Source organism: Streptomyces sp. NPDC060205 (genome assembly GCF_042728395.1).
In the GTDB taxonomy this organism is placed as follows: domain Bacteria; phylum Actinomycetota; class Actinomycetes; order Streptomycetales; family Streptomycetaceae; genus Streptomyces.
In genome coordinates, this window is the sequence record NZ_JBHWZP010000038.1 from 1 (window position 1) to 45,597 (window position 45,597).

40 protein-coding genes and 2 pseudogenes are annotated in these 45,597 nt (G+C 69.6%); 27 read left to right on the forward strand and 15 right to left on the reverse strand.

Annotated features, from left to right (window positions below):
- Window positions 1–4: 4 nt before the first annotated feature.
- Both ACFWGJ_RS09580 and ACFWGJ_RS09585 read left to right on the forward strand, forming a co-directional pair.
- Window positions 5–739 (forward strand): helix-turn-helix domain-containing protein, encoded by a 735-nt coding sequence (locus ACFWGJ_RS09580; protein WP_387322247.1) that lies wholly within the window; start codon window positions 5–7, stop codon window positions 737–739.
- Window positions 740–965: 226 nt separating this feature from the next.
- Window positions 966–2,138, forward strand: coding sequence for a 4-hydroxybenzoate 3-monooxygenase (locus ACFWGJ_RS09585; protein WP_387322187.1), 1,173 nt, complete (start codon window positions 966–968; stop codon window positions 2,136–2,138).
- 502 nt (window positions 2,139–2,640) lie between these two features.
- Here the strand turns inward: ACFWGJ_RS09585 and ACFWGJ_RS09590 are convergent.
- The gene (locus tag ACFWGJ_RS09590) at window positions 2,641–3,093 is read right to left on the reverse strand and encodes a hypothetical protein (RefSeq protein ID WP_387322189.1); all 453 of its coding nucleotides are present in this window, start codon (window positions 3,091–3,093) and stop codon (window positions 2,641–2,643) included.
- A gap of 74 nt (window positions 3,094–3,167) precedes the next feature.
- Complete coding sequence (locus ACFWGJ_RS09595; protein WP_387322191.1) at window positions 3,168–3,881, reverse strand: hypothetical protein; 714 nt, start codon at window positions 3,879–3,881, stop codon at window positions 3,168–3,170.
- A 656-nt stretch (window positions 3,882–4,537) separates the two neighbouring features.
- On the opposite strand from ACFWGJ_RS09595, the gene ACFWGJ_RS09600 reads away from it, so the two are divergent.
- The 5 genes and pseudogenes from ACFWGJ_RS09600 to ACFWGJ_RS09620 all read left to right on the forward strand — a co-directional run bounded on the left by ACFWGJ_RS09600 (window position 4,538) and on the right by ACFWGJ_RS09620 (window position 8,350).
- Window positions 4,538–5,335, forward strand: coding sequence for a peptidoglycan-binding protein (locus ACFWGJ_RS09600; protein WP_387322193.1), 798 nt, complete (start codon window positions 4,538–4,540; stop codon window positions 5,333–5,335).
- Complete coding sequence (locus tag ACFWGJ_RS09605) at window positions 5,332–6,198, forward strand: helix-turn-helix domain-containing protein (RefSeq protein ID WP_387322195.1); 867 nt, start codon at window positions 5,332–5,334, stop codon at window positions 6,196–6,198. The genes ACFWGJ_RS09600 and ACFWGJ_RS09605 overlap by 4 nt, the downstream gene beginning before the upstream one ends.
- A 28-nt stretch (window positions 6,199–6,226) precedes the next feature.
- Window positions 6,227–6,860 (forward strand): annotated as a pseudogene (locus tag ACFWGJ_RS09610) (transposase family protein); the annotation flags it as partial.
- A gap of 59 nt (window positions 6,861–6,919) precedes the next feature.
- Window positions 6,920–7,875: pseudogene (locus ACFWGJ_RS09615) on the forward strand (ornithine decarboxylase); the annotation flags it as partial.
- Window positions 7,876–8,065: 190 nt separating this feature from the next.
- Window positions 8,066–8,350 (forward strand): hypothetical protein, encoded by a 285-nt coding sequence (locus tag ACFWGJ_RS09620; RefSeq protein WP_387322197.1) that lies wholly within the window; start codon window positions 8,066–8,068, stop codon window positions 8,348–8,350.
- 328 nt (window positions 8,351–8,678) lie between these two features.
- Here the strand turns inward: ACFWGJ_RS09620 and ACFWGJ_RS09625 are convergent, their stop codons facing one another.
- Window positions 8,679–8,873 carry a hypothetical protein gene (locus ACFWGJ_RS09625; RefSeq protein WP_387322199.1) on the reverse strand — a complete coding sequence of 65 codons (195 nt, stop codon included), beginning with the start codon at window positions 8,871–8,873 and terminating at the stop codon, window positions 8,679–8,681.
- A gap of 379 nt (window positions 8,874–9,252) precedes the next feature.
- Between ACFWGJ_RS09625 and ACFWGJ_RS09630 the strand changes: the two genes are divergently transcribed.
- Complete coding sequence (locus tag ACFWGJ_RS09630; protein ID WP_387322201.1) at window positions 9,253–9,441, forward strand: hypothetical protein; 189 nt, start codon at window positions 9,253–9,255, stop codon at window positions 9,439–9,441.
- A 317-nt stretch (window positions 9,442–9,758) separates the two neighbouring features.
- Here the strand turns inward: ACFWGJ_RS09630 and ACFWGJ_RS09635 are convergent, their stop codons facing one another.
- Genes ACFWGJ_RS09635 through ACFWGJ_RS09650 form a run of 4 tightly spaced genes read right to left on the reverse strand, consistent with a single transcriptional unit; the run spans window position 9,759 to window position 13,637 of the window.
- A complete protein-coding gene (locus tag ACFWGJ_RS09635) occupies window positions 9,759–10,217 on the reverse strand; it encodes a MaoC family dehydratase (protein ID WP_387322203.1) in 459 nt (152 codons plus the stop codon).
- A gap of 34 nt (window positions 10,218–10,251) precedes the next feature.
- A complete protein-coding gene (locus ACFWGJ_RS09640; protein ID WP_387322205.1) occupies window positions 10,252–11,799 on the reverse strand; it encodes a long-chain fatty acid--CoA ligase in 1,548 nt (515 codons plus the stop codon).
- A 37-nt stretch (window positions 11,800–11,836) separates the two neighbouring features.
- Complete coding sequence (locus ACFWGJ_RS09645) at window positions 11,837–12,709, reverse strand: amidohydrolase family protein (RefSeq protein WP_387322249.1); 873 nt, start codon at window positions 12,707–12,709, stop codon at window positions 11,837–11,839.
- 16 nt (window positions 12,710–12,725) lie between these two features.
- On the reverse strand, window positions 12,726–13,637 hold the full coding sequence (locus tag ACFWGJ_RS09650) for an SDR family oxidoreductase (protein ID WP_387322207.1): 912 nt from the start codon (window positions 13,635–13,637) through the stop codon (window positions 12,726–12,728).
- Between the two features lie 133 nt (window positions 13,638–13,770).
- Here ACFWGJ_RS09650 and ACFWGJ_RS09655 point away from each other — a divergent pair, with 133 nt between their 5' ends.
- Window positions 13,771–14,226: a MarR family winged helix-turn-helix transcriptional regulator gene (locus ACFWGJ_RS09655; RefSeq protein WP_387322209.1), complete on the forward strand. Its 456-nt coding sequence runs from the start codon at window positions 13,771–13,773 to the stop codon at window positions 14,224–14,226.
- 15 nt (window positions 14,227–14,241) lie between these two features.
- Here the strand turns inward: ACFWGJ_RS09655 and ACFWGJ_RS09660 are convergent, their stop codons facing one another.
- Window positions 14,242–15,249, reverse strand: a complete 1,008-nt coding sequence (locus ACFWGJ_RS09660; RefSeq protein WP_387322210.1) for a PaaX family transcriptional regulator C-terminal domain-containing protein — start codon at window positions 15,247–15,249, stop codon at window positions 14,242–14,244.
- A 136-nt stretch (window positions 15,250–15,385) separates the two neighbouring features.
- On the opposite strand from ACFWGJ_RS09660, the gene ACFWGJ_RS09665 reads away from it, so the two are divergent.
- From ACFWGJ_RS09665 to ACFWGJ_RS09700, 8 genes are read left to right on the forward strand one after another with little or no spacing between them, the layout of a single operon-like run.
- Window positions 15,386–16,306, forward strand: a complete 921-nt coding sequence (locus ACFWGJ_RS09665; protein WP_366784296.1) for a transporter substrate-binding domain-containing protein — start codon at window positions 15,386–15,388, stop codon at window positions 16,304–16,306.
- Between the two features lie 3 nt (window positions 16,307–16,309).
- On the forward strand, window positions 16,310–17,245 hold the full coding sequence (locus ACFWGJ_RS09670; RefSeq protein ID WP_387322212.1) for an amino acid ABC transporter permease: 936 nt from the start codon (window positions 16,310–16,312) through the stop codon (window positions 17,243–17,245).
- Window positions 17,242–18,072, forward strand: coding sequence for an amino acid ABC transporter ATP-binding protein (locus ACFWGJ_RS09675; protein ID WP_387322213.1), 831 nt, complete (start codon window positions 17,242–17,244; stop codon window positions 18,070–18,072). Before ACFWGJ_RS09670 ends, ACFWGJ_RS09675 begins: the two co-directional genes overlap by 4 nt.
- Entirely contained in the window at window positions 18,069–19,214 is a 1,146-nt protein-coding gene (locus tag ACFWGJ_RS09680) for a CapA family protein (RefSeq protein ID WP_387322215.1), read from the forward strand. The genes ACFWGJ_RS09675 and ACFWGJ_RS09680 overlap by 4 nt, the downstream gene beginning before the upstream one ends.
- A complete protein-coding gene (locus tag ACFWGJ_RS09685) occupies window positions 19,211–20,449 on the forward strand; it encodes a CaiB/BaiF CoA transferase family protein (RefSeq protein WP_387322216.1) in 1,239 nt (412 codons plus the stop codon). The genes ACFWGJ_RS09680 and ACFWGJ_RS09685 overlap by 4 nt, the downstream gene beginning before the upstream one ends.
- A 36-nt stretch (window positions 20,450–20,485) precedes the next feature.
- Window positions 20,486–21,607 (forward strand): 2-hydroxyacyl-CoA dehydratase, encoded by a 1,122-nt coding sequence (locus ACFWGJ_RS09690; RefSeq protein ID WP_387322218.1) that lies wholly within the window; start codon window positions 20,486–20,488, stop codon window positions 21,605–21,607.
- Window positions 21,604–22,854 (forward strand): 2-hydroxyacyl-CoA dehydratase, encoded by a 1,251-nt coding sequence (locus tag ACFWGJ_RS09695; RefSeq protein ID WP_387322220.1) that lies wholly within the window; start codon window positions 21,604–21,606, stop codon window positions 22,852–22,854. Before ACFWGJ_RS09690 ends, ACFWGJ_RS09695 begins: the two co-directional genes overlap by 4 nt.
- Window positions 22,855–22,867: 13 nt before the next feature.
- A complete protein-coding gene (locus ACFWGJ_RS09700) occupies window positions 22,868–24,325 on the forward strand; it encodes an MDR family MFS transporter (protein ID WP_387322250.1) in 1,458 nt (485 codons plus the stop codon).
- 854 nt (window positions 24,326–25,179) lie between these two features.
- Here ACFWGJ_RS09700 and ACFWGJ_RS09705 read toward each other — a convergent pair.
- The 3 genes from ACFWGJ_RS09705 to ACFWGJ_RS09715 are packed head-to-tail and all read right to left on the reverse strand — an operon-like array spanning window position 25,180 to window position 29,362.
- Window positions 25,180–26,580, reverse strand: coding sequence for a hypothetical protein (locus ACFWGJ_RS09705; protein ID WP_387322221.1), 1,401 nt, complete (start codon window positions 26,578–26,580; stop codon window positions 25,180–25,182).
- 23 nt (window positions 26,581–26,603) lie between these two features.
- Window positions 26,604–28,385, reverse strand: a complete 1,782-nt coding sequence (locus tag ACFWGJ_RS09710; protein ID WP_387322223.1) for a CocE/NonD family hydrolase — start codon at window positions 28,383–28,385, stop codon at window positions 26,604–26,606.
- Window positions 28,382–29,362 (reverse strand): hypothetical protein, encoded by a 981-nt coding sequence (locus ACFWGJ_RS09715; protein ID WP_387322225.1) that lies wholly within the window; start codon window positions 29,360–29,362, stop codon window positions 28,382–28,384. The genes ACFWGJ_RS09710 and ACFWGJ_RS09715 overlap by 4 nt, the downstream gene beginning before the upstream one ends.
- A 73-nt stretch (window positions 29,363–29,435) precedes the next feature.
- On the opposite strand from ACFWGJ_RS09715, the gene ACFWGJ_RS09720 reads away from it, so the two are divergent.
- Entirely contained in the window at window positions 29,436–29,624 is a 189-nt protein-coding gene (locus tag ACFWGJ_RS09720) for a type I-E CRISPR-associated protein Cas6/Cse3/CasE (RefSeq protein WP_387322226.1), read from the forward strand.
- Window positions 29,625–31,445: 1,821 nt separating this feature from the next.
- On the forward strand, window positions 31,446–31,622 hold the full coding sequence (locus ACFWGJ_RS09725; RefSeq protein WP_387322228.1) for a hypothetical protein: 177 nt from the start codon (window positions 31,446–31,448) through the stop codon (window positions 31,620–31,622).
- Between the two features lie 246 nt (window positions 31,623–31,868).
- On the opposite strand, the gene ACFWGJ_RS09730 is transcribed toward ACFWGJ_RS09725, so the two are convergent.
- Window positions 31,869–32,267, reverse strand: coding sequence for a hypothetical protein (locus ACFWGJ_RS09730; protein WP_387322229.1), 399 nt, complete (start codon window positions 32,265–32,267; stop codon window positions 31,869–31,871).
- Entirely contained in the window at window positions 32,267–32,539 is a 273-nt protein-coding gene (locus ACFWGJ_RS09735; RefSeq protein ID WP_387322231.1) for a hypothetical protein, read from the reverse strand. Before ACFWGJ_RS09735 ends, ACFWGJ_RS09730 begins: the two co-directional genes overlap by 1 nt.
- A 373-nt stretch (window positions 32,540–32,912) precedes the next feature.
- Here ACFWGJ_RS09735 and ACFWGJ_RS09740 point away from each other — a divergent pair, with 373 nt between their 5' ends.
- The 7 genes from ACFWGJ_RS09740 (at window position 32,913) to ACFWGJ_RS09770 (ending at window position 40,708) form a co-directional block, all read left to right on the forward strand.
- The gene (locus ACFWGJ_RS09740; protein WP_387322233.1) at window positions 32,913–33,236 is read left to right on the forward strand and encodes a helix-turn-helix domain-containing protein; all 324 of its coding nucleotides are present in this window, start codon (window positions 32,913–32,915) and stop codon (window positions 33,234–33,236) included.
- Entirely contained in the window at window positions 33,223–33,741 is a 519-nt protein-coding gene (locus ACFWGJ_RS09745) for an ImmA/IrrE family metallo-endopeptidase (protein ID WP_387322234.1), read from the forward strand. Before ACFWGJ_RS09740 ends, ACFWGJ_RS09745 begins: the two co-directional genes overlap by 14 nt.
- A gap of 435 nt (window positions 33,742–34,176) precedes the next feature.
- A complete protein-coding gene (locus tag ACFWGJ_RS09750; RefSeq protein ID WP_387322236.1) occupies window positions 34,177–35,481 on the forward strand; it encodes a hypothetical protein in 1,305 nt (434 codons plus the stop codon).
- Window positions 35,478–38,021, forward strand: a complete 2,544-nt coding sequence (locus tag ACFWGJ_RS09755) for a ThiF family adenylyltransferase (RefSeq protein ID WP_387322238.1) — start codon at window positions 35,478–35,480, stop codon at window positions 38,019–38,021. Before ACFWGJ_RS09750 ends, ACFWGJ_RS09755 begins: the two co-directional genes overlap by 4 nt.
- The gene (locus ACFWGJ_RS09760; RefSeq protein ID WP_387322239.1) at window positions 38,018–39,118 is read left to right on the forward strand and encodes a patatin-like phospholipase family protein; all 1,101 of its coding nucleotides are present in this window, start codon (window positions 38,018–38,020) and stop codon (window positions 39,116–39,118) included. The genes ACFWGJ_RS09755 and ACFWGJ_RS09760 overlap by 4 nt, the downstream gene beginning before the upstream one ends.
- A gap of 107 nt (window positions 39,119–39,225) precedes the next feature.
- On the forward strand, window positions 39,226–39,954 hold the full coding sequence (locus tag ACFWGJ_RS09765) for a DUF6308 family protein (protein ID WP_387322240.1): 729 nt from the start codon (window positions 39,226–39,228) through the stop codon (window positions 39,952–39,954).
- Window positions 39,955–40,381: 427 nt separating this feature from the next.
- Window positions 40,382–40,708, forward strand: a complete 327-nt coding sequence (locus ACFWGJ_RS09770; protein WP_381833171.1) for a DUF6221 family protein — start codon at window positions 40,382–40,384, stop codon at window positions 40,706–40,708.
- A gap of 254 nt (window positions 40,709–40,962) precedes the next feature.
- Here ACFWGJ_RS09770 and ACFWGJ_RS09775 read toward each other — a convergent pair whose 3' ends face one another.
- The gene (locus tag ACFWGJ_RS09775) at window positions 40,963–42,267 is read right to left on the reverse strand and encodes a PP2C family protein-serine/threonine phosphatase (RefSeq protein WP_387322242.1); all 1,305 of its coding nucleotides are present in this window, start codon (window positions 42,265–42,267) and stop codon (window positions 40,963–40,965) included.
- Entirely contained in the window at window positions 42,267–43,067 is an 801-nt protein-coding gene (locus ACFWGJ_RS09780) for an alpha/beta fold hydrolase (protein WP_387322244.1), read from the reverse strand. Before ACFWGJ_RS09780 ends, ACFWGJ_RS09775 begins: the two co-directional genes overlap by 1 nt.
- Window positions 43,068–43,447: 380 nt before the next feature.
- On the opposite strand from ACFWGJ_RS09780, the gene ACFWGJ_RS09785 reads away from it, so the two are divergent.
- Window positions 43,448–44,197, forward strand: a complete 750-nt coding sequence (locus ACFWGJ_RS09785) for an ANTAR domain-containing protein (protein ID WP_387322245.1) — start codon at window positions 43,448–43,450, stop codon at window positions 44,195–44,197.
- The last annotated feature ends 1,400 nt before the right edge of the window (window positions 44,198–45,597 follow it).

Sequence of the window (45,597 nt, forward strand, 5' to 3'; positions counted from 1 at the left end):
TCAGATCCTGCAAGGCGGTGCCTGGCTGCCGCACGGCTTCCAGCTCGACCCCCACAGCCACGTCCAGGGGCAGTTGGTCTACGCCGCCGCCGGCGCCCTGGCCACGGCGACGGAGCGCGGCACCTGGGTCGCCCCGGCAGACCGGATCACCTGGACGCCCCCGCGCTTCGCCCACTCGCACCGCTTCTACGGCCAGACCGATGTGCGGTTGGTGTCCGTACCGCTCGGCCTGTGCGCCGAGCTCATCAATCACCCCAGTGTCTTCGCGGTGAGCCCGCTGCTGCGCGAGGCTCTCCTGGCGCTCACCGACGAGCCGGAGCGGCGGCCCGGCGCCCACCGGCGCCTGCTCGCCGTGATCGTGGACGAGTTGGCCGATGCCGCAGAGACCTCCCTCCACCTTCCCGAAGCGAGCGACGACCGCCTGCGCGCCGCCACCGACCTGCTGCGCGCGGACCCCGCCCGGCCTTCCACCCTGGCCGAGCTGGGTAGGGCGGTGGGAGCAAGCGAGCGCACGCTCAGCCGCCTCTTCCACGCCGAGCTGAGCATGAGCTTCCACCGCTGGCGGACCACCCTGCGCATCCACCACGCCCTGGCGCACCTGACCGACGGGATGACGGTGACGGAGACCGCGGTCGCGTGCGGCTGGTCCAACCCGTCCACCTTCATCGACGCCTTCACCGAGGTCGTCGGCCAGACCCCCGGCCGCTACCAGGCCGGCCGGCGCTTCCACGCGCGCTAGCCGCCCCCCGGGGTTGTTCGCCCTGGTCAGGTGCGCGGCGCGCAAGGTCCGAGCCTTATTGGCGGGTTTCCGGTATCAGGTGTCGACTTACCAGTGGTTCACAGCCCGCCGGATCTTCCACAGTGGACAGCGAGCGAGCGCCGGGCCTCCCACTTCACAGCTGGCGCCGCGACGTACGCGCTCGGCGCGTACCGACCACTGCACGGATCATGAAGGGCTCCCACGCATGACTGAGACACGCGACGACACGGCCGTCGTCATCATCGGGGCCGGCGTCGCCGGTCTGACCCTCGGCAACTTCCTGCTGCGCAACGGCGTCGACTGCACCGTACTGGAGAAGCACCCGCGCGCCTACGTCGAGAAGCGCCAGCGCGCTGGAACGATCGACACCTTCGGGGTGCGCCTGTTCCGTGAATGGGGCCTGGAGGAGGTCCTCGCGGGCGACCCCATCCCGCACAGCGAGGGCGGCTTCTACATCGACGGCCACGCGATGCCGATCGACGTGGACGATGACAACAACGAGAGCCTGTACTGCCCGCAGCAGGTCCTGGTGCGCAACCTCACCGAGGTCTTCCTCCGCGAAGGCGGTGACCTGCGCTACGAAGCCGCGGACGTCGCCCTGGAGAACCTCACCCACGGCCACCCCGTGGTGCGCTACCGGGACGCCGACGCAGCGGCGCGCGCCATCGACTGCGACTTCGTCGCCGGCTGCGACGGCTTCCACGGTGTCTCCCGCCGCTCCATCCCCGCCTCCGCGCTGACCGAGTACTCCCACGCGTACGGCTACTCCTGGCTCAGCGTCCTGGCCGCCACCGAGACCAAGCCCTCAGGCATGGCGATCCATGAACTGGGCCTGGCCGGGATGATCCCCCGCGGCCCCGAGGCCAGCCGCATCTACCTCCAGTGCGCGGTCGACGACACCCCCGAGCAGTGGCCGGACGAGCGCATCTGGAGCGAGCTGGAGGCCCGCTTCGGCACGCCGCCCTCGCGAGGGCACATCGTGTCCAAGCAGATCGTTCCGCTGCGCAGCGTCGTGTTCGACCCGATGAGCTACGGCAGCCTGTACCTCCTGGGCGATGCCGCGCACATCGTGCCGCCGATGAGCGCCAAGGGCATCCACCTCGCGCTCCACGACACCGAGGTCTTCGCCCGCGCGGTGATCCGCCACACCAAGGAGGGCGACTCCAGCCTCCTCGACAGCTACTCGCAGACCTGCCTGCCGCACATCTGGAACTACCAGGCGTTCGCCACGTGGATCACCGACACCATGCACAACGCCGGATTCACTGGCTACGAGGGCGAGTTCAAGAAGCAGATCGCCCGCGCCGAGCTCCAGCGGCAGTTCGTCTCCGAGTCGGCGAACAAGCTGTTCAGTGAACTGACCGCTGGTACCAACTAGACCCCACCTCCTCCGGAATCATGCTGCGTCGCCGCCCGCGTCCACTTCCGGAGCAGCCCCGCGCAGCGCCGCTTCGCAGCTTGGAATCCAGTTCAACGCCGGCGGTGACGCGGGCCAGTGCGGTGGGAGGACCGGGGAGCAGTCGGCCCCCTCTCCGGACTGGACGCAGCTCATCCGCTTCGACACCGACGGTCGTTCCAGCGGCTGCCAGCTGGCGTTCAGCGTCTACGACCCGGACAGGGTCCTGGCGGGCGCCTCCATCAGTTACTCGCTCCAGCCCAGCGCCGGCGGTGACGGCGGCCGGTGCGGGAACTAGCAGGACACACGTACGTGATGCCGATTCTGCCGATCCCGGTGTTCGGTCAGACGGTCAGGCTCGACACCGACGGCCGGCCGGGCTGGTGCAACCTCACCTTCACGGTGACGGGCAACATCGTCCTCGACGTCCAGTTCTACCCCGACGGTGACGCGTGGTGTGACCCGCCAAGTGCGGTGGTTGGTGTTAGTCAGCCCACTCGTTGCCGCAGGTCGGGCCGGTGACGAAGCGGTGTGAGCTGATGGCGTTGTTCACAGTTGCACCACTGCTGAATTTGTCGTCGGAAAGGTTGGAGGCGAATCCCTCGCTGCGGGACAGGCAGATCCATCCTCCGGTCCACGTGCCAGTTCCGTTGAAGAACTGGGCTTCGAGCGTCGTTCCCTTGTTGAGGATTGACGAGGCCTTGTTGGTAGCTGAGGCTTCATAGTGCCCGATGCCGTCACCCCAGTTGGAGTCCCAGCCGGCGTACTTTCCAAGGAATCCGGTGCAGTTGGCGCCGTCATAGGCGTACATGTAGGTGGGCTCAGCACCATCCCATGCGTTGTCGCAGTCCGCAGCTGCGTGCGCGGTAGAGACCGGGAGTGCAGTTCCGAGGGCGGCCATGGCCATGACGGTCAGGACGGCGGGAAGCTTTCTCAAGAGGGACTCCTTGTTGAAGAATTCTTACCGTGGCCATCTGGTTCACGGCGTGTGGGGAGGGTTGTGAGTCGGCTTCAGAGGTTCCGTGCCCGGGCAAGTGCGGACAGCCTCATCTGCCGGTACGCGGTGCATTCCTCGGCATAGCGGCGTGCCACCTTGTCTCGGTATTCCGCTTCCAGGGCGCGCGCGGTTTTTCCGAGGGATGTCTGTTGGGCGCACTCGGCCTCGGTAACGGCTAGGGTGGATTCGGATCGCAGGGCCTGGGACTCGCTCATCCCGCGAATGAGGGTTTCCCTTTCGCGGCGGATGGCGTCGGGGCTTTGGAAAGGTCGGCCCGCTGTTTTCATGCACCGTGCCCATGCCGCTACGGTGCGGGTCAGGCGTTCGTCCTTGAGGAGGCGCGGAAGGTACAGGGGCGTCAGCGAGGTCATGGTCTTCTTGGCGCGGAACCAGGTTGCGTAGTCGCCGTGGAGTTGTTCCCTGGCCTGGGCGGAGCAGCCGCCGCGCGGGGTGCGGACCGAGCCGCCGGACGGCAGTTCGGTGGTGATGGTGTGGGTGAAGGTTCCGTCAAGTGCCCTGGAGTATCTGACGCGTTCCTTCCTGGGGAGCGCCTTGACGTAAGTGATGTTGGGATGGTCGCGGTTGGCCTTCTGGGCTGCGCTGTCGAAAGACCGGCCGTAGCCGTACTGTCGTGCCCAGGCGACGTCGTCCACGACGTAGGCGCCGACTTTGCGTGCCGGTACGCTCGGCACCGGCAGGGGCCAGTAGCGGAAGCCCTGGCGCTGCATGCACTGGGTGACGAGGTCCTGTTCCGCGTGGTCTATCTCTACTTCTTCCGTGAGGGTGAGGTCCCTTACTGAGGGCCCATGCGTGGAGACGGCTCGTTCCTGGTGTTGTCGACCGGTATCGGCCGTGCTCTGCGTTCCAGTGCTGCAACCGCTCGTCACGCAGGCCAGAAGGACGGCCGAAAGCAGGATCCTTCTCTTCCTCCGCACTCCGTGCCCTCGTTCCTCTCGGATTGTCTTAGCGGTGCTCCTTGCGGACGCCGCGCTTCGACTGCCGGAGAGTAGAAGGCGGCGAGGAGCTGAACTTTGCTGTGCGTGCACAGAAGTTGGTTGGTTGTGCAATGAGCGGCTCGCCAATTCATTGGACCTGCGGATGGAGGAGCCGACTGCAGTGGCCGGCTCCGCAACGAGACTGCAGGTTCGGTGAGATCTTCGGCCACACGTGACGCGAAAGTGGCCTCGTCCCGGGATGTCTCGCCCGCTGACCTGCGAAGATGCCGCGCGTCGAGTCCCTGCGGCGGGACTGCGACGAGAGCGGGACGGCTGCTTCCGCGCCCGGGCAGGGGCGCAGCAGGGCGCGTTCCCTGTGACACCTGGTGCAGAATGAGGCCGGATGCAGGGGGCCGGGGCTGGGGTCCCGAACACAAGTGGGGGGATGCGTGTCGCGCTGGAAGGAACTGCCCGCGGAACTGCATCCACACGTTCACCGGCTGATCGTGCGGCTGCGCAGGCTGAAGGACCACAGCGAATTGAGCACGCGGCAACTGGCCGCGATGACCGAATACAGCGCCAAGTCGTGGCAGCGATATCTGAACGGCAGGTCCCTGCCGCCCCGGGAGGCCGTCGAGGCGATGGCTCGCGTGGGCGGTGACGATCCGGACCGGCTTCTGGTGATGCACGAAATCGCCGCCCAAGGCTGGGCAGAGGGGAGGGCGGTACCCACCGACACCCCCGAAGACTTCTCCGTGACACCGGAACACACCCCAACGGAGCAGCAGCCGTACAGGCGCCACTTGCGCGCCGCGGTCACTGCGGGAGCAGTGGTCACCGTGCTCTCCGTCTCCGTGGCACTCCTGCTTGCCATACGGCTCACCGAGGCCCGTGCCCAGCTCGCGCACGACCGCAACGATGCTGTCGCGACGACCCCGGCCACCGTGTCGGAGTCCCTGGTGCCGGTCATCTACACCTGTCGGCTGGAGCAGCGTGACGGCCGTTGGCACGCCGGCCTGAGCCGCACCGCGGACATCCTCCTGTCCAACACCCAGGTGGGGCTCGAAGTGGCCGAGGCACAGTGCCTGCTGCGCCGGGCGGGCGCTGCGCCAGGGGTGATCGACGGCATCTTCGGCCCGAAGACGCGGCGAGCGGTCGAGTACATCCAGAAGCAGAACGGGCTGATCGTGAACGGAGTCATCGACCCGCCCACCTGGCAGGCCCTGCGGGAGGCGGCACCCAAATGACCATGGAAAACGCCCAACTGGTCGCGGCACTGCGGGAGCTGCGAGCCGGTGCGGGGCTGAGTCTTGCGGCTCTGGCGGAGCGGACGCCGTACAGCAAGTCTTCGTGGGAGCGTTACCTCAACGGCAAGAGCATGCCTCCTCGTCAGGCCGTACGGGAGCTGTGCCGACTTGCGGACGCACCGGAGGGGCGGCTGCTGGCCCTGTGGGAGATCGCCGATTCGCAGTGGAGCGGACGCGCGGCGGCCCCCGCACCTCCCCTTCCCCGGGACGAGTTGCCGCAGCCACATCCGCAAGAGCCGCTGACGCCCGCCGGGACCTGGCGACGGCGACTTCGCGGGAGCAGGCTCCTTGTGGTGCTGGCGTCGGCGTACACCGTGATCGTCGGAGGAGTGGCGATCCTGCTGCTTCTCCTGTTGCCGGACTCGGAGGCTCAGCAGGCCGAACGGCTACCGGCCTCCGTTCCGTTCTCCCTCGCCCCCCAATGCCACGGCGCCGCCTGCGAGGGCAGGGACCCCATGAGCCTGATCTGCGGCATCGGCCCCGAGACCCTTGCCTCGTACCGCACGGCCACCGGCGCCCACATCGAGCTGCGCCACAGCAAGAAGTGCGGGGCGAGCTGGGCCCGGACCTGGGGAACCGAGATCGGCGACCGGGTGGACGTCACGGCAGGCGGCCCGACCCACGGCGTGCGTATCAGGAACAAGGACGACGCGGAAACCTTCGTCTATACCGAGATGACCGAGGTCCAACCCGGCAGTACGATCCGGGCCTGCTTCCGGCCCGCCGCTGCGCACGGCGAACGGGAGTGCGTCGAGGCCCGCCTGGGCGGCGACGCCGCCACCCGGACGTCGTCCCCTGAATAGCGTCAACCTTGGGCACTGTGATGCTCGGCTTCCGCTGGCGGACCGGCTGCTGATGGTCGCCGTGTACTCCTGCACGCACCTGACCATGCGGCAGCTGGGCCGCTGTTCGGCGTCTCTCCGGGCACGGTCTGCCGGATGATCCAGCGGCTTCGGCCGCTGCTCGCGCTGGCACCTGCTATGTCATTCGTGGATGCCACGGACCGGTTGTGGATCGTGAATGGCAGCCTCATCCCGGTCCGGGACCGCAGCGTGCGAGCCTCCAGCCGCAATGACCGCTTCTCAGCAAACGTGCAGGTCATCATTGATGCCGACACACGTCTGGTGGTGGCTGCCGCCCGGCCGCTCCTGGGAACAAGGCCGATGCCCAGGTCTGGCGGAACTCCGGACTCGCCGAGCACTGCGAAGGCGTCACGGTGCTCGGCGACGGCGCTTACATCAACACCAGGCTCGTCGTGCCGCACCGTAAACGCCCCGGCCGGTCACTGCTGCCGGGCGACGAAGCGGACAATGCGGAGCATCGCCGGGTACGGGCCCGCGTTGAGCACGCCTTCGCCCGCATCAAGCACTACAAGATCCTCCGAGACTGCAGGCAGCGTGGCGACTGCCTCCACCATGCCGTCCAGGCTGTCGCCCACAAGCGCAACCTCGCCCTCACAGCATGACCAGCACACGCCAACAGCCCAGTTCAGACTGCTTGATCAAGACCTTCTGGAACGCGCTTTATGGAGTGAGCGCGGACCTGAGCTCACTCGCCGAGGTCTGCCACCGGCGCGGGGTGCCGCTCATCGTGGACAAGGCGTGGGGGTGCACCTGCCCTTCCAGCTCGACCTGCCGACCTGGGCGATGGACGCGGGCGCGGACACTGCGTGACGAGCATCCACAAGATGGGCAGTGGCCTGTGCAGGGTTCCGTCTTCCACCTGCAGGGCGATCTCGTGCCGCCGCACTTGCTGTAGATGCGCGCGGACCTGCTCGGCACGACCAGCCCCTCGGTCCTGATCTACGCCAGCCTGGACGGCTGGCGCCGGCAACTGGCCCTTCACGGCCGTGATCTCACGGACCGGGCCCTTCAGCTGGCGGCCGCGGTCCGCTCCGCGATCGAGGAGATGGACGGCCTGCACGTCAACGGCCGGGCCGACTTCTGCACCCCGGGACTCACGGACGGTTTCGATCCGCTGCCGGTCATCATCGACATCGCCTGGATCGAGATCACCGGCTACCAGGCGGCCGACTGGCTGCGCGAGCGCCGCGGCATCGACACCCACCTGACCGACCACCGACGTATCGGCACGCATCCCACACACGGCGACGACCGGGAGACCGCCCGGGAACTGCTGACCGCACTCAAAGACCTCACCCACGCGGCACCGGATCTTCCGGCCGGTCCGGGTGTGCACGTGCCGACGCCGGGCGAGCTGCGCACGAAACAGGCCCTCCTGCCGCGGGACGGGTTCTTCGGGCCGGCCGGAAACGTCGCGGTGTCCGAAGCAGCGGGCCGCCGCGCGGCAGAAATGATCACACCGTATCCACCCGGCATTCCGGCCGTCCTCCGCAGAGTGCGCCTCACCGAGCCCGTCCTGCGGTACGTGACAACCGGGCACGCCGCTGGCATGAACCTCCCGATGCCGCGGACGCCGAACTTCGTACGATCCGGGGCACCGAGCGACACAGCGCCTGAGCTCTGACGGCAGATCCTCGCCCTGCCGCGTCCCGTTCCCACGGTGCAACCCTGAGCCCCGCTCCGTCGCTGGCACGAGCCAGCTCGCGCACGCCGGCGCTGCACGTCGTGGCCCAGGGTGGACAGGCGGTGTTCTGGGGTAGTAGTCGAGCTGTCGTCCTCGCCACTGCGCAACAGCGAGCGTGAACCCGTGGTCTGGGATGTGATCGCGATGGATAATCCGCTGATCGGCACCTCGGTGCGGACCCGCCCGTACTCGGCCCCGCGACGGGTATGTCTGCTGAACAAGATCAGTGAGCTAGACACAGAAAACGGCCGGTTGCAGCAGGCCGTCGTCTCCCACGCCGTGATCGTCCGAGCGATCGGCGTGATCGTCGCTCTCGGCAACCTTCGCCCCGATCAAAGCTTCAAATACTGCAAGAGGTCTCACAGCACACCAGCATCAAACTGGGGCGAATCTCCGAACGCGTCGTGACTGGGGCCACAGCGAGCGATTGCTTGACGAGATGCGCGCCGCTCTGGACAGCGCATGGGCTGTCGCACGAGCCACCTCGACACACAGCTCCGCCGCGCGCGCTCCCAGCCGGACGGCAGAGCGCCGGATGAGGCTCCGCCGCCTGGCCGGCCTGGCGTGGTCCGCCCTGCACCTGCAGGCGTGCCGCCAGCGGCGCCGGGCGCCCTGCGCCGTCACCGTCCGTACGGGGCCGCGCCGGCGCTGCTCCATGTGCACCCCGGGTGCGGGTGTGGAGCGGCGCCGGCCAAGGCGGCGAGGCCTACGCCACAGCCGCGCGATGTCAGAGCACCTACGGGTGATCCGGCTGCTGGGCTGGCGGCACTCCTCCGCCCTCGCCTCCGCCCTTCTTCCCCTTGTCCGTGCCGTGCGGGCGGGTTCCCGCGTCTTGGGCGGCCCCCTGGCGGGCCTTCAGCTCGCCGCTGTCCTGCGGGGTGGCGCCGCCCTTGTCACTGCGGCGCTGTTCGGGCTGCTGTGGATTCGACATGCGCCGGACTCCTTCCGGGAGGTGTGTGATCCGTGCCCGGTCCGGGTTCCCCAGGCAGCGCGGGTGACGCATAGCGGGCTGAGCGGCCCATGATCCGCCGCCCGATCAGGTCTGTGTCTGTAGGGCTGGACCATGGTTGGTTCAGCCCTTCGGCGGCGCGGTCAGCGGAGGCGTACGACATGGACGGCCATGATGGTCACTGTGACTTTTGTGATCTCCTAAGCGACCCGGTTCTGTTCGACGTGCACCCGGCGCAGGTCCGGTGAGCCGACGGGGGCTGCCCTCTCATCGGGGCTGGTCGGCGAGCAGATCGACGGCGTTCATCAGCCGACACATGCCATCAGGGCGTCCTTTGGCAACGATCGTTTCAGGAGCGCGGTTGCTGGCCGCCGCGGCCCTCGCGCTGGGCAGCTGCCTGGCGCTGGCTGTCCCGGCGGGAAGTGCCGCCGCGGCGCCCGCCAACCCCGTGCCTACTGTGTTCTCCCGCGCCCTCGACGAGGCGCTCGCCGGCCGGTGCATCCCGCCCCGGCGCGGTGCGGGTGGAACGCGCATGCGGCGCGGTCTCTGAGGTCGGCGCGGGCGCCTCCCCGGCAGCCCGGCAGGTCGCCTCGGTCATTGATGAGTGCGCATGTGGCTGAGTGCCACCTGCGCGCCGTGCCTGCGGGCATTCTTCGGCGAGGAGCGGCGTGGGACGAGCTTTGGTGGCAGGACCGGACGTGGCTGCGAGTATGCAACGGGGGAGGCCGGCGAGGATTCGCTGGTGACACGGCCGGGTGTCGGGGGTCCCTCTGAGAACAGCGGATGTGGCTCGCGCCGGTGCCACCTGGGCAGAGCAGGAGAGGGCTGCCCAGGTGCGTCCGTCGGCCGTCTGTGCCGCGCCCGCGCTCAGGCGTAGTGCCGGTACACGGCCTGTGCCACACACGCGGGCTTGGTGCTGCCCTCGACCTCGACCGTGAAAGTCAGCTGCATCTGCACACCGTTGCCTTTCACCTCCTCGACCGAGTCGACCGTGCCGTGCAGCCGGATCTTGGCGCCGACCGGCACCGGGCTGGGGAAGCGGACCTTCTCCAGGCCGTAGTTGACGCTCATGGAGACGTCCTGGATCTCCAGCAGGTCACCGAAGAGCGGGATGATGAGGGCGAGCGTGAGGTAGCCGTGGGCGATGGGGCCGCCGAACGGGCCCTCCTTCGCGCGCTGCGGGTCGGTGTGGATCCACTGGTGGTCGTCGGTGGCGTCGGCGAAGGTGTTCACCCGCTCCTGTGTGATCTCCAGCCAGTCGGTACGGCCGAGGTCGCTGTCGGCGAGGGCGATGAGGCCGTCGAGGCCCTTGGCGGTGGTCGTCATGGAACGCTGCCTTTCACGTGGTGATGAGGAAATGTCAGTTGTCGGGAGTCAGATGGTGGGACCGGGGCGCGTAGGTGTCGCGCACGGCCGGTTTGACGATCTTTCCCGAGGCTGTGCGGGGCAGCTCGGGAGCGAAGACCACGGTCTTGGGGATCTTGTACTTGGCGAGTCGACCGTGCAGATGCGCGAGGACCTCGGAACCATCGGGCCGGGCTCCGGTCGCCAGGACCACGACCGCGTGGCCGACCTCGCCCCACACGGCGTCCGGCACCCCGACGACCGCGCACTCGGCCACCGACGGGTGGCTCAGCAGGGCGTCCTCGACCTCGGCCGGGTACACGTTCTCCCCGCCGGAGACAAACATGTCCTTGACCCGGTCGACGATGTAGGCGTACCCGTCGTCGTCCGTCCGCGCGATGTCGCCGGTGCGCAGCCAGCCGTCGTCGGTGAAGGCCGCCGCGGTGTCCTCGGGCCGGTTCCAGTAACCGCGCATGACGTTCGGGCCCTGCACGAGGACCTCGCCGCGCTCACCGGGCCCCGCGTCACGCCCGTCGGGCAGGGCGATCCGGGTGTCGGTGAAGAAGTGCGGCACTCCGGCGGACCCCACCTTCGCCGACGACTGCTCCCGGTCGAGGAAGAGCACACCGGGTGACGCCTCGGTCAGGCCGTACCCCTGGCTGATGGCCAGGCCCCGGGCGAGGTAGGTCTTGAGGGTGCTGGCCGGGACGGGCGCGCCGCCGCAGTTCAGGGAGCGCAGGCTGGACAGGTCGGCGTCCGCCCACCGGGGCTGCGCGGCCATCGTGTCGTACATGGTGGGGACGCCGAACATGTACGTCACCCTCCGTTCCTCGATGAGGTCGAGGACGCGTGCCGCGTCGAAGCTCTCCAGGAGCACCACTTGGCCGCCCTTGAGGAGCGTGGGCAGGCAGGTCATGTTGAGGCCCGCGGTGTGGAAGAGCGGGGCGACGACCAGCGTCACCTCGTCGGCGCTCAGGTCGGCGTCGACCAGGACGTTGACGCTGTTCCAGATGATGTTGGCGTGGGTGAGCACGGCCCCCTTGGGGCGCCCCGTCGTTCCGGAGGTGTACATGATGATGCAGGCATCGTCCGGGCCGACGGTCACGTCCAGCGGGCCGGTGCCGCCGCCGGCGAGCAACTCTTCGTAGCCGAGGGCGGCGTCCGCGGGTGTTCCGAGGGTGATCCGGTGCCTGATCCCGCTGCCCGCGGCGGCCTCGATGGCCGTGGCGGTGTGCTCGGGGCTGTGCACCAGCACCGTGCTGCCGGAGTCGGTGAGGTTGTACGTCAGTTCCGGTGCGGCCAGGCGGGTGTTGAGCGGCACGAAGACCGCGCCGAGCATTCCGGCCGCGAACAGCGTCTCCAGGAACGAGGAGTGGTTGGGCCCGAGGTAGGCGACCCGGTCGCCGCGGGTCACCCCGAGGGAGCGCAGCGCGTGGGCCAGCCGCAGCACTCGTTCGTGCAGTTCTTGGTAGGTCAGTTCCGTGTCCTGGTGGACGACCGCTGTGCGCTCCGGTGTTTTGCGGGCCCGGCGCGCGGGCCAGGAACCGATGCCTTGGTTCAGCACGGCGCCCTCCTTGTGAGACGTTCACGGTCGTTGGTTCTCAGTCCTTGGCCAGACCGAGCAGCCGGGCGGCGTTCTCCTTGAGGATCTTGGGCCGGACCTCGGGCTTGAGGTCGAGCTTCGCGAAGTCGGCGAGCCACCGGTCGGGGGTGATGACCGGGTAGTCCGAGCCGAAGAGCACCTTGTCCTGCAGCAGGGAGTTGGCGTAGCGCACGAGTTGGGGCGGGAAGTACTTCGGCGACCAGCCCGAGAGGTCGATGTACACGTGCGGTTTGTGTGTGGCGACGGCCAGCGCCTCGTCCTGCCACGGAAAGGAGGGGTGCGCCAGGATGATGCGCAGTTCGGGGAAGTCCACGGCCACGTCGTCGACGAGCATCGGGTTGGAGTACTTCAGCCGGATGCCGCCGCCCCCGGGCACGCCGGCGCCGATCCCGGTCTGCCCGGTGTGGAACAGGGCGGGGACGCCGAGTTCCTCGATCGCCTCGTAGAGCGGGTACGCCATCCGGTCGTCGGGGGAGAACGCCTGGATGCTCGGATGGAACTTGAACCCGCGCACGCCGTGCTCCTCGACCAGCCGGCGGGCTTCGCGCACACCCGCCCGGCCCTTGTGCGGGTCGACGCTGGCGAAGGGGATGAGGACGTCGCCGTGTTCGGCGCAGCTCTCGGCCACCTCCTCGTTGGCGATGCGGGGATGGCCGGTGGCGTGCTCGGCGTCCACGGTGAACACCACGGCCGCCATGCGGCGTTCCCGGTAGTACGCGGCCATCTCGTCGATGGACGGCTGCCGGTGGCCGTGGGCCTTGAAGTACTCCTCCGAGGCGCCGAAGAGTTCGGGGCTCAGCGCGCCGTGACCGCTCTTGGAGATCTCCGCGTGGGTGTGGACGTCGATCGCGGTCAGCGCGGCGACGTCGATGGCCTGGTCGCTCATCTCAGGCCTCCGGGGCCTTCGGGGCGGGGATGCCGTACGTCTCGGGCTCGGCGCCGACGCCCTCGTGCCACCGCTCGGCGATCGTGTCGGCGCTCCAGCCGCCGTCGGCGAAGGCGACCGCCTTCTCCGCCGGGTGGGACCAGAGCGCGAGCCGGTCACCGCCGATGCCGATGGCCTGGCCGGTGACGTCCTTGGAGCTGTCGGAGGCGAGGAAGGTGACGAGGCCGGCCACGTCCTCCACGGTGCCGAGGCCCTCGTCCTTGCGCAGCCAGTCGGGCAGCGCTGCGCCGGTGCGCTCGGCCTCCTCGATGGCCGGCCCGAAGGCCGGGACGGTCTTGGTCATCTCGGTGGCCGCGACGGGCACGATCGCGTTCACGCTGATGTTCGCGCGGGACAGCTCCATGGCCCAGGTGCGGGCCATCGCGACGATGCCGGCCTTGGCGGCGGCGTAGTTGGTCTGTCCGAAGTTGCCTCGCTGGCCGGCGGGGGAGGAGACCAGCACGATGCGGCCGCCCTCGCCCTGTTCGCGCATCCGCACCGCGGCGGCGCGGGCACAGGTAAAGGTGCCGCGCAGGTGCACCCTGACCACGTCGTCGAAGTCGTCGTCGGTCATCTTCCACAGCACCCGGTCGCGCAGGATGCCGGCGTTGGTGACGAGGACGTCGAGGCGTCCGAACTCCCGTACCGCGGTCTCGGTCAGCAGCTCGGCCGCTGCGCTGTCGCCGACAGCGGCCACCGCGCCGGTCGCCTTGCCGCCGGCTTCCGTGATGGCGGCGACGGCCGCGTCGACCACCTCCGCGTCGACGTCGTTGACGACGACGGACGCTCCGGCTGCGGCGAGCGCCTCGGCGTAAGCCAGTCCAAGGCCGCGTCCGCTTCCGGTGACGACGGCGACTTTGCCGTGCAGGTCCATGACTGCCCCTCATCGTTATTGACAGGAATCCTGTTGGTTCGACGACTCCAGTGTTCTCATTCATCAGGAATCCTGTCAATGGGCTAGGGTGAGTCGCCATGAGAAACCGAATGGCCTGCGGCGGAGGCACGGCATGACGGAGGCGGCGCAGCCGGTGGACGGGAGCGAGGCGGAGGCGGGGCCTTCCCTGCTCTACCTGCTCAAGCGGGCGGAGCTCGTCGTACGGGCCCGCCTGGAGGAGCTGCTCAAGCCGGCCGGGGTCACGGCCCTGCAGTACACCGCGCTGACCGTGCTCGAACGGCATGACGGCGTATCGGCCGCCCAGCTCGCGCGCGACTCCTTCGTCACCGCTCAGTCGATGGCGGACATGGTCCGCGCGCTGGAGAGCCGCGGCCTGGTCCGGCGCGAGCCGAACCCGCGCAACCGGCGTGAGAAGGTCATCCGGCTCGCGGATCCCGGACGCCGGCTTCTCGCCGACTACGCCGAGCCGGCCCGGCGCCTGGAGGAGCGCATGGTCACTGAACTGGCGCCCGCCGACGTCGAGCGCTTCCGCAACGCGCTGAAGAGCGCGCACCGCGCACTGTCCTGAGGTGATGCCGGGCGCTCACGGCTTGGAGAGCTTCACCTCTTCCAGCTTGCGCGCCCGCGCGGCCTGCTCGAAGGGCGTGTCGCCGTGTGCCCTGCGGTCGCCCAGCGACGCGTAGAGCTCCGCGATGGCGGCGGAGTCGTGGTGGGACGCCAGCTCGGCCAGCTCGGGGGAGACGGTGGCGAGGATCTGCCGGAAGCGCAGTTCGGCCAGCGGCCCGAGACGGTCGTAGATCTGGACGAAGACCTGCTGGGCGCGAGGCCGGTCCCATTCCCGTGGCAAAAGGACGGCCGGCAGGTCCGGGTCGCTCTCCGGGAAGCTGCGCCAGGCCACCCGCAGTTCGGTGCGGGTGCGCAGCGCCTCCGCCGGGCTGATGCGGCCCGCGTCGAGGTGGTCGAGGACCGGGGCGTAGCGGTCGATGAAGGCGCGGTATTCCTTCGTCAGTGCCGTCAGGTCGAAGGCGGAGACCGGATCGCCCTCGGCGGGGCCGCCGGGGACGGTGGCGCAGCGCAGCACGGTCGCGGTCGCTATGCCGAGGTCACGCAGCAACTCCTGCGCCTCAGTGCCCAGGTCGCGCGGTGAGACCCACAGTCCGTCGTAGAGGGCGGCGAAGCCGAGCACGCGCAGCCGTGAGCGCAGTGCGGTGCGCAGGCTGCGGGCCTGCTCCGGGACGGAGAACGCCACCACCGTCCACTGGCCGTCCCACTCCGGCGCGGTGGTGCCGAACGTCAGCATCCGGTGCGTGCGCTCGACGATCACCTCCGAGGTGCGCGGCGGAATGCCGTATGCCGTCGTGCGTCCGTCGCGCGAGGTGTCGAGCAGACTGCGGGCCACGAGCCTGCGCATGGCCGCTCTGGCGCCGTCGGAGGTGACATCGAAGTCGGCGAGCAGCCGCACGAGCGCGGTCGCGGGAATGTGCTCGTCCCTCCAGTACCAGAAATCACCCAGCAGAGAGGTGAGCAGGAGCTGGGGTTCCGCCCCGGTCTGAGTCCGTGGCAGCTCCGCCTTCCGCGGGTCCTTCCCCATGGCACCTCGGTTTCTCGATGGCCTTCGCGTCGAACCGAAGTATGGCACGACCCTTGCCATAGGCGACACCTCGTGCGACGCTCGGCAGCGATACCGACAATGACGCGGATCTCACTTCATGCAAGGGAACACCTTCATGTACGACTCTCGATCCCCCAGACGGTGGCGAACCGGCACGTTGTCCGCCGCACTCGTGGGCGTGCTGACCCTGGCGGGCTGCGGCGCGTCGGACGAGGAAGGCGCGAGGACTCCGTCCCTGGACGCGGTGCCCGCTCTGCACGACGCCCTCCCGAAATCCGTCAAGGACTCCGGCGTACTGCGCTTCGCGGGCGACTCCCACCCGCCCTTCCGCTCGGTGGCCGCCGACGGCTCCGTGACCGGCATCGACGCCGACCTCCAGGAAGCTCTCGGCCAGGTGCTCGGCGTACGCACCGAAGTCAAGATCGTGAACAACCTCCCGGCGGCGCTGCAGGGCATGCTCAGCGGCCGCTACGAGGCGTTCAACGGTCCCGTCCAGGCCACCGCCGAGCGGGAGCGCCAGTTCGACACCATCACCTGGATGACCAGCCGCACCTCCTACGTCCTGCCGAAGTCGTCGAAGGCCGGTGTCGCCTCGGCCGACGATCTGTGCGGCAAGAAGGTCGCCGTGGTCAAGTCCAGCGTCGTGGAGGGGCAGCTCAAGAAGCTGTCCGCCTACTGCACCGAGAAGGGCGACAGGGCCACGACGGCGATCGGCCTGGACGACACCAACGCCACCCTGCTCGCCGCGCAGTCCGGCCGCGCCGACGCCGCCGGGATGACCCAGGCCGCCGCCATCGACGTCACCGACGCCCAGAAGGACAAGTACACCTACGTCACGCAGACCGAGGCACAGGGTGCCACCACCGACCACCTCGCCCTGCTCGTGCCCAAGGACAGCGGGCTCGGCCCGGTGCTCCAGAAGGCCTTCCAGGAAATCGTCGACGACGGTGAGTACCAGCGCGTGATGAAGCACTGGGGACTCACCGACGTCATGGTCGACGAGCCCGTGCTCAACATCGCCGGCAAAGAGGGCTGAACCGTGCCCGGATCCCTTTCCCTGACCGACCGGCCCACCGGCCCCACCGGCACCGAGGCCGACGACGTCGCCCGCTCCACGCGACGCGTACGCCCGTGGCGGGTGGTGGCCGGCGTACTCCTGGCTCTCGTCGCCGTCCTGCTCGTACGGTTCCTGGTGACCAACGAACGCCTCGAATGGGACGTCGTCGGCGCATACCTCTTCGACCCCTCGGTCCTTTCCGGCCTCGGCACCAGTGTCTGGCTCGCCCTCGCCGCCACCGTCATCGGTGCGGTCGTCGGAGCGCTGCTCGCCGCAGCCCAGCTCTCGGACTTCGCTCCGGTCCGCTGGGCCGCCACCCTCTACATCGGGGTCTTTCGCGGCATCCCACCGCTGGTGCAGCTCATCTTCTGGTTCAACCTGGCCTACCTGCTGCCGCGGATCTCGGTCGGCATCCCCTTCGGCCCGGAGTTCGCCTCCTGGGACGCCAACGATGTGATCACCCCCGTGACGGCCGCCGTGATCGGCCTGTCCCTGGTGGAGTCCGCGTACATGGCGGAGATCATCCGAGGCGGTCTGCTGGGCGTGGAGCAGGGCCAGCGCGATGCTGCCCGAGCCATGGGCCTCACACCCTCGCAGACCTTCTTCCGCGTGGTGCTGCCGCAGGCGATGAGGGTGATCATCCCGCCGGGCGGCAGTCAGTTCATCAGTGTCCTGAAGGGCACCGCCCTGGTCTCGGTGATCGCCATGGCCGACCTGCTCCACTCGGTCCAGGTCATCTACAACCGCACCTACGAGATCGTCCCCCTGCTCATCGTGGCCTGCCTCTGGTACCTCGCCGTGGTCACCCTGTTCACCTTCGGACAGCGCTGGCTGGAGCGGCACTTCTCCCGCGGCCACACCACAGGCGGCGGCCGTGTCCGCCGGCCCAAGCACACCCCCGACGGAGCGACCGCATGACCGGTGAGCCCGCCCTGCGCGTGCGGGGCATACGCAAGAACTTCGGCGACCGTGCCGCCCTCGACGGCGTCGACCTCGATGTCGCCGACGGGGAGGTCGTCACCGTCATCGGCCCCTCCGGCTCGGGCAAGTCGACCCTGATCCGCTGTGTGCACCAGTTGGAGACCATCGACTCCGGAGCCATCTACCTGGACGACGAACTGCTCGGCCACGAACGGCACCGGGGCGGCCTGCGGCCGCTCAACGCCCGCCGCGTCGCCGCCCAGCGCAGCCGAATGTCCATGGTCTTCCAGCAGTTCCACCTCATCCCTCACTTCACGGTGCTGCGCAACATCACTGAGGCCCCGGTACGGGTCCACGGCCGCTCCCGCGCCGACGCCGAGAGTCAGGCGCGCGAACTGCTGGAACGGGTCGGCCTCGGCGACCGCGCCGACCACTACCCGCGCCAGCTCTCCGGCGGCCAGCAGCAACGCGTCGCCATCGCCCGGGCCGTCGCCGCCCGCCCGCGCGTCATGCTCTTCGACGAACCCACCAGCGCCCTCGACCCGGAACTGGTCGACGAGGTCCTCGGCGTGATGCGGCAGCTCGCCGCCGAGGGCATGACCATGGTCGTCGTCACCCACGAGATCGCCTTCGCCCGCGAGGTCGCCGACCGCTGCGTCTTCATGGAGGCCGGCCGCATCGTGGAGAGCGGCCCGCCCGACGAGATGCTCACCGCCCCGCGCACGGCCCGCCTGCGCACCTTCCTCGCCCGGCACCGCGAAGCGCAGCAGCGCGAAGAGCCGCCCCTCGACAGCGTCCCCATCGCACAGGAGAACGTCTCTTGATCACCGTAGCCTCGGTCGGGGACCTCATCCTCGACGAACCCGACCCCGCCTCCTACCTGGCGCCCGCCGCGGCCCTGCTCAAGACCGCCGACGTCACCGTCGGCCACGTCGAGGTACCCCACTCGACCACCACGGTCCAGCAGAGCACCGACGTTCCCGCGCCCCCGGCCGACCCGGCGGCGCTGACCGCGCTCGCCGACGCCGGCTTCGATGTCGTCACCCTCGCCGGCAACCACATCCACGACGCGGGCTCCGAAGGCGTCGCCGACACCGTCGCCCACGCCCGCGCCGCCGGACTGGTGCCCGTCGGCGCCGGTGCGAACCTGGCCGAGGCCAGGACCCCCGCCGTCGTCGAACGCGGCGGCCTGCGTATCGGCGTCCTCTCCTACAACTGCGTGGGCCCGCGGGAGTCCTGGGCCACCTCGGGCAAGGCGGGCTGCGCCTACGTCCATGTCCTCACCCACTACGAACTCGACCACGCCAGCCCCGGCGGCCCACCGAAGATCTACACCTTCGCCGCTCCCGAGAGCCTCGCCGCGCTCGAAGCGGACGTGGCCCGGCTGCGCGAGAGGGCCGACGTCGTCCTCGTCGGACTCCACAAGGGAGTCGGACACACCCCGGCGGCCGTCGCGATGTACGAGTCACCGGTGGCCCGCGCCGCCATCGACGCCGGCGCAGACGCCGTCTTCGGACACCACGCCCACATCATGCGGGGCATCGAGACCTACCGCGGCCGGCCGATCTTCCACGGCCTCGGCAACTTCGTCACCGTCACCCGCGCCCTGACCCCCGAGGCGAACAGCCGCTCCAGCGCCGAACTGACCGCCTGGGCCCGCCGCCGCACGGAACTGTACGGTTTCGCCCCCGACCCCCGCATGCCCGCCTACCCCTTCCACCCCGAGAGCCGCAACACCGCGATCGCCGTGTGCCGCTTCGACGGCGAAGGGCGGCTGGTCGAGGCCGGCTTCGAACCCTGCTGGATCGACGACCAAGGGCGCCCGGTGCCCTGCGGCGACACCGAGGAGGGCCGGCGCGTCACCGACTACGTCGAGGACATCACCCGCCGGGCGGGCCTCAACGGCCGGTTCGTCCGCAAGGACGGCCGCGCAATGATCCAGCTCACCACCGAAAGGGCATCATGAGCGACCAGCCACTGGCCGGGCGGACCGTCATCGACCTGACGACCGCGCTCGCCGGTCCCTACGCGACCCTGCTCCTCGCGGGACTCGGCGCCACCGTCATCAAGGTGGAGAACCCGGCGACCGGCGGCGACTCCTCGCGCAACAACGCTCCCTACGTGGGCGCCGACGGACTCTCCCTGTCCCGCCAGGAAACCGACGACATGTCCGTGTCCATGCTCGCCCGGGGCCGCAACAAGCTCAGTGTCACCCTCAACCTCAAGGACAAGCGCTCCCAGCGGGTCTTCGCCGACCTGGTGCGCGACGCCGACATCCTCGTGGAGAACTACAGCCCCGGCGTCACCGGCCGACTCGGCATCGACTACGCCGCCGTCCACGAACTCAACCCACGGCTGGTCTACACCACGATCACCGGGTTCGGCAGCCAGGGCGGCCCAGGCTCCGGCAAGGCGATGGACTCCATCATCCAGGCGCTGTCCGGCGTCATGCTCACCGCCGGCGAACCCGACGAGGGACCGGTCCGCTTCGGCCTGCCCGTCGGCGACATGCTCGCCCCGCTCTTCGCCGTCATCGGCACCCTCTCCGCGCTCATGCAGGCCGACCAGAGCGGCGAGGGCCAGCACGTCGACGTCTCCATGCTGGGCGCACTCACCTCACTGGTGGCGTGCGAGCCCTTCGACGCCTTCGCCGCGGTCGGCATGCAGCAGCGCACCGGCGCGATGGTGCCCCGCCTGGCGCCCTTCGGCATCCTGCCGACCACCGACGGACACCTCGCCCTGTCCGCGCCCACCGACACCTTCGCGCACGGCGTGCTCCGGGCCATCGGCCGTCCCGACCTGACCGACGACACCCGCTTCCACAGCCGCGACCAGCGGGTCCGCAACGCCGACGAGATCCACGCCCTGATACGGGAGTGGACGAGCGCCCGCACCACCGAGGAGGCGCTGCGCCTGTTCACCGCCGAGGGCGTACCCGCGGCCGAGGTGCGCGACCCCCGCGAAGCCGTACGCGACCCCCTGGTGCAGGCACGCGAAGAGGTCGTGCCGGTGACCCACCCCGTCCACGGCACGGTCGAGGGACTGGCCACCACCGGCGTCCCCATCCGGTTCTCCGCCGCCCGGGCCGGGTTCGACCGGCCCGCCCCCGCACTCGGCGAACACAACGACGAGGTCTACCGGGACAAGCTCGGCTACAGCGCGGACGACCTCGCCGAACTCGCCGCCGAATCGGTGATCTGACCCGCGCCGCACCCCGCACCACCTGGAGGAACCGTCATGTCCGCTGCCCTGGCGCAGCTCATCTCCCACGGCAGCGGCCGCACCGCCGGTGACCGCGGACCCCGCCGCGGCCCGGTGGTCGGGTACGTCGGCGCCGACGTACCCGTGGAGTACCTCACCGCCGCCGGGCTGCTGCCCCTGCGGCTGACCGGAGACCCGGACACGCCGAGCACGACCGGCGACCGCTACCTCGGCACCGGCCTCGACCCCGCTGCCCGCTCGGTCCTCACCCGTCTCCTCGACGCCGACTACGGACCCCTGGAAGGCATTGTCGTCTCCCGGGACTGCGAGGCCTCCTCCCGCCTGTTCTACGCGCTGCGCGAACTGCGCCGCGTCGAGCCGTTCCTGGCGCTCCCGCCGGTCCACCTCGTCGACGTACTCCACCTGCCGCACCGCACCACCACCCGCTACGTCCGCGCCAAGTTCGCCCAGTTCAGGGCCGTCACCGAGACCTGGGCCGGAAGCACCGTGGACGACACCGCGCTCGCCGAGGCGATCACCGCCCACGACCGGCTCAGAGACCTCCTCGCGCGGGTCACCGGTCTGCGCCGGAGCCACCCGGCCCGCCTCACCGGCACCCAGGCGCTGACCGTCGTCGCCGCGACGACGACACTTCCCGTCGCCGTCGCGAGCGAACTGCTGGAACAACTGCTCGCCGAGGCAGACGAGTTGCCCGAGCACGAGGGGACGCGAGTGTTCCTCACCGGAAGCCCGCACGACACCGCCCACGTCTACCGCGCACTGGAGGAACTGGGCTTCTTGATCGTCGGCGAGGACCACGACCGGGGCGACCTGCTCCACCTGCGCCGCACCGGCACCCCCACCGAAGCGTCGCTCGCCGAGCGGTACCAGTACAACGGGCCCGCGGCGCCGCGTGCCGCGATCCGCACCCGCGCCGAGCACACCCGCCGCGAGGCCGCGGCCTGCGGCGCCGAAATCCTCGTCAGCTACGCCCGGGTACGTGACGACGCACCGCCCTGGGACTACGCGGCGCAGAAGGCCGCGACCGGCCTGCCGTCCGTCCTGCTCTCCCGGCAGCCCTACGGCGAACTCGACCAGGGGGCCGCCGAAACCCTCACGGCGCTGCGTGCGCGTACGCCCGCGGAGGCCGTCCGATGAGCGCCCGCCTGAACTCGGCGTCCGCGGCGACCACGTACCAGCGGGAATGGTTCGCCGGCCTGCGCCGGGAAGTGGCCGACGGCGCGCCGTTCGCACTGGTCAACGCCGACGCCCCGCAGGAGATCTTCCGCACCATGGGCATCCCGTACGCCGTCAACCAGTGGTGGTCATCGATCGTCACGGCCAAGCGGCGCGCTCAGGACTACCTCGCACTGCTGCGCGAGCGCGGCCTGCCCGACGACAGCGAGCAGTACAGCTCGATCCCGCTGGCCTCGGTCTTCGACCCGGACCCCGCGAACGCGCCCTGGGGCGGGCTGCCCCGGCCGTCGATCGTGCTCGCGGAGACCACCGGCGACACCTCGCGGAAGGTCTTCGACATCTGGGACGAGCAGCCCGGCGTCTCCTTCTACCCGCTGGAGAGCGCCGCCGAGAACGACGTCCCCACCCGCTGGTGGGAGCTGATGCCGCGCAACTGGGAGCAGGCGATCGGCAGCGACCGTCTCGACCTCATGACCGGCGAACTCGAAGGGCTCATCCGCTTTTTGGAACAGACCACCGGCCGTACCTTCTCCGAGACCCGCTTCGCCGAGGTCATGGACCTCGTCAACGAACAGCAGGAGTGGAATCGCCGCACCCGCGACCTGATCGCCCGGGCCCGCCCCTGCCCCCTGCCCGTCAACGACTCCATCCCCAGCGTGATGATCCCGCAGTGGCACCGGGGCACCGTCTGGGCCCGCGACGCCGCCCGCGCCTTCCACGACGAGGTGGCCGAGCGGGTGGCCGCGGGCACCGCGGTCTGCCCCGCCGAACGGACCCGCCTGATGTGGATCGGCCGCGGCCTCTGGTTCGACCTGGACTTCTACCGGCGTTTCGAGGAGAGCCACGGCGCGGTGTTCGTCTGGTCGATGTACCTAGCCATTGCCGCCGACGGCTACCTGCGCTACGGCGACGACCCGCTGCGCGCCCTCGCCGCCCGCTTCGCCGCCTTCTCCGACCAGCTCTACACCCCGCCCTGGTCGGCCGAGTGGTACGTCAAGGAGGCCCGGAGCCACGGAGTCGACGGCGTCGTGCACCTCGTGTCCGACGACGCGCGCGGCAGCTACTTCACCACCCGTGCGCTGGAGGCCGCCGGCATCCCCGTCCTGGAACTGCACGCCGACAACGTCGACGCGCGCGACGCCGGCCCGGAAGCTCTCACCCGCACCGTGGGCGACTGGCTCGACCAGCGTGTCCGCCCGGCCACCTGAACCGGTGCCGTCGATGCCGGCGGTGCTCTCCGGCGCCCTGGCCGCCCTCTTCGTCGGCTCCCTGACCAACACGATCGTCGGCATCGCCCTGCCGACGATCGCCGGTGAACTGGGCGGCCAGGCCCAGGTGCCGTGGGTGGCGAGCGCCGCACTGCTCACCATGACCGTGGCGACCCCGCTGTGGGGGAAGGCCGCCGACCGGCGCGGCCCGAGGGACCTGCTCCTCGCTGCGCTGGGGGTGTTCGTCGCCGGGTCCCTGCTGGCCGGGTGCGCGCCCACGATGGGCCTTCTGCTGGCGGGCCGCGCCGTGCAGGGCGCCGGGGCGGGCGGCATTCTCGCCCTCACCAACGCCCTCGTCGCCGGACTGGTTCCGGCACGCGAACGGGGCCTGTACACCGGCTGGTTCGGCGTGTCCTTCGGTACCGCCTCGGTGGCGGGACCACTCGTCGGAGGCCTGCTGGTGGGTGCTCCGGGACTCGGCTGGCGCTGGTGCTTCCTCGGCGTGATCCCCGTGGCCCTGGCCGCGGCCGCCCTCGTCCGCCTCGCACCCGCCCGTGTCCCCGCCGTGGCCCGCGGGGGCGTCGACCTGCTCGGTGGCGTCCTGCTCACGGTGGGCGCCTCCGGTGCCGTCGTCCTGCTGTCCGCGGGTGGCCGTGCCTGGCCGTGGCCGTCCTGGCCCACGGCCGTTCTCGCCGCCACCGTTCTCGCCGCGACGGTGGCCGGTGTGCTGTACGAGCGGCGTGCGGCCGACCCGATCCTGCCGCCGCGGCTCTTCCGCCACCGCGGCCTCACCGTGGCCTGCGCGACGAGCTTCCTCGTGGGCGCGGTCATGTTCGGCGGCGTCATCTACCTGCCGCAGTACCTCCAAGTGGTCCGCGGTCACGACGCCACCGCCGCAGGGCTCCTGATGCTCCCGCAGGTCGGCACGATGATCGTCGCCTCCGCCGTGTCCGGGCGGCTGATCAGCCGCACCGGACGCTGGAAGGTGTTCCCGGTCGTCGGCTGCGCCCTGGTGACGGCCGGAGCCGTGCTGCTGTCACCCCTCGCGCCGGACACCCCGGGGTGGTGGCTCGCCGGTGCGATGGCCGTCCTCGGCGTCGGCACCGGGCTGACCCAGCAGGTGCTGGTGCTCGTGGCGCAGAACGCCGTCGGGCCCACCGACGTGGGGACGGCGGGAGCGGCGGCCACCTTCAGTCGCACCCTGGGCGGCGCGGTCGGCGTGGCCGCGTTCGGCGCGATGCTCTCGGCCCGGCTGCGTGCCGGGATTCCGCCGGACCAGGACCCGGGTGAGCTGCTCGGCACGCCCGAGAAGGTCGCCGCCCTGCCGGCCCACCTCGCCGACACCGTACGTGCCACCTACACCGCCGGGCTTTCCTCGGTGTTCCTGCTGGCGGTGCCGCTGGCAATGGCGGCGCTCGTCGCGGTCCTGCTGGTGCGGGAGGATCCGCTCGGGGGAGGTGCTGACTCGTGAGATGGGAGATGCGGCCGGCCGGGGAGGACGGCCTTGGGTGTGTCCGTAGTGGTCGTTGGAGGCATGCGGCCAGGCCGGTCAGGCGGGGCGTCTGTCTGCCCGGTCCGCTGGCGCAGCCGCATGCAGCCTCTTCGCCGGCCGACACATCTGCCCAAGGCAGGAGCAGGCGGCTGGTCTGTGGGCCAGACAGCGGTGATCCCAGCCAGGCAAGAGGAGGCGAGGCCCGCCGCCGGAACATGACGGTGGCCTCCTTCTCGTCTGCGTGGATCTCCCTGTAGGCGAGACGGAAGTTGTCGACGGCGTTGCGAAGGCAGATGTAGCCGACACCGGAGCGGGTCTTGCGGCTGGCTGGGCAACTTCGACTCCTGCGGCCGCAGCCATCGGTGATGTTGCTGGGCTTCTCGATGCCGATGCGTACCAGCTTGCCAGGGCGGTCGCGCCCGTAACGGCGCATTCACGGCCTGTGGCCCGGTCGGATGGGACGGGCGGGCCAGCCTGTAGCGGGTCAGGACGCGGCGTACGGTGACCGGGCTCAGCCCCATGAGACGGGGCATGCGGGCCGGTCTCACCGACGCAGGAAGCGGGCCTTGACGGATCCTGTGTTCGATAGGGGGGTGCTCGCGGGTTCGTGTACGGGCGCGAGGACCAGTCGCTCAGGTCCGTCTCATTGAGTTCGCGGCGGGTGCGGCCCATCGCTGGGGTCGTGTCGGTGAAATCTGGAAGTGGTCGGCGGCCCGGCGGCCGGCCGCCGTCCACGATGCAGCGGGCCCGACACCGTCGTCCAGTCTCGGTCACGGGTGCATCGTGGCGGGGCCGTACGGGGAGGTCTCCTCGGTACGGCCCCGCTCTGCTGTTCAGCTTCCGAAGTAGGGACGGTTGAAGACGGCCGGCTGGTAGTGCACATAACGGCCGGGACCGTCCTGGGTCGACCTGGCGAGCCGGTTCAGGCCTTGCGGTGTGGTGCTCGCGGTCCAGTGGCCGGTTTTGAGACGCTCGGTCATGGCGGTGATCGCCGCGACCTGCTCCCCTGGCGTGAAGGTGCAGTGACCCACCGTGTTGACGTAACTCTGGCGCAGCAGCGCCCCGTTGCCCGTCTTGCGGACTGCCAGACCGTACGACTGCTGCTGAGCCACGGTGGAGATCTGGTCGCCGACCGGGTTGACGGTGAGGACCGGGATACGCAGGTCGCCGTCGAAGACGATGCCCTTTTCCAGGTATCGGACTGCGTCCGGATCGGCCGCGATCCTCGGCGCCCTGGCCAGGGTCCGCAGGTCGGCGCCGAGGTCGAGACCGGCGCGCGCGTACATCTTGCGCACCGTCCGCCGCTGTTCGGGCTTCGCCGCCGCGTACTGCTCCGCGTAGTCGACCCCGGTGTTCCACGACGGGTTGCCGCCCGCCAGCGTCTCGATGGACCGGCGGCTGCTCATCGCCTGCCCGATGTACGGCTGTTCGCCGCCGGCCAGTGCGAGGAACATTCCTTCCTGGACCGCGTCGACGTCGCCGGGGCGGGGCTTCGGCGTGGCCTTGCCGTCGGCGTCCAAACCCCAGTTGGGGAGCTGTCCGACGGCCGCGGCCAGCGCGATCCGAGCCCGTCCCCGGAGGGTTGCCTGCGCTTCGGTCAGCGCCGACACCCAGTCCTGGGTGGCCTGCCCGGTGTCGGCGGGCACACCGGTCACCGGCAGGGAACGACCGGGGAACAGCAGAGACTTGAGGGTAAAGACGGTGTCGAGCTTCTGGTTCCACTGCCCGACCGCGCCGCCGAGCCCTCCGCAGAAGGGGACCGCGGCGTCGAAGACGTCGGGGTGGACCTGGGCGGTGCCAGCCGAGACGAAACCGCCCATCGACCGGCCGGAGGCAACCGCCCAGCGGGGCGCGCCGACGGCGTCCTCGAACCGGTCCAGAGCCGCCGCCTGGTTGTCGATCGCGGCGGCGATGTTCCAGCCGGTGACCGTTCGGGCGGTGCCGCCGACCGCGTACCCGCGGTCGGTCAGCTCGCCGGTCAGCGGCTCGTCGGAGGCCCGGGTCGCGAAGTCCAGGTCGACGATGACCACACCGTTCCAGCGGTCGGGGACCACGAACCGGTACGGCGTGCCGTCGGCCAGCTCCCCACCGGTGCAGGTGACCTTACCGGGGGAGCCGGACGGACACGGTCCCGTGTCCCGGCCAGCGGCCGCGGCGGCCGGCGCCGCGAGCGCCGCCACTCCGGCCGCCGCCATGCTCACGGCGACGGTCCTGCGTACTCTTCCTGGCGACATGGTATTCCTCTCCGGCCTGCTCATCAGCGCACGACCGGCAGGGTGATGGAGGACGGCTGCGCGGGCGTGCGCCGCACGGTGTAGATGGGGGCGGGGCTGGTCTCGGTGCGCGCGCTCTCGCGCACGTCGGCGCCGGTAACCGTCACCCGCAGCCGGTGCCCGGCCGGGACGACGGAGGACAACGGCAGCATGTCGAGCTCGACGCGCTGCGTCTTGCCGCCCTTCGGCATCGGTGCCGCGTCCCGCTCGTTGCTCCGGTGCCAGGGCGTGCCGAGCACGTCGTAGGGCGCGTGCTGCGTGGAGCGCAACGCCAGGCGGAGCCTGCCGTCGGTGAGGATGCGCACGGTGCCGTCCGGGGAGACGTCGGAGAGGTAGGCGAAGACGTTGCCGTCCGGGGCGGAGGAGGCCATCCGCAGCGAGACGACCGGATGCCCGGTCAGCTCGGTGTCCTTGCGCAGCGGTGTCGTGGTGTAGGTCAGCCCCTTCTCGTCCTGCGGGCAGGTTTGTTCCTGGTCGAGGGGGTCGGGGCAGCTCACCGAGTAGTCGACGGTGTATTCGTCGGCGCCGCCGTGACCGCGCGGCCTGGTGCCGGTGAGCGTGCCGTCGTTGAACGAGTCAACAGTGCCGGTCGAACCGCCGCCCAAGTAGTAACGGGTGCCCTTGGCACGTGGGTTCACCGGCCACTGCTCGGCATCGCGCCAGGTACCGGAACCCCCGGCGACTCCGGTGTAGTAGTGCACCGGCGGCTCCTCCATGACGCCGTTGTCGACGCCCTTGAGCCAGTGGTCGAAGAAGCGGTGGCGTTCGGCGACGATGTCGAACCCGTCGTACTCGCAGTGGTGCCACGGCCCGATGAGCACCTTGTTCGGGTTGGCCAGGGTGGCCGCGCTCACGAGGGTCTCCTTGCGGAAGTCGTCGTCCCAGCCGTCGAAGCTGTAGATCGGCACACCGGAGCGCTCGATGGCGTCCCGATACGTGGCCACGCTGTACTCGTTCCACGGGGCGGTACCGACCGCGTCGACCTGGCTGTCGCGGTAGGGGGCGGCCTTCCACATGTCCTTCAGAGACGTGTTGGCCCGGTGCTGCTCCACCGCTCGGTTCAGCAGCTCACCGTCGGTGTCCGCGTCGACCGGCAGGTTGCGCAGGTCCTCTTCGCGGGTACGGGTGGGCCCGACGCCCCAATTCGCCCGTATCCCGCCGCGGTTGAACGCGTCGTACTTGTGGAACGAGTAGTTGCCCGCGAAGACCGCCTTGAGGTGCGGCGAACCGGCGGTGGCCGCCTGCATTGCGGCGTCACCGGTGTTGGAACAGCCGAAGACCCCGATCTTCCCGTCGCTGAAGGACTGCTCCGCCAGCCAGTCCATGACGTCGTAGGCGTCGCGGGACTCCTGCCGGGAGTGGTAGCCGGTCATGGTGCCGAACGAGGCGCCGTTGCCGCGCCGGTCGACGAAGGCCACGACGTAGCCGTACTTGGTGAGTTCCGCCATGCCGCTGGTGACGCCGCGCAGGCTGACCGAGCCGTCGTCGGCGCGCGAGGCCCGGCTGAGCTGGTGCTCCCAGACCACCGGGAACGGGCGTTGGACCGGCTTCCCGTCGACGGCCGGCCGGTACAGGTCCACGGCCAGGCGCGTGCCGTCCCGCGTGGGCAGGTACTGCGAGGTGCGCACCCACTCGTCGTACAGGACGGGGGAGTATCCCGCGTACTCCCCGGGCCGGGAGACGCGCAGGTCGGTGTGGGCCGCGGCCGGGGTGGCGGCGGTGGCAGTCAGGAGCAGTGCCAGGAGGGTGATGACGATCCGCTTCACTGGTTCACCTTGTTGTCAGAGTTCTTGCCGAAGCCTTTGGAGGTGACGTCCCAGCCCTCTACCGCGCACAGACCGCAGTCCTCACCGAGGAAGTAGTGCCGGGCGGTGCGGTTGCCGTTGAGGGTGAAGTCGAGCCACTGCACGAGTACGGCGACCGCCTCCTCGTGGATGGTGCCGTCGGTTTCGCCCTCGCGCAGACCGCGCCAGAACCCGCTGTGACCGGCGTGGGCGTTACTCGCCCGCACTGCTGGGACGTCCGACAGGCGGTAGCTGACGTGACTGTTCTCGTAGGCTTTGTCTTCGACGCCGCCGTCGACGTAGAGCGTGGGCGTGTGCAGGTTCTCCAGTTCCTCGCGCCCGTAGCCAAGTGAGGCGTCTGCCTGGAACCCGCTGTTGAACGAGACGACGGTGCGGACCCGGGGGTCGGCACCTGCCACCAGAGCCTCGATGCCGCCGCAGGAGGTGCCGGCGACGGCCACACGCTTGGTGTCGATGCGGCCCCGCAACGGGCTCCCGGGCCGCCTGTTCTCCTTCTGCGCCCAGGTGATCCCATCGCGCAGGACCTCGGGGTGCGCGGTGCCGTCCTCGTCGCGGTCCGGCTCGTCGTAGGAGCCCACCGCCACGACCAGGAAGCCGTGGGCCGCGAGCAGGGTGTGCGCGCCGATGTAGGGGTTCGCCGATGGTCTGCACCCGCCGTTCCCGAAGACGACGACCGGCAGCCCTTCTGTTGCCCGTTCCGACAGGTCGGCTGGGCGGTACACGGTGTACGAGGAGGCGTACGCCTCCTCGTGCGCGGCGTCTTCGCGGACGACGGGGTGGAATTCATCGATAGCGGGCCGAGCCTTGCTGGCAGCGGCCGTAGGGGTGTTGCGCAGTGCGGTGGTGTCCGGCCGATTCAGCGCAGCACTGGTGGTGGCGGTGACGACCAGCGTGGTGGCCAGTGCGGTGAGCACAGGGGAGCGCACGGAACGTTTCACGGTCTTTGACCTCTCGTCGAACGTGGCATGCCCGCAACACGATGGTCGCGATATGATCCGATCGTCAATATAAGTGTCGCGTTTTCTTCGATCGAGTCGGTACGGGACACTCAAGAAACGCAGGACGCCCGAGACGCGAGGGAGTGTCGGCACACAATGGCCAACGCTGACGGTCACCGATCCTGCCGCTTTGGTCGACGCCATGACCCAGGGAGTCGGGTACGCGCGGGCGTACGGCTGCGGACTGCTGCTGGCCGGATAGGCGCCTGCGGAGCACGGAGCAGCGCGTGATGATCTCTCCGGAAGCAGTGGTTTGCCCTCAGCGCGGGATGTGGGGTGGGCTGCGGAGGAGGCTTCAGTTCGCGCCTGTTCGCGGGTTCGGTTGCGTCGGCCCGGCTCTCGGTGGTCGGATTGGGCGGGCTCGCGCGCCGGCGGGCAGACCCGCTGGGCGCACCCTTGTACGGGCGGTTGGTCTCGACCGGGGTCGGCGACGACGTCCAGCGCACCCTGCCCCGCATGGCCGCCCGTCTGCACGGCCCCGTCCTTGCCGCGGAGCGGACACTGTCCGAGGGCTTGTTGTCGATCGGATGTACGGGCGAGCCTGGAAGGACGCGAGCGCGCCGGAGCGCAATGCGTCGAGGGTCCACGAGTGGCGGACCAGGAAGCGGGCGGAGATGTCGAAGATCGTTACGAGTTGGCGGGTGCGGTTCACGCTTACTGTTCTCATGCTCCTGGCAGGAGGTGCCGCGGTGCTCGCACCGGTGTCGAATGGCGGTTGACCCGGTGTGCTCTTCCGGTGTGGCCATCGATCGGGTGCCGGGGTAGCTGGCCGCAACGCGCAAGGGTGCCCGACGCCGCGGTCCCGTCGCGCCGGCGCGGTGTTGCGGGTGCGGGAAGCGGGAGAGGTGCTGCACAGCCGGTCGGCCGCCGGGCGCGGCTTTGGTAATGTCGTCCGGCCGCAGACGCGGCAGCGGCTCGATTAGCGCCCACACGTCTTGGTCCACGATTCACGGTCGAGTGCTTACAACGTTCCGAACGACGCTCGACCCCTTCCAGGTCAGCTACCACCTGGCTGCAACGAACTTTGTGACGAAGCCCGTCGCTGGAGCCGCGGGCCCGGGCCCCGACGACGCTCTGAAGGCCATGACGTCCCCCTTCATCGCCGCCGCGCAGAGCATGATCTTGCCCCCTGTCCGGTCGCCGAAGCCGGCGCGGCCCGGGCGACCGGTACCGAGGAACGAGTTGACCGCGCCCTTGCGTCCCGTACGCGGACCGCGTACGCCATGTGGGAGTGGCCCAAGACAGCGCTTCATCCTTCGAACATCCCGGGGCCACGAGTAGGAGGACACCTGATGGACCTCGATGTCACTGCTGAGCAGCACGATCTGCGGTGCGCGCGCTGGGGTGCCTGTTTGAGTACGCCGCCCACCGGGCCCACGCGGGAGGCGCAGTCCCCGATGACATCCTCGATCTTGTTGCCGGAGCGCTGAACGCACGCGGCGGCGACGAAGCGGTCGCCACCGCGGTCGGCGTGAGTCTGCCCATCTTGTGGAGGTAGACACGTTCGATATCCAGGAGGCCCAGCAGGAGTCCGCCACTGGGAAGGACGCCTGGGCACCCCAGTGCCACCAGACACGATCCAGCAGGAGGCTGCCGACCTGCATCGATGTCGTGCCCCAGAAGCCACTGCCGCAACTGCTCAGGCAGTTGTAGGCCCATGCGCAGTTCGGCGTCGCAGATGGCCGCCGCACTCCCTGGCCCGCCGAGAGCAGCGAACACCTCAGGGGCATGATTCTGAAGCCACACGGTCACCCGGCCCCACGCCTGCCGTGCGTCTCCCACCCTCTGATGATCCATAGGCAGACCGTACTCAACACCGCTGACAATGCAGGACCCAACTGCGGCATCGCAGGTCAGTCGCAACGACCAGCAACTCTGGCCACTTTCGATACACGGCCTAGCCTCACATTCGGCTGGCCACGGCAACGACCCGGCGCGACGAGCCTGCCCCGCCGCGCCGCGCGCCGGGCCCCGGCGGCCGACCGGGGCGGGGCCGACTCCTACGCCCCGGCCTCTGCCGGTGATGACCAGAGCCTTCTGCATACAGTCGCAGCCCACCGACGACCAGCAGGACGATCGCATGCCCGCACCCGACCACGACCATGACCACGGCAGCGGCAAAGACGGGGTGCCCGGCGGCAGCATCGGCTTCGAGGTGATGGGTACCGCCGGGCACCGTCAGCCTGGCACGGCGCACTGACATCACCGGAAAGCAGACGGCCGTTGGCCGTGCCGCCGCCGGGCTGAGGTCGCCGCCGGGCTTCCCGCGCGTCCGCTGACATGGTGGGCGTGAGGGACTGCCTCGCCGAACGGCCGAGGCCATGGTCCGGGGCAGCAGATGACAACGCTGCCGAAGCAGCGCCTTCGGCCCGACTCACAGCCGTCGGCCCAATGAAGTGGAGCGCGGCCTGGCTGCCGTCTTTCTCCCGCTGCGGGTGCGGGGCGGTTACTGGCCGGGGTGGACGGCTTGGACGCCGGTGCCTGCATACGCCTTGGGGGTGAGGGTGAGGAGGAAGCGTCCGGTGGGGTGGGTGGGGGAGGGGCGGGCGGCGTGGATGGCGTGGACGGCTGCCCAGGAGTGGCCGAAGCGCAGCAGTTCGGTGGCGGTGACCGCGGCGTTGGTGTCGAAGGCCTCCAGGCGGATGAACCGCAGTCCTTTGATGTAGCCCAGCAGGCCGGGCCGCTCGACGTCGCCAGCGGTCAGCGACAGCACCGGCGCGGACAGGTCGCCGAGTCCGCCGGAGGCCTGCACGTAGAACGCGGCGACCGCCTCGTTGCAGGGGTCTTTCGGGTCGTAGAGGGCGGTGGCGGCGGTGTGGTCCAGCACCACCGAGATGGCCGCCATCAGGCGGCCGTCTGCGCGCCGTGCTGCGCCCCGCCCAGGCGCTCCAGCAGCGCACGGGCCTTCGCCTCGGCCTCCGCACTGGGCACCTGCCCCAGCGCGGAGGCCAGTTCCGAGCGGGCCAGCTCCGCACGCTCGGCATACTCGGCCCTAGTCGGGGTGTCCTGCGCCAGCTCCTCTACCAGACTGCGGATCGTCGTGCCGTGCTCGGCCGCCAGCTGCGCCAGCCGGTCGCGCGCCGCCGCGCTGACCTTGATGCTCGTCTCGTCTGCCATGACCCGACTCTACCGCGCTCCTCTACTGTTAGTAGAGGGCAGTGAGAGGTTGGGGCCATCCATAGGCGAGGGGAGCGAGGGTGGTGGAGACCGCACTGCGGCTGCCGCCCGCCCGAGCGCGCCGCGGACCTTCAGCAGCAAGCCCGGGCGGTGCTCAGCCTCACCCCCGCGGCTGCCGAGGTGGAGAAAGGCACTGCCTGCCGGTGCCGAACAGGTCGTCGGCGGCCGGGAGCCGCTCGTGTCTTGGCTATGTGTATTGGTCCCCGATTGCGCCCGTACTGATGCTGGACCGGAGTCGGGAAGCCGCTGTGGTGGTCTTGGTGAGGTTGGACTAAGTTGGAATGTCAGTTTGGCTGTCATTGCAGGGAGTGTTGTGGACGATGTGGAGCGGGTTTTCAACACCGAGATTGGACGGCGGGTGAGGGCGGCGAGGGTACAGGCGAAGCTGACGCAGGAACTGCTGGCTCGGAAGACGGGGCTGACGCGCGGGTCGATTACGAATATCGAGTCCGGTGCGCAGGCTCCTCCGCCGTACCGCTTGGTGCGCCTGGCCTCGGCGCTGGGGGTGGAGCCAGCCGATCTCCTGCCGGGGCTGAGGGAGCCCGGTCACGCGAACGAGCTGCCGGATTACCTCGCGGACACTGTCGCCTCGCTTGCTTCAGCGGTTGACCGGAGGGCGCGCGATGGCCAGGTCTGACGCGGCAGCGCGGGCGCTGCTGATGGAGTTCGGCATCGACGATGCGCCCATCAATCCTGTGCAGCTTGCCGAAAAATTGGGTGTGCTCGTCGTTCCGCAGGACATGCCTGATGACGTCTCCGGCATGCTGCTACGCCGCGAGGACGAGCAGGTCATCGGCGTGAATCAACAGCATCACAAGAAGCGGCAGCGTTTTACGGTGGCTCACGAAATCGGGCATCTGCGGCTGCACCGAGGCCGCCCGTTGATTCTGGACACCGACACCCGTGTCAACTTCCGTGACACGGTATCGAGCATGGCCACGGACCGCGAGGAGATGGAGGCCAACCGCTTCGCGGCAGCTCTCCTGGCCCCTGAGCCGATGGTGCGCCGTGCAGCGCGTGAAGCCGAGTTTCGCACTGCTAAGCAGTTGGTGCACCTCATGGCCACGCACTTCGACATGAGCGACATGGCCATGAACTACCGGCTGATCAACTTGGGCATCATCGCCGATCCCACGTCGTAGAGCTCTGCCGTCTCGTCGAGAAGCCGCCCACCATCCGGGCGGCTTCTCTTGTGCAAGTGTATGACAGTCAAACTGTCCATTAAAAAATGTTGCGCCTCTGGATCTCGTCGTGCTGGACTTCTTCAGTGAGAGAGGCCACCGGGGTCTCTGAGGAAGGAGATGAGCCATGCCAGGCAAGGCGAGCAAGCCCGCTGGCAAGCGTGGCCGTAGTGCGATCACCGGTCGGTTCGTGAAGCAGGCGACGGTGCGCCGCAGCCCGGCGACGACCGTGAACGAGGCGACCTCCGCGAAAAAGTCCAGGAAGAGGAAGTAGGGCTTGAATGCTGCCTCGTTCGATCGCGGACTGTGTTGTCAGTGGCGCGTGGTACATCTGTTCTGAAGTGAACTTGTCTGCTTTTCCCGCTAGTTGATCAATATCGAGTGAAGAGGTAGGACATGGTGGAGACGGAACTGCCTGGACAGGGGGTGGTGTTCTGGCCGGTAGGCACGGGCGACTCCACCACGATCGTGCTGGGCGAGGACCTGGTCATGCAGGTGGACCTGCGGGACATGAAGGCCGCCGACGAGGACGGCGCGGTGGTCGCCGCCGTCATCGACCGGTTGGAGGAGACTCTGCCGCAGCCCGACGGCAAAACGCCCTACCTGGCGGTTTTCGCCCTGACCCACGCTGATTCGGACCACTGCTGCGGCTTCGGCGATCTGCTGGAGAGTTCCATCCTGATCGGAGAGATCTGGGCGACACCCCGGCTGTGGCGGGAACTGTCCGAGGACAAGCCGATGTGTGAGGACGCACAGCGCTTCCAGGACGAGGTCGAGCGGCGCGTGGACGCCACTCTCAAAGCCGTCGAGGACGGCAAGGAGCCGGACAGTGGAGACCGGGTGCGTATCATCGGCTACGACGAGGATCGCAAGCTGCACTCCTATGCCGACTTGCCCGACGAGTACTTCACGTTCCCCGGCGATGTGATCACCAAGCTCGACGGCACGGACGTTGCGGATCGCTTCGAGGCGTTCGTCCACGCCCCTTTCAAGGACAACTGCGCCGGTGACCGCAACGACACGTCCTTGGCCCTGCAAGTGCAGCTGAAGGCCGACGACGCCACCGTCGGGCGGCTGCTGTTCCTGGGCGATCTTGCCTACCCCATCATCAAGATGATCTTTGAGAACAGCGAGGCAGCGGGTAACGCGGACCGCGTGGAGTGGGACGTGCTGCTCTCCCCGCACCACTGCAGCAAGAAGGCCATGTACGCCAAGGGAGGGGATGGGGAGGAAGAACTCAAGCAGGACCTCCTCGACCAGCTCCAGACGTATGCCAGCCCGGACGCGCGGGTGATCGCCAGCTCGCTGCCCTTCCGAGACAAGGACGAGAAGGGCAACAACCCACCGCACCTGCTGGCCCGCGAAGCGTACGAGTCGATTACCGACTACGAGGTGCTGTGCACGGGGGAGTACCCATCCAAGGAGGAACCCCGCCCGGTCGTCTTTGCCCTGGAACCAGGCCTGGGACTGGAGCTCGTCGACGTCACCGATCTGGAGAACAAGGCCCATGCGCTGCACGCCGCAGGCGGCAGCCGACGACTGCTGGCTGCCCTGGGCACCACCCGCCTTCCGGCCGCCGCCTTCGCTGCCGCAGCCGACGTGCCGCACCCGCGAGGCACGGACGCCGCCCGCGGCGGTGTGCAGCAGGCCAGGGGCGACAAGGCCGAGCCGGCGGTACAGATCGGATTCGGTGCCGCGTGAAGGACAGCACCACCCTGGAACTCAGTGAAGGCCAGCAGCTCGCCCTCGACCAGCTCCACCGCATCGTCCAGGCCTCCCACGGAGCGGTGGCTGCCACGCACGTGGCCGCTGTCGCCGACCGGCCCGGGTACGTTGAGGCCCGCATCAGCGTGGGCTGCGCCAACCTGCCGCGCACCGAGGGCGGCCTGCGGCTGCGCAGCGTGGAAGCGGTCACCCTGCTGGTCCCCCCGGACTTTCCCTTCCGGGCTCCCAGCGTGCGCACTCGCCACACCCGGTTCGCCGGCGCCCCGCACGTCAACTGGGGCCGCCACCTGTGCCTGTACCGCTCGACGGCGACCGAGTGGGATCCGGCCGACGGCATGTACGGGTTCATCACCCGCCTCCTGGACTGGTTCGAGGCGGCCGCCGCGGGAGAACTGGACCGGCCCGGCGACCCCCTGCACCCCCCGAACGCCCTGACCGACCACAGGGCGAGGCTCCTCGTGATCCGCCGCGATGCGCCCGTCGCCCGGCCGGACGGGCCATGGCTGGGCGCCGCCGTACTGCACCAGGTCAACGAGACGCGATGCGACGTGGTGGGCTGGCTCGCCGTCGAGGACTCCTGGCCCGGAAGCCCGGAGCAGCTGCGGGAGAGCGCCGCTCTCCCGGCCGGTGCCCGCGCGTTTCTCGCCCCCGTCGTCGTCACCACGATGCACCTGACGTTCGAATACCCGCTCACCGCACGGGAACTGGTCGAGGCCCTGGCCCGCGACCACATCACGCCACGCCTGCTGCTGGGGCTGACGGGATTCGTCGCGGACCACAACCGCACCCTGCTCCACCCCGACGGGGACGCGCCGGACGAGGACGACGAGGACCCCACGGCCGCACCGGTGCACCTGCTGCTGGGCACCCCCTCGCGGGGCATCGCCGGCGACGGGCCGCGCCAGACCCACCTGGTGGCCTGGCACCTGCCCGACTTCGCCGACCAGGTCGGGCGCCTGGCCACCCGCACCGCCTTCAGCGGCCGCCCGCACCTGGCCGAACTCGGCGACGAGGTAATCCAGTTCGGCACCGAATGGCTCGACCGTCTGCCCACCCGGTGGATGCGCATCTACGAGGCCCGCCCCGAAGTCACCGTCCGTCGCGACCACACCACCCCCGCCGCCTGGCTGCGCGGCAAACGCATCCTTGTCCTGGGCGCGGGCGCCCTGGGCGCCCCCGTCGCCGACATGTGCGCACGCGCCGGCGCCGCGCACCTCACCGTTGCCGACCAAGCGCTCGTCCACCCGGGCATCCTGGCCCGCCAGCCCTACGCGGACGCCGACATCGGCCTACCCAAGGCGAGTGTCCTGGCCGACCGTCTTAACCGGATCGACCCTCACCACACCAGGGTCGAAGCACTCGTCGGCGATATCACCACCCGGCTGTCCGGACTCGACCTGCACGCCTTCGACGTGATCTGGGACTGCACCGCCAACCGCATCGTCCGGGCCAGCCTCGAACGCGCCCGCCACACCGATACCGTCCCGTGGCCCCACCTGGTTACGCTGATGATCGGTCACCATGCCACCCGCGGCCTCGCCGCCCTCTCGCCCCGCGATGCCACCGGCGGTGGTGCCGACGTCCTGCGCCGCACCGCCCTGGCCGCCCACACCGACGCCACGCACGCCTTCGACGACCTGATCGAGGACTTCTTCCCCACCCAGCCCCCAACCGAGCTCTTCCAGCCCGAACCCGGCTGCTCGGACGCCACCTTCACCGGATCGGCCGCCGACGTCACCGCGCTGGCCGGACAACTGGTGACCGGCATCCTCCACGCCCTGGCCGACCCCGCAGACCGGCACACCATGGCCACGCTCATCATCCGCATGCCCGCCGGCCCCACCGCCGCCCAGCCTGCCGGGCCGCGCTGGCTTACCTGGCCCGACGACACCCTCGTCACGGACGAGGCCACCGGCTACGACGTACGCATCACCCCCGCCGCGCTCGCCGAGATGCGCGCGGAAGCCCGCCGCGGCGCCCGCGTCCGCGGCCCGCGCGTGGAAACCGGCGGCACCCTGCTCGGCGCCGTCGACGACGCCACCGGCGTGATCTTCGTCGACGAGGCCACCGGCCCGCCCCCCGACTCCCTGCTGACGGAGGCATACTTCCGGCACGGCCTGGACGGCGTCAGCCATCACCTCGCCGCCCGCCGGGAGGCGACCGGCAACATCAGCCGCTTCCTGGGCATGTGGCACACCCACCCGCACACCGCCGCGCAGCCCAGCACCACCGACCGCGCCGCCATGACCAGCCTCACCCTGCCGCTTAACGACGCTCCCGCCCGCGCCCTCGTCCTCATCGCCGGAGGACCGGACCTCGTCTGGCACAAATGGCTCGCCACCGGTGACGGTCCCGACCTCTACGCCCACCTCGCCGCCCGCACCACCGCCGCCGCGACCGGGCTGTCCGTGCCAGAAGCACCCGCCCGCCTCGGCCCCGTGACGTGGTGGCCCGGCGGCTACGCCACCCGCCCCCACGGCCCCGTTCCCTTCCCACGCAAGGGCTCCCGCTCATGACCCGTACCCTCGGCCTCGCCCTGTCCGGCGGCGGCTCCCGTGCGGCCGCCTTCCACCTCGGCTGTCTGCGTGCCCTGCACGACCGCGATCTCCTCGACCGCATCCGCGTCGTCTCCGGCATCTCCGGCGGCTCCCTCCTCGCCGCCCTGTGGGCCTACGGCCCGAAAGAGTTCACCGACTTCGACGCCAGCACCACCGACCTGCTGCGCTCTGGCCTGCAATTGGACATCGCACGCCAGGCATTCAAGCCCTTCGCGGCCGCTCGTAACCTCACCGCGGCCGCCCGCGCAGGCACCCGTCAGCTGTTCACCCGCACCACCCAGGTCACCGTCGCCCGCCCCGCCAACCGCACCGACGCCCTGGCTGCCGTCCTCGCCCACAAGGCGTTCGGCACCACCACCTTGGCCGACGTCACCCACACCGGTCTCGACGTCGTTCTGACCGCCACCGACCTGGCCACCACCAACGCGGTTCGCTTCGGCAGTAGCCGCAGCGGCTGCTCCCGCTACGGCACCATCATCGAGCCCGTCCACGTCGCCACCGCCGTAGCCGCCTCCGCCGCCTACCCCGCGCTCCTGCCAGCCATGGAACGCACCTTCACCTTCCAGCACCGTGACGGACACCACCAGCAGCACACCGTGCTGCTCACCGACGGCGGCGTCTACGACAACCTCGGTCTGTCCGTCCTCGAACCGGAACGCTCACCGCACCACACCCAGCACGTCTACGACGTACCTTTCATCATCTCCTGCGACGCCGGCCTGGGGGAACTCGTACTGAAGACCCCGCACTTCATGTTCGGGCGCCTCAGCCGCTCCTTCGCCACCGTCCACCGCAAGGCCCAGGACTCCGCCCGCGCCCGCCTGCACGAGTGGGCCGCGAGCGGACGTATCGACGGTTTCGCCCTTGCCTATCTCGGAATGAAGGACGACCGCCTGCCCGCGCCGCCAGCCGACCTCGTTCCGCGCAGCGCGGTCGCCTCCTACCCGACCAACTTCGCCGCCATGGCCCGCAGCGACTTCGAAGCCATCACCACCCGCGGCGAACAGCTCATGCGCACCGTCCTGCCGATGTACCTGCGCCCCACGCACGGTTAAGGCAGCGAAGCTGCGCACCCTCCACTCTTCGCTGGCCGTGTCCCGCCGACGGCTTCATGCCTTGGGCACGAGCGGGCTGCAACCCGGGTGTGCCGCTCAGACCTGGTTTGCTGACGATCTCGATGAAGGATGGAGATCTCATGGCCTCTGCTACCGCAGCGCCCGGTGTTTCTGGTGAGGCGTTGTCCCCGTTGGGGCAGCGGTTGCGCGCACTGCTGAGTGCAGAGCAGGTTCTGGGTGATCTGCGGCGCTACTTCGGCATGGGCATGCCACCTGGTGATGCGCCGTTCACTGGGAGCCGGTTCGAGCATCTGGCGGGTGGAGGAGACCGTCCGGAGGTCGCTGACCGGATTACGGCGGAGGATCTGGTCGCGGTGCAGACCCTGTCGGTCACCGTTCCGGCGCCTGTTGCGCTGGACATCATCGAGGGCCACCTCGGCGTGCGGTTGTCCTGTCTGCTTCACGCCATTCCCAGGGACATCGACATGGCTGATGCCGACGCGGTCGTCGTGGCTGACGGCTCGCCTGCGGATCAGGCATGGAGACTGCTCTGCGAGCAGCGTGGGGTCAACTGGGTCATCGCCGGGAAGGTCCTGGCCCGCAAGCGTCCCCGACTACTCCCGGTCTACGACCGAATCGTCCGCTGTGCCGTCGGCCGGCCGCCGTCCTTCTGGCTCGCTCTCCATGCCGCGCTGCGCGAGGACCATGCCGCGTTGCATCACCAGCTGCTGGAACTGCGGAAGGTCGCGGGACTACACGAGACGATGAGTGCGTTGCGGGTGTGCGATGTGGCGGTATGGATGAACCACCGGGCCGTCGGCCATGCCTGCCCCTGAGGATGCCTGACGTCAACGTGCCCCGAGGGGGCGTTCTGGCGTGTGAGGGTGACGGACTTTACCAACCTTCGCTCGGGTGTGTGACGTTCGCGTGGAGTGGTCTGCGGGTGTGGGGGAGAGACGTGGACTGTGGGCCATGTCGATGACCGGCCGCCTCTCCATCGCCGTGCGCAGCTGCGCGGCCTCCTCGTGCAGTGCTTCGAGCGGCCGGGCAGAACACGGGCCGGACGTGTGGGGCGGGCAGGAGCGGGACGTCGTGTCAGGTGACGCGAGATCCGCAGGCTGTGGTGCGGTATCGCCACGCCGGGGTCCGGGGCGTGAGGACGGGTTCACACATCGTACGTACCCGGGCCTTGACCGGTCATCCCTGCGGCCGTGTGGTGGGAGCATCCGAACAAGTTCCCTGCGTTGAAGGGGAGTTGAACGCATGCCTGTCGTCGCCAGTTTGATGTCGTTCCTTCAGGACCGGTGGGACGAAGAAGAGCGTGATGCCGCGCTCTTTCACGTATTCGACTGCCCCGACCCGCCGCGGGCCGGGCATGTCAGCTGCTGCTGGTGTCCCTGCCCTGCCCGGCTTCTTGACCGGCTCGCCGTCCACCGGCGGATCGTGCGGGACTGCGAACAGCGCATCAGACGCGAGCAGCGACAGGGTGCGCACGGGTCGGTGGACGCAGGCCGCGCCTTTCTGATCATGAAAGCCTTCGCCCTGCCCTACGAACTGCACCCCGGATGGCAGGACACCTGGCATCCCTGACAGCACCGGTGAGCGAGACACGCATTCACGGTGCTCCGAACCGCTCACCCCTGCCCTGATCCTTCGGTCCTCAGCAGCGCTGTCCATGGGCAGAGCGCAGGTGTCGCTGGAGTCGCACAGGTCCAGGGCCCTCCAGTTGCAGGACCAGCAGGTGCCCCGCGGCAAGGGTGAGGCTGTGCACGGCCTCGCGCACTGCGGGCGCCGTCTCGTAGTCGAGATCACCGGTGATTGTGGGTACGGGGCCGGTAGCGGCGTCACGGGTGTTGACCGCCGGTGCGCTCACGCGGTTCGTCGCCCGGAGCCGTGGGCATCGCGGGCACGCCGAGGGCGAGCAGCGCGGTGTCGTCGTCGAGTCCGTTGTCGAAGGAGGCGAGCAGCCCTTTCAGCGCGGTGATCAGGGCCTGCGGGCCGGCCGGCGGCTGGGCTGTGATGAAGGCGCGCAGGGCGTCCTCGCCGTACAGCTCGCGGTCTGGTCCTGTGCGGGCTTCGGTGAGGCCGTCGGTGTACAGGAGCAGCGTGTCGCCGGGCCGCAGGCGGGTGTGGGCGGTGGTGAACGGGGCGTGGGGCAGGGCGCCGATGAGGAGTCCGCCCGGGGTGCGGAGGCAGTCGGTGCTGCCGTGGGCGCGCTGGATGAGCGCGGCGGGGTGTCCGCCGGCCGCCAGGTGCACGCCGACGTGGCTGCCGGCGGGTTCCAGGACGCCGAATATGGCGGTGCAGTAGCGGCCCTCGCCGCTTTGGTATCGCTCGTGCAGCACCGTGTTCAGCGTGGTGAGCACGGTGACCGGGTCGGGGTCGTGCAGGGCGGCGGCCCGCAGGGTGTACCGGGTGAGCGAGGTGACCGCGGCGGCCTGGGGGCCCTTGCCGCACACGTCACCGAGGAAGAACGCCCACCGGCCGGCCGCCAGGGGGAACAGGTCGTAGAAGTCTCCGCCCAGCAGATCGGGGGAGGCCGTGTGGTAGTAGGAGCCTGCTTCCAGGCCCGGCACGGCGGGCAGTTCGGCGGGCAGCAGACTCTGCTGCAGGACGGCGAGGGCCTCCTGGAGCCGTACGCGGTCGGCGTCGGACTGACGCCGCGCCTCCTCCGCCGCTTTGCGGCCGCGCAGCAGCTCCCTCTCGTAGGCGCGGCGGTCGCGGGCGTCGAAGACGGTGGTGCGGATCAGCAGGGGCTCGCCGTCCTTGCCGGTCTTGACCTTCGAGGTGACCAGCACCGGCATCCGCCCGCCTGCGGCTTTGATGTCCAGGGCGATGCCGCTGATCTCGCCCTTCATCTGCAGCAGCGGCGCGAAGTGCGTCTCGTGGTAGATCTTGCCGCCCACCGTGAGCAGATCGGCGAACCGCATCCGCCCCACCACCCGGGAGCGGTCCAGGCCCAGCCAGTCCAGCAGGGTGGTGTTGACCTTCACGATGATGCCGTCCATCAGCGTCGACACGTACCCGCACGGAGCCTGCTCGTACAGTTCCTCGGCACTGTCCTCCAGCAGGGACGTGACCACCGTGTCTGCGCCGTCTGGGTTGTGTGTCTGACCCGGCTCGGGAGCCGGGTCGGCACGGCACATCATCAAAGAGCCCCGACAAAGTCGCTGATCGCCCCGGCGGTGGCCTGCGGCGCGCTCAGCTGCGGACAGTGCCCCGTCGCCTCCAGCGTCACCAGCCGGCTGCCCGGGATGGCATCGCGGACGTAGGCGCCGACCTCCCGCGGCGCGATCACGTCCTGCCTGCACTCCAGGACCAGTGTCGGCACCGCGACCGTGGCCAGATCCTTACGGCTGTCGGACAAGAACGTCGTGCGGGCGAAGACGCGGGCCATGTCCGGGTCGGTCGCGCAGAACGAGGCCGTCAGCTCCTCGCCGAGCTCCGGCCGGTCCGCGTTGCCCATGATGACCGGGGCCATCGCCGCCGACCAGCCCAGATAGTTCGACTCCAGCGACTCCAGCAACTCGTCGATGTCCTCGGCACTGAACCCGCCCCGGTAGCCGTCATCGTCGATGTAGCGGGGCGAGGGCGTGACCATCACCAGCCGGGACAGACGCTGCGGGGCCCTCGCCGCCACGAGCACTCCCACCATCGCGCTGACCGAGTGCCCCACGAACGTCACCTGGCGCAGGTCGAGTTCCGCGCAGACCTCCAGCGCATCCTGCGCGTAGCCCTCCAGCGATCTGTAACGCCGCTCGTCCCAGGCCGACGGGTCTGCCCGGCCCGAGCCTACGTAGTCGAAGAGCACCACCCGGCAGCTCTCGGCAAGGACCGGAACCACCAGGCGCCACATGTTCTGATCGCAGCCGAACCCGTGTGCCAGCAGGAGCACCGGCCCGTCCGCACAGCCGGTGACGGTGACGCAGTTCCTGCGACGGATGTCCATAACTCGCCAGTTTTCCACCACCACCCCACCCAAGGCAGAGGCTTGACGCCCCGACACCCTACGGGGCTACGACCACGCCACGCGGCGAGATGCCGTCCGCCCCGCTGCCGGTGCTCGTCCGGTGTGCTTGGCACGGCAGGCGGGAAGCCGGCTGATCGCTGATGGGGAGGGCGGGAACGTTCTGAAGCATGGGAACAGCTGGCAGCAACACGCAGGAATGGGGCGGACCGGGTGCCGGTGTCTACCCTTCGGGCGTGTCTTTGTCGGATACCGCTCGCGCCGTCATCTGCCGGGCGGACTGCGGGGAAGCCGTGATGGTACCGGCCGGTGGGGCCGGTGCCATCAGCCGCGCTGGGGCGCGGCGGACAAGGAGGCTGCCTATGAGCCGGGAACAGCACATCGCCCGCACGTTCGTTGACCTGGCCGACACGCTCGTTCAGGACTTCGACGACGCAGAATTCCTGCAGCAGATGACGGTGCGCTGCACCGAACTCCTCGACGTTGTGGGCGCCGCGGTCTTCCTGGAGCCCTCCGGCTCCGGCCCGCACGCCGCCGCCCCGCATGATGGTGGCCCCCGTCTCCTGGAGGTACTGCGCGGTGCCTACGGACGGGGCCCGGTCGAGGGCGCCTGCAGCACCGGCCGGACGGTCACCACCGAGGGCTCGGACGAAGCGGCCGCCCGCTGGCCGCAGTTCATGCGGCAGCTGCACGCCGCCGACTGCACCGGTGCGACGGCGGTGCCTCTGCGGCTGCGCGACGACACCGTCGGCAGCCTGCTCCTGCTGCACACCGCCGGCCGGCCGCTGCACGACGGTGACCTCGACCTGGCACAGGCTCTGGCCCGTGCGGCCACCATCGGCCTGCTCCACGCCCGCACCCACCATCAATCGCGCACCGTCACCGAACAGCTCCGCGGGGCCCTGGACAGCCGCGTCGTCGTCGAGCAGGCCAAGGGTCTTCTCTCCGCCCGCCACGGCATCAGCCTGGACGACGCCTTCGCCCTGCTGCGTCACTACGCCCGTTCCCGCCAGCTGCGGCTGAGCAACGTCGCCCGGGACGTCATCGAGCACCAACCCGTTCCCGGCCCCGTACCCTCCCGGCGTCACACGCGCGCACCGGACACCCCGTAGCGGCCGCCGCCGGCAGGCGGGGGAGGCTCTCGTTTTTGTCCCCGGGGGACCCAAGTCTGCGCGGGTCGCCAGACGGGTCCTGACAGCCCGTCGCGCAGCAGATCGAACAGTGCGGCCGGCAGAACGGGAACCTGGTTGGGGAAGACCGGACGAGGCTGTCCTGGGCGCGAGCTACAGGAAGTCGATGTGACTGACGATGCCGCCGATCACCAGCGTGCGTTCCGTGCTCCTGGGGCAGTTTGTAGCTCGTCCGAGTGATCCGGGGCAAGCACGTCCCGGCCGCGCTGACGGACAGCACAGTGACGGGACCGCTGATCGAGGTCTGCTACTGCACTCAGTTCGACGACTGCCGCGCCCGACGGCCTCTCAGAACAGTTCCCTTCTCCTCCTTCGGCGTGGGAGGTGTCCGCAGCGCTGACGCCGCCGCGGCCGTGAGGAGGAAGCGTGCCGCTTGCGCTTTCGAAACGAGCGCATCCCACTCGGCCCACTCCACTGTCGACGTCTCCCTCCGCCCCTGCCCCACCATTTCGCTCTGCATAGCCAGGAACGCTGTCCGCAGCTCGGACACCGCCCCGTCAACGCCCGGTGGGCCTAGAAGCTCGGTACGGTCTACCGTGGGCAGCAGCCTCGCCCACACCTCGTCGCACTTCTCCTGCGCAATCAGCCATAACTCCTTTCCACCGCCGTCCCGCGACTGCTCCTCCAACACCCGGTCCGCCCTGTCGGGCCACTCGAATGGTAGGCACGCAGGTCCTTGATGGCCGCGTCCCAAGCGTTGTACAGCTGGAGGTACGCCTGCTGGCGTTGGTCGCGCAGCCATTGGCGGTGTTCGACGTGGGCCTCGCCGGCGGTCTGGCGGTGTCCGACGAAGAGGCCAACGAAGGCGCCTGCGATACCGAAGACGCCTGCTGCGACGGCGGCTATGACAGCTGCCCATGCATCGCTCATACCGGACATCGTGCATCGCCAACACCTACGACGTCTCCGGGCCATCGAAAAACGCATCGGGTGCTGCACGCTCGTCGATGACGTCTTGACGGGCCCAGGTCGCCCAGATAGCTCGGGTCGGGCAGATTCGGTGGAAAACGGGGGCGGTTCCGAGCCCGTACGGCTTCCGTAGATGCGCTGAGGGCCCCGCTGTTCAGCCCCGCTGTTCAAATGGCGGGACCCTGCTGTCCTCTGCTGTGAGCCCGCAGACTTCAGCTAGCCGGTCCTCTTCCAGGCCTTGCAACCGGTGGTGATGAACGCCTTGTCTGCGGATGTAAGGCTGTACCAGTGCCTGGGAGCGGTGCAACAGACTTGCCACGGAAAGAACGGGCTGCTGACCTTTCTCTCCAGTCCGGCCAGCCAGGCACCAGCATCCCTGCCAGCTACCTGACCCGCACGGCCCGGCCCCTACG

What these genes read in the sequence shown, in the direction of transcription:
- ACFWGJ_RS09585 (WP_387322187.1), top strand. Translation starts at nt 966, where the DNA reads ATGACTGAGACACGCGACGACACGGCCGTCGTCATCATCGGGGCCGGC.
- ACFWGJ_RS09735 (WP_387322231.1), bottom strand. Translation starts at nt 32,539, where the DNA reads ATGGCAGACGAGACGAGCATCAAGGTCAGCGCGGCGGCGCGCGACCGG.
- ACFWGJ_RS09705 (WP_387322221.1), bottom strand. Translation starts at nt 26,580, where the DNA reads ATGTCGCCAGGAAGAGTACGCAGGACCGTCGCCGTGAGCATGGCGGCG.
- ACFWGJ_RS09725 (WP_387322228.1), top strand. Translation starts at nt 31,446, where the DNA reads ATGACCAGAGCCTTCTGCATACAGTCGCAGCCCACCGACGACCAGCAG.
- ACFWGJ_RS09605 (WP_387322195.1), top strand. Translation starts at nt 5,332, where the DNA reads ATGACCATGGAAAACGCCCAACTGGTCGCGGCACTGCGGGAGCTGCGA.
- ACFWGJ_RS09695 (WP_387322220.1), top strand. Translation starts at nt 21,604, where the DNA reads ATGAGCGCCCGCCTGAACTCGGCGTCCGCGGCGACCACGTACCAGCGG.
- ACFWGJ_RS09745 (WP_387322234.1), top strand. Translation starts at nt 33,223, where the DNA reads ATGGCCAGGTCTGACGCGGCAGCGCGGGCGCTGCTGATGGAGTTCGGC.
- ACFWGJ_RS09625 (WP_387322199.1), bottom strand. Translation starts at nt 8,873, where the DNA reads ATGTCGAATCCACAGCAGCCCGAACAGCGCCGCAGTGACAAGGGCGGC.
- ACFWGJ_RS09675 (WP_387322213.1), top strand. Translation starts at nt 17,242, where the DNA reads ATGACCGGTGAGCCCGCCCTGCGCGTGCGGGGCATACGCAAGAACTTC.
- ACFWGJ_RS09770 (WP_381833171.1), top strand. Translation starts at nt 40,382, where the DNA reads ATGCCTGTCGTCGCCAGTTTGATGTCGTTCCTTCAGGACCGGTGGGAC.
- ACFWGJ_RS09760 (WP_387322239.1), top strand. Translation starts at nt 38,018, where the DNA reads ATGACCCGTACCCTCGGCCTCGCCCTGTCCGGCGGCGGCTCCCGTGCG.
- ACFWGJ_RS09635 (WP_387322203.1), bottom strand. Translation starts at nt 10,217, where the DNA reads ATGACGACCACCGCCAAGGGCCTCGACGGCCTCATCGCCCTCGCCGAC.
- ACFWGJ_RS09665 (WP_366784296.1), top strand. Translation starts at nt 15,386, where the DNA reads ATGTACGACTCTCGATCCCCCAGACGGTGGCGAACCGGCACGTTGTCC.
- ACFWGJ_RS09650 (WP_387322207.1), bottom strand. Translation starts at nt 13,637, where the DNA reads ATGGACCTGCACGGCAAAGTCGCCGTCGTCACCGGAAGCGGACGCGGC.
- ACFWGJ_RS09785 (WP_387322245.1), top strand. Translation starts at nt 43,448, where the DNA reads ATGAGCCGGGAACAGCACATCGCCCGCACGTTCGTTGACCTGGCCGAC.
- ACFWGJ_RS09775 (WP_387322242.1), bottom strand. Translation starts at nt 42,267, where the DNA reads ATGATGTGCCGTGCCGACCCGGCTCCCGAGCCGGGTCAGACACACAAC.
- ACFWGJ_RS09700 (WP_387322250.1), top strand. Translation starts at nt 22,868, where the DNA reads ATGCCGGCGGTGCTCTCCGGCGCCCTGGCCGCCCTCTTCGTCGGCTCC.
- ACFWGJ_RS09780 (WP_387322244.1), bottom strand. Translation starts at nt 43,067, where the DNA reads ATGGACATCCGTCGCAGGAACTGCGTCACCGTCACCGGCTGTGCGGAC.
- ACFWGJ_RS09750 (WP_387322236.1), top strand. Translation starts at nt 34,177, where the DNA reads ATGGTGGAGACGGAACTGCCTGGACAGGGGGTGGTGTTCTGGCCGGTA.
- ACFWGJ_RS09685 (WP_387322216.1), top strand. Translation starts at nt 19,211, where the DNA reads ATGAGCGACCAGCCACTGGCCGGGCGGACCGTCATCGACCTGACGACC.
- ACFWGJ_RS09730 (WP_387322229.1), bottom strand. Translation starts at nt 32,267, where the DNA reads ATGGCGGCCATCTCGGTGGTGCTGGACCACACCGCCGCCACCGCCCTC.
- ACFWGJ_RS09690 (WP_387322218.1), top strand. Translation starts at nt 20,486, where the DNA reads ATGTCCGCTGCCCTGGCGCAGCTCATCTCCCACGGCAGCGGCCGCACC.
- ACFWGJ_RS09655 (WP_387322209.1), top strand. Translation starts at nt 13,771, where the DNA reads ATGACGGAGGCGGCGCAGCCGGTGGACGGGAGCGAGGCGGAGGCGGGG.
- ACFWGJ_RS09660 (WP_387322210.1), bottom strand. Translation starts at nt 15,249, where the DNA reads ATGGGGAAGGACCCGCGGAAGGCGGAGCTGCCACGGACTCAGACCGGG.
- ACFWGJ_RS09595 (WP_387322191.1), bottom strand. Translation starts at nt 3,881, where the DNA reads ATGCAGCGCCAGGGCTTCCGCTACTGGCCCCTGCCGGTGCCGAGCGTA.